This is a genomic window from Acidovorax sp. GW821-FHT10E03 (genome assembly GCF_059415205.1).
In genome coordinates this window covers 145,347-201,125 of record NZ_JBWKMU010000008.1, presented here as the reverse complement: position 1 = coordinate 201,125, position 55,779 = coordinate 145,347, and the positions used below count along the sequence as shown (strand labels likewise).

The window sequence follows — 55,779 nt, the reverse complement described above, 5'->3', positions numbered from 1 at the left end:
GCTTCAACCTCTTGGCTGTTGTTGAACAGGAACGGCAGATCTAGAACCGCTAACTCCGGGATCGAACCGATCAGGGGTGAAGGAGCCAGGATGACGAGTTCGAGCGTGCCAGTGCGTACCTGCTGTGAGGCGGCCATTTCGCTGCCCAAAGCGCCATCGAAATAGTTGCGCTGCTTGAATTTACCGCCCGATTTCTCGGCAAGGCATTGGGCCATCCTGATCATGCCCAAGCTGGCCGGAAACTCCTTGCTGGAGCCGGAAGACATGCGAACGGTGCGTTCTTGGAACTGGGCGTGCGCAACTCCACTGAAGCCGGCGGTGGCAGCCATTGCGGCGGCGAGGGCGATCAGGCCGCGTCGATGATGGGTCATGGTAGTCTCCTGTTGGGATGAGGTCGATGTAGGATTCGAACGCGGTGGACTGCTCATATGAACCACTTGAGCGGTACTAGCACGATGGATGGGAACAGAACGAGCAGGAACAGCACGATCAACTCAGCGAGCATGAACGGCCAGATGCCTTTCATCAGTTCGCTCATGCGCAGTTTGGCGGCACCGCAGACAACATTGAGCACAATGCCAACCGGAGGCGTGATAAGACCGATAGCGTTGTTCATGATGAATAGCACACCGAAGTAAACTGGGTCGATGCCGGCCTGCTTGACGATCGGCATCAGCACCGGCGTGAGGATCAGCAAGGTCGGTGCGAAGTCAAGTGCCGTACCGACCATGACCACCAGCGCCATCATGATGAACATCAGCAAGATTGGGCTGTCGATAAATGGATCCAGCATTGCACTGACCTGGTCCGGAATGTCGGAGGCAGTGATCAACCAGCCAGAAACGAGCGCAGTGGCGATCAGGAACACCACGACGGCGGTGGTCTTGGCTGCGCTGACCAGGATCGGATAGACCTGGTGCCAGCGTAACTCGCCATAGACAAACTTGCCAACGATGAAGGCATAGACAGCGGCGGCCACGGCGGCCTCGGTCGGTGTGAAGATGCCTAGCTTCATGCCGCCAACGATGCCCAGGGGCATTGCCAGCGCCAACAGACTGTCGAACATCACCTTGAAGCGCTGCATCATCGGCATCTTCGGCAGGATGGCGACCTTGTCCTTGCGGGCTACGATCAGCCAAGCGATCAGTAGCGAGACTCCCATCAGTAGGCCCGGTACGATGGCCGCCATAAACAGCTTGCCGATGGACACATTGGCAATCACACCGAAAACGATCATGGCGATCGACGGCGGCAGTACCGGTGCGATCACCCCACCCGCCGAAATCAGGCCCGCCGAGCGCGGAATGTTGTAGCCGGCCTTGCGCATCATCGGAATCAACATAGCAGAGAGCGCTGCGGCATCCGCGGCCGCGGAGCCGGAAATGGCGGCCATGATGACTGCCGCGATGATGGCAACGATGCCGAGGCCGCCGCGGATGTGGCCGACCCAGGCAAGGGCGAAATTCACGATACGCTTAGAGATACCGCCGGTATTCATCAACTCGCCCGCCAGCATGAAGAACGGAATGGCGAGCAGCGGGAAACTGTCGGCGCCCTCGATGATTTTTTGCGACAGGATCGTAGTGTCGAACTGGCCGCCGAGTAGCATCAGGCAGACGGCACAGACGATCAGTGCAAAGGCGATTGGCATGCCCAGCGCCATTGCGCCGAGCAGGGAAGCGACAAATACGGCGGCGGTCATGTTCTGCTCCGGGTGGCGTCAGGTTGATCGTGGGGAACTTCTTCGCTTTCTCGGATCGCGATCAATTCCTGATCGGTGACCTGACCACTGGCAATGCGCCAGACTTTGTGCAGGGAGATCAGGGCGATACCCGCGCTGGTCACATAGCCAAGGCCGAAGATCCAGATCATCGGAAGCCCGGAGACTTGGCCATAGGTGGTGGCATTGATGTCGTGCTGGCGGAAGGTGCCCCAGAAGAAGAGCACACAGCAGATCAGGATCAGAATCTCGCTTATAAATGCGCAGATGACCTTTCCTTTTCGGGGTAGGGCAGACACCAGCGTATCGACCCCCAGGTGAGCCCCCTCGTGACTCGCGACCACGGCGCCGAGGAAAGTCAGATAGATGAATGCGAAGCGCGACAACTCTTCCGACAGTACGATGCCGGAGTCGAAGCCGTACCGAAGCACGACATTGCCGAACACCATGGCGACCATGGCAACAAGCAGGGCGGCGAGTGACGCATCAATGATGCGAGCGACGCGGTTAGCAATCTGGCTGTAGCTCATTTTTTTCTCGTAGTGCCTTCAAAGAGCGTATATCCGGGAGGACACTGGTGCGATGCGCCACGAACCTCCCGGACAGCCTTCATTTACTTGGCGTCGGACAAAGCCGCCACGACGTCGAGAACACGCGCGGAGTACACGACTGCGGCACCGGCGTTGAGCGATATCGCCACGCCCAGCGCTTCGGCGATCTCGTCTTTGGTGGCGCCGTGACCTATGGCCGCCTTGGTGTGAAAAGCAATACAGCCATCGCAACGCGTAGTCACGGCAACGGCAAGCGCGATCAGTTCATGTACTTTCGGGTCGAGCTTGCCAGTCTTTGCTCCGGCGCCCTCCATGACTTGCAAGCCACGCATGGTGTCCGGCGTCAGTTTGGCAAATTCGCCCACACGAGAAGCGAGAGCAGTGCGGTAAGAGTTCCAGTCGAGCATCATGGTGGTGCGCCTTTTTCAGTTACAGGTTGAAGAGAAAGTTAACAGGGGGAATGGAGCAGCCCTGGCGCCTCAGAAGCCCGGGCTTTTCTTCTTGGGCGGATGGGCGAGAATTTTTTCCTCGATAGGGTCGCAACCCCAGCCGGGCGCATCGGGAACCTTGATGACGCCATTGATGACTCGCGGCACGTGCGTGACCAGTTCGTCATCCCACGGCAATCGATCAATGTCGGTCTCCATCACACGGAGGTTGGGAATGGCCGCCGCGAAATGGAGATTCATCACCGTAGCGTGGTGGCTATAGAAGTTATGTGGTGCGATGTTCACGTCGAAGGTGTCAGCCAGGGCGGCAATCTTCATCGCTTGCCAAGTACCATTCCAGACGGCATCGATGATCGCGACATCCATTGACTGGGCCTGCAGATACGGCAGGAACTGGCGAATGCCGAAAAGTGTTTCGCATGATGCGATGGGCGCATGACTACGCTGACGGATATAGGCCAACCCTTGGGGGTTGTAGATGTCGAGCTCGATCCAGAACAATTCGAACTGTTTGAGCGCCTCAATCATCTTGACGAAGCTCTCGGTCCGACCGTTGAAGTTCAGGTCGATCAGAATGTCGATGTCTGGGCCCAATCCCTCGCGCAATGCCAGCAGATGTTCTGTCACGTTGCGGAATAGCGCCTTGTCGAAATTTAATGCCGGCGCATAGGGGTTGCCAAACCCCGCAAGGTACTGACGGGGGTTGTCGGCCATGTCATAGAACAGGTTGGTTTTGACCGCCGACACGCCGAGCGCTTGCGCATCCTTGCCAGCCTGGATCACGCCTGCCAGATTGCGGATAGGCGGGCTGTAATGGGCGGGATGAGCAATGCGCCATGTGGCGCAGTGTGACCAATAGACTGGTATCGCATCCCGGTGCTTTCCGCCCAGCAACTCATGGCAAGGCACGCCCAGATATTTGCCCTTTGCGTCGAGCACCGCGTTCTCAAAGGCGCCCTGAGCTTCAGCGCTCAGTCCATCGGGTGCCGGCTTAAGCATCGCCCCCAACTCGCCATAGATCACTTCGTGGTTCATCACCGACTTGCCGAGAAGTCGGGGCGCGAGCTTTTCGAGCACAGCGGTCAGTCCAGGCGTTCCATACGCCTCGTCGTATTCCGCCCATCCTGTGATCCCGCTTTCAGTGACTATTTTCAAATAGTGGTAGTTGCGCCAGCCTGCATCGCAGGCGATGGTTTCGATGTGCTGTATGCGCATGCATCACTCCTTTTTGTAAAAACAATTAATTGTTAACAAACAACTGATGCCAGTTTGAGCATGCAAGTCTGGGGAGTCAATCAGGGTTACTCCCGGTTGCTACAATGGCAAACAATGATTAATTGTTAACTTTTATAAGGAGGGTTCACCCGTGTCTAAAGTGATCTCCATTGACAAGCGCAGCTTTGACTTGCAGGCCGCTGACTGGATTCGACATGCAGTGATGTCGGGTGACCTTGCCCCAGGAACCCGTGTCACGGAGCAAGCCCTTGCTGAGCAGATCGGACTGTCGCGCTCCACGGTCAGGACAGCCATGCAGCGACTCGCCAATGAAGGGTTGCTGGTGCAGCATGCCTATGCCGGCTGGGAGGTCGCCTCGCTTACGCCCAATGATGCTTGGGAGCTCTACACACTGCGCTGCGAGCTTGAGGGCCTGGCATCGAAGTTGACGGCCGAGCGACTGGATGATGGTGGCCGTGAGACGCTGCGCACGGCCCTCGACGAGCTCATCCTCGCTGTCAAAAAAAAGGACCGACGCCATGTGGCCGAGGCTGATATCGGACTGCATCGGACGATTGTCAATCTCGCTGGGCACCGGAGACTGTCGATCATGCACTCGCAGATCATCGACCCTATCCATCTCTATATCTTGTCCACGAACCGTGAGAGCTTTGACGACCTAATTCCCACGCATACCCAATTGATTGAGGTGATCTTGCGTGGAGATGCTGCCGCGGCACACCGCCTAGCTTGCGAGCACGTTACCGTGAGTTGTGAACAGGTGGTAAAGCAACTTAAGCGCAGAGATCCAAGCTGACTGCGGGTACATGCGGCCATTGACCGCGAGTACGACGTGAGACGGTGAAGGAAACAGCAAGACTGCACGTATCGTTTTTTGCAAGTGGAGTGAGCAAGTCCGGTTCAATAGACTGGCCCTGAGGCGTCAGCAACTGTCTTGAAAGTCAATCAAGACGGGACTGCAGCCCTGCATTCAACCAACAGTCGATGTAAGTTCGACGCTGTTCCCTAGACGGTGAATGCGAATCTTGACTGGCCGGTTGGAAGCCCAGGGAGGCGCATGCGAAAGCAGCTCGATGACTGCAGAATCTTGTGCTTCTTGAGCTGGTCGACAGCACCAGGAACTGGTCAAGCGCATGGGGCGTTTTGCCAAGAATTGCACTCCAGCACTGAACGGCAGCAAGCTCGGATTCAGCGGAGGCGTTATAAATCGAATCTCTCCACCTTTTTACACAGTGAGCATTCCATGAATCGTGCAGAACTCGTTGAAATCCTGGCTTCCAAGAATGATCTGTCCAAGACCGCAGCCAATGCCGTTTTGGAAACTCTGATCGACACCATCCAGACCGCCGTCAAGAAGGGCGATGGAGTGCAGTTGGTGGGCTTTGGCGCGTTCAAGTCCGTCAAGCGTGCAGCGCGCACGGGCAAGAACCCATCGACGGGCGCAGCGCTGAAGATCCCGGCGAGCACGGTGCCGAAGTTTGTGGCCGGTGCGAAGTTCAAGGCCGTGGTGGACCCCAAAGCGGCCAAGCGAAAGGCAGAGAAGGCGGGCAAGTAAGCTGTGCATCCACAGCGCTCCCCCCTGGTCCGCGATCCGCTGTGCCAGACGCCGGGGTGTGCATTCGCGTAAGTGCAAAGACCCGGAGCAGTTTCCTTGTCATTCCGACAACGCAGGACCTCCCCTACCTCTGTCCCCCTCTGATGAAGCTTGCTCAGCGCCATTCCATCCGACACGAGAACGTTGGCCTGTGGCTGGGGGTGCTGGGCGTTGCGTTCTTCGGCATTACGCTGCCTGCCACCCGTCTGGTCACGGGCACTGTCGAGGCACCTCAACTATCTCCCTGGTTTGTCACGCTGGGGCGCGCCGCACTGGCGGGCATGCTGTCCATACTGTTTCTCTCGCTCACCCGGTCGCCCTTGCCCACACGATCTCAATGGCGACCGCTTGGGATCGCCGTGCTTGGAAATTTGCTGGGGTACCCCTTGTTGCTGGCGTACGCCTTGCGAACCGTGACGGCCGGTCATGCGGCCGTGATCACTGCGCTGTTGCCACTGGTCACTTCGGTGTGTGCGGCGCTGGTGCTGCGCCAGCGTGCCAGGCCAGGTTTCTGGATCTGTGCCTTGCTGGGGAGTGCGCTCGTAGTGGCGTTCTCGGCGCTGCGCGCTCAGAGTGCTGGAGGCCATGGGCCGGGCTTTGAGGTCGCGGATCTGATCTTGTTGGGCGGTGTCATTGCCACCGCAGTGGGATCCGTCTATGGGGTGCAAGTGACTCCTGCGCTCGGGGCAGAGCGCGTGATCTGCTGGGTGTGCGTGATCGCCTTGCCGCTGACTTTGCCTGCCACGTTCCTTCTCTGGCCCGCGCAATCTGTGTCGACGGCTGTGTGGGTTGGATTTGTCTACTTGGGCGTGTTCTCAATGTGGGCCGCGTTCTTTGCCTGGTACCGTGGTTTGGCGCTCGGTGGAGCGCTGCGCGTGAGCCAGGTGCAGTTACTGCAGCCGTTCTTTGCTATTGCGGCTTCGATACCGCTACTCGGAGAGTCGGTGGATGCTGTCACGCTCGGTTTTGCGGTGGCAGTCGTGGTTGCTGTGATCGTTGGGCGACGGTTCTCCTGATGCGCCCGGTGAGGGCTGGGTAGGATTCGTGGCGCCTTCATTAGGATTTGCCATGTCGACAGCATCGTGGCCGGCCTGCTGACCGACGAAGCGCTTCTGCGGCGCAGCCTTGCTGGGCAGGATGCAGTCATTCTCTGCACCGGCATTGATCGCATCAGCCACGACCTCCGGACACTCCCAGAGTTCAGTCAGCTCGCAGAAGGTGCTTGGGTCGTACGACTTTGCGCCATGGGGGTGTACCCCCGCAGTCGCGAAGATGGTGCCCGGATGGGCTCTCGCAAGCTCAAGGGCCAGACGACTGGATGCCGCCGATGTGCCTGTCGCGAGGATCTGGGTCACGTGTGCCGCCCGCGCACGCACCAACAAGTGGTCGGTCAGCGACGTTAACTGCGCCGAGTGGAAGTTGACACAGATGTCGACCAGTTGCGCTCGTTCGGACTGTGTTCCCTTGCTCATTCGCCGATGGTTCGGGGTGATGCAGATGGTTCATCTGCGCTCAGGTGCGGTACTGTGGCTGAGTCCCCTCTTCATCATGCATGTTCTTCGAGGTACCCCGCCCTTGCCGGTACCCGCACATACGTATCAAAACTTCAGGCACGCCACGCTAGAAGTTGCACCATTCTTCAAAGCACCATTTACCTTGGATCGGTTGCGAGTTTGGCAGGAAGATCCGCCAGGTGATCGGTAGTCCGTGGACTTGACGCCAGATGGCGTGGTCGATCTCCACAACAATGGCGGGATGCTTGTCGGGGTCTACCAGTGTATGAATTTGGCCTGGATGAAGTGGGCGGCGGCGCTGCTCGTCATCAGGATCTCTGCGGGTGATCCTGAGAAAGCGCCGCTCGCCGGGGCCGCGTGCGAGGCTCATTGTGTCGCCCCAGCTTTCCACCAGTGCTTCCAGAAGGGGGCGCACATTAGGGTCACGCGTGTCGCGAATGACTTCGTGCGGAAGGTCCATCTCAAACTGCCAGTTCTCGAGCGTGACCTGACCCACGTTTGTGATCAAGACCTCAAGTTCCTTTCGGTGCAGTTCCCCATTGCTTTCGATGTTGACCAGCCTGGGATCAACGCGCACTTCTGGCCGTAGCCGACGATTCATGACATCGCGGATCTGAAAGTCGAGCATCGGCTCAGTGCTTCGACCTGCACGTTGGTAATACCGGCGATCGAGGAGACTTTGATGTGCCGTCGATGAAGCTTCGATCTCAATAGCGATGATCCGACCTCCAGGCACGGCGAGCTCCGTGATCTCGAACCGGCCTAGCGGGGGGCTTGTGTTGCTTCGGAGGACATTGGTGAGCCAGTCGCCGCCAACACCTGGGGCGGTAACGGGTGAGAGTGATGCCGCAGCAGGTACGCCCTCGACATCTTCTTCGGCAATCCCATACAGGATCGTCCCACCACCGGCGTTCGCGAAACCGGTGCAGTCCTTTACCAATTCCTGTCTTGACCCATTCGATGGCACCAATGCTGCACCGCGCTTGAACTCCAGGTAGAGCCCTTCCTGCATGTGGTCGTCAAGAACCTGCTGAAGTTGCGCTGCGGTATAGGTCATTTTTTCAGTGTATTGGAGAGGCTCGGTCCTTCAGGAGGCCAAAAGTTTCTGGAACTCGCCGCGCAACAGCGCGACGACTTCGGCGAGGTCCAGGGCCTCGAGTCGATTCTTTTTCAGGAAGGCAGTCCATTGCTTTTGTTTCGCAGCATCCTGCACAAATGCATCACTCAAACCTGAGGGGAGGGGGCTGGGCATCGCCAGTTGCCGACGTGCGAACGTGGCCTCGACTGCGCGGCGCAGCTCGGCTGACTCCAACGCACCGTCGGTCAGCAGCACCCAGAGGTCGAAGTAGTCCTTCATGCGGGTGTTGGCCATGCCGAGCAGGCACACCGCATGAAACTTCTCGGCCACCACCGTATATTTTGGATAGGTGCGCAACTGCGGAGCGGGCAGGTCTTCTAGCAGCACTGGGTAGCTCACCGATTCCGGGGCTGGCGTGACCGCATCGCCAAAACCTATGTCCACCTGCAGCGCGATGCGCGCACCATCCAGTCTTGCCTGCAGGTCGATCCTCACACCACCATAACCTGCTTCCTTGCGGATCACCGAGCCCTTGGCCGAGGCAGGGTCGAACGCGATGCCATCCTCCACCGCGATCTGGCAGATCTCGCGGAACGCCGACACGGCGGTGTCGATGTCATCCGGACCAAATCCCAACAGGTCCGCATCGCGCGTCGGCCGATGCGGCTGGTCATACCACAGTGAAAACAACAGTGCGCCCTTGAGCAGGTAGTTGGCGGCATACGGCGAGACCGACAGCCGGTACAGCAGCCGCTCCAGCCCGTAGTGGGTGAGCGTCAGGTTGAAGTCCTGCTTCGTGGCATCGGCGTGTTGCTTCAAGCGGGCACGGATGGAGGCAGCGAGGTTGCGGCTCATGCTGTGACGCTTTCCAGATAGGGCCGCATCACATTGGCCACGCGATCCACCCTGGCGTAGAGCCAGAGCGCATCCATCGTCAGCTTGCGCTGTGACCAGCCATCGCGCAGCGCCTCCAGAGCCACGTCCAGGCCGATCTTGTTGCGGTACTTGAAACAGTCGACCACCGTCTTGGCCGCGTTGAAGACCGGGACCTTCACGCCGTCGATCTCAACCGGCTCGATTCCTTCGGTCAGAGCGGCCCCCGACATGCGCACCACGCGCAGAGCAGGCTGGTCCAGCCGGGGAGTGGGCGAGTGATGGGGTATCGCCATCCAGACCTCGAAGGGCGCCTGAGTGCCGATGCCATGGACGCGCAGCGCAGAAAGCAGGCACACCACGCCACGCGGCACGCGCAGGGCTACCTCGGCCAGGGACCGGTGTTCGCTGAGCGCACGTCCCGGCAAGCTGTAGACGCCGCGGGTGATGCGTTCAAGCTTGCCGGCTGCGACCAGTCGGCTGAGCACCACGGTCGGCAGGCCCTGCTCAGCCAGATCGCGCGCGCGCAGCAGTGGCCGACGCCCGGCGAGGGCCAGGACGGTTTGTTCGAGCGTTGAGTCAGAGCCCACTACTGCAGTATGTTGCAATAATTAGTTATTTGTCAATAAACGACTAGATAATGCAATGCCGTTGAAGTCGACATCTCGAAGTCAGCGCGATACGCCTGAATTGGTTGCCATGCAGCAGTCTTGTCAATTGCCGGGAAGGTCGAACATCCGTCGGCTGTTGGAACTGCAGGCTCCAATGATCTCATCGACGTCGCGGCCCATGAGCTCTGCCACGCTGGCGGCGACCCAGGGAAGATTCGCCGACTCGTTGGGTCCACGGCGCGCTCCAGCGTGTTGATTTCCACGCAGAAGTGACCCACTAACCCCCCAATGTTCAGGTCCGCACGGAATACGCACCAGCTTGCACTCGAATCTTGATCGCATCCGATCACCCGAATGGAAGGTGAAGGAGGCGCCGCGTCCGGGTTTCATCGGCGAAATGATTCGGGAAGGGGAGCAGCGCGTTCGGGATACAACGCCTGGCAAGTCTGCGTAATTGCAATCTCAGCGGGGACGTGAGCGGATGGTTTCGGCAATGTCGCTGAGCAGCGGCAACTTGGCTCAGGTTAGCCCCTCCACGCCCTTGTGAGTTTTCATCGGAGACGTTCTGAGGCAATCTGAAGACAGGGTTCTTTTCAGGATTCACCATGTCTTCCACACCGTTTGGACTATCGAAGGATGCGCCGTCTGTGCCCGGAGTGGCTCCCGCGTTCTTGCGCATGGCCGATGTGACTCGTCTCACCGCGTTGAGCCGGGCGACTTTGTATCGGCGCATGGCGCAAGGCAAGTTTCCTGCGCCTGTTCATCTGGGAGGGAGAGCCTGCGGTTGGACCCCATCGGCACTGCAGGCATGGATCGATGACCCAGAGGGCTACATGGTCGACCAGACCGCAAGTGAGGCCGAGGCACTGGCGGTCCGTGTCAAGCAACCCAATGCTGGATTCGTTGGCGGCTCAGTGCAGCGAGGGTCGTCCTTGCATTTCGCCCGGTAGCCCTCGCTCCGTGGGTCTTCCGTTCCCTCGCTATGGGCGAACGGTGGCGGTTCGGGCTTGGACTGTCGCTCGTCGATGGGAGGTGCTGGCCGGGGTCGATCGGCTATGCGGCCCATCTCGCTTGACCTTGTTGCGATGCTGACTGGGCGGGGATTTGCTGGATGCCGCCTCAACTTGATGTGCCGACGCCTCCTTGCGTAGGGCATCCAAGCGATCAGCCCACTCCTGAAGCATCATGCGGCGCTCGCTTCGGTAGGCGTGTCTGTTGTACGCGGCGCGTACTGCATTGGCCGGTACATGCGCTAGACAGTGCTCGATCACGTCGATGTTCTGGTTGACGCTGTTGAAGTAGGTGCTGAATGCCGAACGCATTCCATGCGGTGTGCCTTCACCGCTGAAGCCGAGGCGTTCCATGACGGCGTTCAGGCTGCGGTTGGCCATCGGCCTGCGCGGATCGACCCGATTGGGGAAGAGGTGTTCTCTGTTCGCGGGCACGAGTTCGCGCAGGCGCTGGAGAAGAGTCACTGCTTGCGAGGAAAGTGGAATCCAGTGGGGGCGCCTTCCTTTCATCCGGTCCGCAGGAATCTCCCACTGGTTGTTGTCGATATCCAGTTCATTCCAGCGCCCTTCGATGACCTCCGCTTTTCGGCAAGCGGTCAGCATGACCAACTGCATCGCGATTCTTGTCTCTTCCTGAATTCTCGGTGACTCATCGAGGGTCCGCAGCAGCACGCCGATCTGCGTGTCCGACAAGGCCGGATGGTTTTTCTGGTTGCGCTTCTTCATGACGCGCACGGGAGGGACCGGGTTGTTCTCGATGAGACCCGAATCGATTGCGTACTCGAAAATGCCCCACAAATGGTTGCGCAGGTTGCGTGCGACTTCAGGGGCGCGTTGTTCGACGCGCTTCAACAGCGCCGTCAACTCTAGGCGGGTGATCTCGCCGATCTGCCGATCCTTCAATGTCGGCAGCAGATCATTGTCGACTTCCCGTCCGCGCTGCCGAACCGTGGAAGGACGGAGATCTGCTGTTGTGGCGGTGCACCAGTCCTCTACAACGGTGGAGAACGCACCCTTGACCCGTTCCAACTGCTCCCGTTCCTGCACGATTCTTTCGTCGCGTCGGGCTTGGACCGGATTGATCCCTTGGGCAACGAGCTTGCGGGATTCGGCATGCAGCGCTCGTGCGTCAGCAAGTCCCAATTCAGGAAACGCTCCCAAGGCCTGCAGGCCTTCCTTGCCGCCGACCCGGTACTTGTAGCGCCAGAGCTTGGAGCCGTTCGGCTGGACAAGCACGTACAGACCACCACTGTCCGCAAGCTTGAATGGACGGGTATCCGGCTTCGCCGATTTGATCTTCAGAGTGGACAACATGGTTCAAGCCTCCATGACCGTAGCATTGGCAACATGCGCTCGAAAAGTGCATTGATACCCCCAACGATACCCCCAGACGGCCAAGATTTCAAGAAGCCGAGTTGAACGGAAAGAAACTTAGTGAGACGATAAGTTATTGAATTTATTGAAATTTTCGGAAATTCTGAGAAGTCTTGAGATCCCTTGAAAACTCAATGCCGATTTCAGGTGGCTATTTGCATTTTTTGAACAGTAATAGTGAATAAAAACAAGGGCTCCGCACTGACTGCCAGCAGCTGCAGCGGTGGCGGCCGTGGGCGAAGGCTCGCAGCGCGCATCGTACCCATCATTGCTTTCTTGTGGCATCAGGCTGTGCATTGCGTGTCCGACATGGCACTGCGGCACGAAGCGCCCCATCCCCCGGGACCACGGGTATTTGTCCGACGCTTCGCGGCCGCCGTTCCGCAGACACTGGAAATCTGTTCCCGATGGAGAACTCCATGCCATCCATTCACCAGCAAGCGCTGGCTTGCGTTCTGGCCATGGGGGGCGCGGCTGCAGGTGCCCAGGGGGTGAACACTCCTGCGGTGGTGCCTGGCTTGCAGCCGGCGTTGGCCCCCGCCTCCACGCCGGTGCAGACGCCGGCCCAGACGCCAGCTCCCCCGCCCGCGCAGACGCCGGCGGAAACACCGGCACCCGCTCCGGCCCTCACGCCCGCACAGACGCCCGATCCGTCGCGCGACCAGACGCCTGCAAAAACCCCGTCAGCCACCCCATAGCTGGGTGCAAGGGGAAAGGGAAGGGCACGTGCCCGCCGAAGAGGGACTCAATCCGCCGCGCGCACGTAGCTCACAAAACTGAAGGGCAGGCCGTTGGTGCTCACATGGTCGCTGCGGGCGGCCTCGGTCCAGGCTTTGCCTAGCACTGGCGCGTGGGCGTCGCCCTCGAAGTCCCGGGCGATCTCGGTCACCTCCAGCCGGTCTGCCGTCGGCAGGGCCTCGGCGTAAATCTGCGCGCCGCCGATCACCCACACCGTCTGGCGGGGATCGCACTGCGCCAGCGCAGCGTCCAGGCTCTCGGCGCGCCGGGCGCCTTCGGCCTGCCAGTCGTGCTGGCGCGTCACCACGATGTTGGTACGGCCCGGAAGGGGGCGAAAACGCGCCGGAAGCGAATCCCAGGTCTTGCGGCCCATCACCACGGGGCAGCCCTGCGTCAGCTGCTTGAAGTGCGCCATGTCCTCCGGCAGGTGCCAGGGCAGGGCGTTGTCCTTGCCGATCACACCGTTGGCGGCGCGGGCGTAGATGAGGTGCACTGGCATGGCGGGACGTCCTTGTTTTTCAGATGTGCAAGGCGGCGAGGGCACCCACGCCCAGGCCCACGGCGGCCACGCCGTACATGCCGTATTCCAGCCATTTTTTCTTGGTGAGCAGCGCAATGGCGGCCAGCGCGATGGCCACCTGCAGCGCCGTGGTGGCCTGGGCCCAGCGGTGGTGCTGGTGCATCTGGGCTTCGCTCTTGCGGTCGAATTCGTGGGCATCGGCCTCGAGCTTCTCGGCGGCCACCTTGATCTCGTTCTTCTCGGTTTCGTAGCGCTCCACCTTGGTCTGGTAGCCGGCCTTGCGGTCATCGGGCGCCAGGTCGCGGGCCAGTTCGGCCAGGGATTGCTTGGTGCTCTTGGACTGGAAGTAGTTCCACTGGTTGGAGGCCTCGGTCTTCTTGATGGCCGCGTCGTTCTTGAGCAGCCCGGCGTTGGCCTGCGTGGCGCCGCCCATGTACGAGAAGATCGCGCCCACCGTGGCCACGATGGCGGTGAACATCGCGATCTTGTTCATGGACGAGCCATTGCCGTCGTTGCCGTGGCTGGCCGTGGCGTCGTCATGGTGGCCGTGGGTGGCATGCTCCACCGCGTGGTCGTGGGGGCCGTGTACGTGAAATCCGCCGGAAGACATGGATGAAAGCTCGTGGTGGTGGTTGTGGGTGGATGCGGGCTGGGCGCTGCTGCACCTGGCCCTGGGGCTCAGGAGGTGTGGGGTCTCAAGGAGGGCTGGTGCGTGATCACACGGCCACGGGGGCCTTGATCGCCGGGTGGCACTGGTAGTCCACCACTTCGAAGTCCTCGTACTGGTAGTCGAAGATGCTGCCGGGGCGGCGCTTGATGTTCAGCACCGGGTAGGGATAGGGTGTGCGCGCCAGCTGCGTTTGCACTTGCTCGTGGTGGTTGCTGTAGATGTGGCAGTCGCCGCCCGTCCAGATGAAATCACCCACATCCAGGTCGCACTGCTGCGCCACCATGTGGGTGAGCAGGGCATAGCTCGCGATGTTGAACGGCACGCCCAGGAAGATGTCCGCACTGCGCTGGTACAGCTGGCAGGAGAGCGTGCCGCGTCCGCCGGGCTCCTGTGCTGGCGCCACGTAGAACTGGAAGAAAGCGTGGCAGGGCATGAGCGCCATCTTGCCGAGCTCGGCCACGTTCCAGGCGCTCACGATGATGCGCCGCGAATCGGGGTTGGTCTTGAGCGTCCTGACCACATCGCTGATCTGGTCGATGTGCCCGCCGTCCGGCGTGGGCCAACTGCGCCACTGCACGCCGTACACCGGCCCCAGGTCGCCGTCCTCGCGCGCCCATTCGTCCCAGATGGTGACGCCGCGCTCCTTGAGCCAGTTGTTGTTGCTCGACCCCGTGAGGAACCACAGCAGCTCCTGGATGATGGACCGCAGGTGCACCTTCTTGGTGGTGACGAGCGGAAAGCCTTCCTTCAGGTCGAAACGCATCTGGTGGCCGAAAACGCTGCGGGTGCCGGTGCCCGTGCGGTCGGATTTTTCCACGCCGTGGGTGAACACGTGGCGCATGAAGTCTTCGTATTGCGAGCGGACGGGGCGGGCGTGTTCGGTCATGGCGGTTGGAAGGCGAAAGACGCGATTTTAGGGGGCGGCTGCCGGCAGGAACCGGCTAAGCTCGCAGACCTTTTCGCCCAGCTGCCCTTTTTAGAAAGAAGCCCCCGATCATGCGCCCTATCTCTCCAGCCCCTTTGTCAAGCGCCGTGCTGGCCGCTCTTGCGTTGGCTGTGCTGCTGCCGGGTTGCGTGGGCACGGTACCCACGGCGCCCACGGCGCCGCGCAAGGTCGCGCGTCCTGTGCCCAACGAGGTACCTGCCGCGCCCGCCAATCCCTGGGCGAACCTGCAAACCCAGGTAGGCAACTATCCGGTCGGGGGCTCAGACTTCCTGCGTGCCGGCCCGCTGGCCGAGCGGCTGCGTGGGCTGCTCGGTCTCGCCAACTACAACGTGCTGCTGGACAACCTGCAGGTGAGTGGGCCGCTGCGGCAAGACGGCTCCATGCTCTACATCACCGGTAACCGGCCGGACGCAGGCGACACGGAGGCTGCCGCCATCGTGGTCCACGCCGCCACCGACTCGGTACGCGTATGGCTGCTGACCGGCGGGGAGGAATGGGACGTGCAGGACCTGGGGACCCCGAAGACCCTGCCGGCCCACGTTGCCACGATGATGGAAAACGCGCGGCGCTGAGCGCGCAGCCGGTCTGCCGGATGGCGGCGTGCCCAGGGGCTGGGCGGGAATGTGTTTCTATAATCAAGAATCATTCTCAAAAAGGCCGTCACGCCATGTCTGCCGCTCACCCCCTGCACGCGCTCTACAGCCACCACCACGGGTGGCTGCAGTCCTGGCTGCGCCGGCGGCTCGGTTGTGCCGACGACGCGGCCGACTTGGCGCAGGACACCTTCGTGCGCCTGCTCGCACGGCCCACCGCCATCGCCCCCGACGCGATGCGCGAGCCGCGCGCCTACCTGACCACGGTGGCACGCGGGCTGCTGGTGGACTTCTGGCGCCGGGGTGAACTGGAACGCGCCTACCTGGCAGACCTGGCCCTGCAGCCCGAGGTGCTGCAGCCATCCCCCGAAGAGCGCCTGGCCGCCGTGCAGATGCTCCACGCGGTCGATACACTGCTGCAGGGCCTGACGCCCAAGACGCGCGCGGCATGGCTCATGAACCGGCTCGACGGTCTCACGCACGCAGAGATCGCCGAGCAGCTGCAGGTGTCGGTGCCCCGCGTGCGCCAGTACCTGGCCAACGCCATGCGCCACGCCTACCACCTGCGTTTTGGCGGCGCGGCGTGAGCAGCGCGGGCTGGACAACGGGCGGCTTGCCTGGCGGCGCAGGCGACGACCACCCCGTGCCGCCTGCCGTGCTGGAGGCCGCCATCGGCTGGCAACTGCGCCAGGGCGAGGGCGCCACGTCGCCGGCGGACGCCCAAGCCCTGAACGACTGGCTGGCGGCACACCCCGACCATGCCCGCGCCTGGCGCCAGCTGGGCGACATCGACCAGCACCTGGCCCGTGCCGCCGCAGGGCCTGGAGCCCGCGCAGCCTTGCTGCTGCCACCGCGCCGGCGCCGTCCTGCCCGTGTGGTGGGCGCCGTGCTGGGCCTGGCGTTGGCGGTGGCCTGCGGCGTGCTGGTGCTGGACCGCCACCAGCCCGTGGGCCAACTGCTGGCCGACCACCGCACCGCCACCGGCGAGCGCCGCACCATCGTGCTGCCCGACCAGACCGTGCTGCACCTGAACACCCGCAGCGCCGTGGACGTCGTGTTCAGCCAAGACCAGCGCACCATCCACCTTCGCACGGGCGAGGTCGCGGTAGAAACCAGCCATGCCGACCCGGCCGAGCGGCGCCCGTTCGTCGTGCTGACCGAGGACGGCAGCCTGCGCGCCCTGGGCACCCGCTTCACCGTGCGCCGCTGGCCACAGGCGCAAGCCACTGGCACCGATGGGGCGCAGAGCCTTAGCACGCCCGCCACCGAGGTCGCAGTCACCCAGTCGGCCGTCGCGGCCCGCCCGGCGACCTGTGCGGCAGCAGCATCCGAGCCGTGCAGTGCCGAGCGCATCGTGTCGGCCGGGCAGGGCGCGCGGCTGGAGGGCGGGCGGGTGGACCCGTGGGCAGCCCCGCCCGATGCCGACGCCTGGAAGGACGGCATGCTGGTCGTGGACAACCAACCCTTGGGCGAGGTGGTGGCAACGCTCGCGCGGCACCGGGTCGGCCACCTGGGTGTCGACCCCCGTGTGGCCGGGTTGCGCGTGACGGGCACGCTGCCCCTGGCGGACACCGACCAGGCCCTGTTGGCGCTGACCGCGGCCGTGCCGGTCGATGTGGTCTGGACCACGCGCTGGTGGGTCACGCTCAAGCCGCGTGCTGCGCCCTGAGGATGAAAATATAAGGAAAATCGGCCGCTACTGCTTGATGGGAAAGCGCTGGTAGCTATCAAAAGATGAGTGACTTGGTGCAACTGATCGACGGTTCCAGTCAGTTCAGTCCAGATCAACCAGCCCAACCTGTTCTGCCGGTTCGACAACCGCCGGTCGGTGCAGGTCGCCGCTGCCAGCTGGCCTCCCACCACCTGCGATGCCGGCCCAAAAAAGAAATCGCCCCGGCCCCCTCTCACTTTTCGGCACCCGTTCGGCAATCAGACAGAGACCGTGCATCGGCGCGGTTACCCCTCTTGTCTGACGTGACCGTTTCGGAGCCTGACCCATGCCCTCTGCTGTTCTCCCCTTTCCGCTGAACCCTTGCGCTGCGGCGCTGCTGCTCGCGTTGGGCGCCTCTGCCGTGACCGCACAGCCAGCTACGGCAGAGGCCCCTGCGGCCACGGCCAGCGCTGCGGCAGTGCGCGACTACGACCTGCCCGCCGGGCCATTGGGGGCGGCCCTCAACCGCATCGCGCGTGACGCGGGCCTGCCCCTCACCGCCGATGCGCAGCTGGTGGAAGGCCGCAACGCGGCGCCCGTGCGAGGCCGCTTCGATGCGCCCGAGGCACTGCGCCGCGCGCTGGCAGGTTCGGGGCTGGAGCTGCGGCAGACCACGGGCGGCGTCTTCACGCTGCGCGAGGCATCGCGCCCTGCAGCGCAGGCACCCCGGCTCAGCGATGCCGCCACCCTGGGGGCCGTCACCGTGACGGCCAGCGCCGAGGCAGCGCCCGGCGATTTGCCGCCCGCCCATGCCGGCGGCCAAGTTGCCACGGGCAGCCGGGTCGGCCTGCTGGGTCCGCAGAGCCTGATGGACACGCCGTTTCACATCACCAGCTACACGGCCGAACTCATGCAGGACCAGCAGGCGATCACCGTGGCCGATGTGCTGGCCAACGACCCGTCCGTGCGCACGGTGTCGTACAGCCTGACGAACGCTGCTGCGGGGGGCGACATCTTTCTGATCCGCGGCTTCTCGGTGCAGGACTCGGTGCTGTTCGACGGCATCGGCGGCATCGCCACCAACCGTGCCGTGGCGGTCGAAGCGGCCGAGCGCGTCGAGGTGCTCAAGGGCCCCAACGCGTTGCTCAACGGCATGGCGCCCGGGGCGGGCGGCGCGGTGGGCGGCGCCATCAACCTGGTGCCCAAGCGCGCGGGCGATGTGCCGCTGACACGCCTGACCACCACGTACCTGTCCAGAGGCAACCTGGGCGGCCACCTGGACGTGGGCCGCCGGTTCGGCGACGACCACCAGTGGGGTGTGCGCTTCAACGGCATCTACCGTGACGGAAAGACCGCTACCCAGGGCCAGTCCGTCGAGCTGGGCGCTGCGGCGCTGGCCGTGGACTACCGGGGCAGTCAGTTGCGGGCCTCGGTGGATGCCGGCCACCAGACGATGAACAACGAAGCGCCGCAAGGCGCCGCGGGCTTTGGCATCGACGACGGCATTTCCATCCCCAGGCCGCCCCGGGCCAGCCATCGCATCGCGCAGGACTGGGAGTTCGCCAGGTCGCGCAGCAACTACCTCCTGGCCAAAGCCGAGTACGACCTTACCCCGGACTGGACGCTCTCTGCAGCCGCGGGTGGCAGCCACACGCGGTCCCGCTACCTCGCCACCGACGTGTTCGTGACCAGCGTGCAGGGCGATGCGCAGGCCACCACGTACTTCTGGCCCAACTGGACGAACTACCGCACCCTGCAAGGCGGGCTGCAAGGCATGGTGCGTGCCGGCGAGCTTACGCACCGCATTCACCTGCATGCGTCGTACCTGAAGAAGGACAGCGGCTTCACGGCGCAGTACTACGGCTTCGACAGCTTCGCCACGAACATGTACGCACCTGCGGCCACCGCGCGTCCGTCCATCGACGGTTTCTCATCGCGGCCGCCCCAGACCGATTCCTTGCAGCTGCCGTCCGTAGCGCTGTCTGACACCGTCTCGCTGTGGCAAGACCGCCTGTCCGTCACCCTGGGCGCCCGCTACCAGCGCGTGAAGGTCGTCAAGCACGACACCACCACCGGGGCCGGCAGCACCGCGTACGACGAGCACGCGGTGACGCCGGCGCTGGCGGCGGTGTTCAAGCTGCAGCCGCACGTATCGCTCTACGGCAATTACATCGAAGGGCTGGTCCAGGGCGATTCAGCGCCACTGGGCACCACCAATGCCGGGCAGGTGTTTCCGCCGGTCCGCACGAAGCAGCGGGAGGTGGGCGTGAAGGCCGACTGGGGCCGCTTTAGCACCACGGCGAGCCTGTTCCACATCCAGAAGCCGAGCGGGCTCGTGGCCTCCAACGGCGACGGCACGTTCACCTACCAGGTCGGTGCAGAGCAGCGCAACCGCGGGGTCGAGCTCAATGTCTTTGGCGAGATGGCGCGGGGCACGCGCCTGCTGGGCGGCGTGACCTTCAACGATGCCCGGCTGACCAAAACCGAAGGCGGCACCTACAACGGCAACGCCGCGCCCAATGTGTCGCGCTGGCAACTCAACCTGGGCAGCGACCACGACGTGGCTGCCGTTCCAGGGCTGACGCTGTCGGCCCGCATGATCGCCAGCAGCGCGCAGCATGTGGACGCCGCCAACCTGCGGCGCATTCCGGGCTGGACGCGCTGGGACATCGGTGCCCGCTACAAGACCCAGGCGTGGGGCCGGCCGCTGGTGCTGCGCGCGGGCGTGGACAACCTGTTCAACCGCAACTACTGGTCCAGTGGCTCCGGCAACTGGCTGTATGTGGGAAGTCCCCGCACGGTGACGCTGTCTGCCACGGTGGATTTCTGACGGGGAGCCGTGCTGCCGTGGGCGGACGGGCAGATGGATGGAGGAAGGGGCGGCGTTGACGTCGCCTCCGTGGGGCGTGGTGCTTGGGATGTGGATTGAATCGGCCTCTGCCGCTTGATGGATAAGCGCTAATAGCTATTAATTTGATAGTGATTCGGGGCATTCGCGACTTCAACCGTGTTGGGGTCCGGCCCCGCTCTTCCCGGTCGGTTAGATACCCTGTTGACACATCTAGGTATAAATCCTGAGTATCTGGTGCAAATTAGTATTTGTGGAGGCGTCTGGAGTACCAATCGAGCATCGCAGCATCGGTATCGTTCAGTCCGTCAATGCCTGCATGCCTTGCGCCGGTGTTGAAAGGCAGATTCCCATACCAACGACCGAGGAGACTTTTCCGATGCCACATTCCACCCCTGTCACCATGCCCCAGCGCCTGGCCGTCGCCGTTGCGCTGGCTTTGACGTCGCTGTGCGGCGCCGCCAGCGCGCAGACCGAGCTCGTGATCGCCACCGTGAACAACGGCCACATGATCGAGATGCAGAAGCTCAGCAAGAACTTCGAGCAGGCGAACCCCGACATCAAGCTCAAGTGGGTCACGCTCGAAGAAGGCGTGCTGCGCCAGCGCGTCACCACCGACATCGCCACCAAGGGCGGCCAGTTCGACGTGATGACCATCGGCATGTACGAAGCCCCCATCTGGGGCAAGAAGGGCTGGCTGCAGGAGCTGAAGACCGACGCCGCCTACGACGTGGACGACCTGCTGCCCGCCGTGCGGGGCGGCCTGTCCATCGACGGCAAGTTGTTCGCCGCGCCGTTCTACGGCGAAAGCTCCATGCTCATGTACCGCAAGGACCTGGCCGACAAGGCCGGCGTGCAGGTGCCCGAGCGCCCCACCTGGCCGCAGATCAAGGACCTGGCCGCCAAGATGCACGACCCCAAGAACGGCGTGTACGGCATCTGCCTGCGCGGCAAGCCGGGTTGGGGCGACAACATGGCGTTCTTGACCACGCTGGTCAACACCTTCGGCGGCCAGTGGTTCGACATGCAGTGGAAGCCGCAGCTCGAATCCAAGCCCTGGAAGGACGCGATCACCTTCTACGTCGACCTGCTCAAAAACTACGGCCCACCCGGCTCGTCGGCCAACAGCTTCAACGAGATCCTGGCGCTGACCAACTCCGGCAAGTGCGGCATGTGGGTGGACGCGACCATCGCGGCATCGTTCGTGAGCGACCCCAAGCAGTCCAAGGTGGCCGACCAGATGGCCTTTGCCCAGGCGCCCACCATGAACACGCCCAAGGGCGCCAACTGGCTGTGGTCGTGGAACCTGGCCATCCCCGCCGGTTCGAAAAAGGTCGACGCCGCGCAGAAGTTCATCACCTGGTCCACCAGCAAGGACTACATCCAGCTGGTCGCCAAGACCAACGGCTGGGCCAACGTGCCCACCGGCACGCGCAAGAGCACCTACGCATCGCCTGAATTCCAGAAGGCCGCCCGCTTTGCCGCCGCCGAGAAGGTCGCGATCGACTCGGCCAACCCGACCGATTCGACCCTGCCCAAAAGCCCGTACGTGGGTGTGCAGTTCGCAGCGATTCCGGAGTTCCAGGCCATCGGCATCGCGGTGGGCCAGCAGATGAGCGCGGCGCTGGCCGGCAAGACCACGGTGGACGCGGCGCTGAAGGCCAGCCAGGTGTCTGCGGACCGGGAAATGAAGAAGGCTGGTTACTACAAGTAAAGGCTGCCGGGGCCACCGAGGCTCCGCCGCCCACTGCCCATCCGTGGATTGACCAGTGCTGATCCTGGGGCTCGCCATTCACCATGGCGGCCCCGTCGCCCTTTCGGAAACACCATGAACCGCCGCCTGCTCCCCCGCCTGCTGCTCACGCCAGCCATGGCCACGCTCTTCCTGTGGATGATCGTGCCGCTGGTGATGACGATCTACTTCTCGCTCATCCGCTACAACCTGATGCAGCCGGATCAGACCGGCTTTGCCGGGCTGGAGAATTTCGAGTACTTCGTCACCGACCCCTCGTTCGGCACGGCGGTGGTCAACACGCTGCTGCTGCTCGGCAGCGTGATCCTCATCACGGTGGTGTTCGGCATCGCCATCGCGCTGCTCATCAACGAGCCGTTCGCGGGCCGGGGCATCGTGCGGGTGCTGCTGATCTCGCCGTTCTTCGTCATGCCCACGGTGAACGCGCTGATGTGGAAGAACATGATGATGAACCCCATCTACGGCGTGCTCGCCCAGGTGTGGATGTTCTTCGGCGCGCAGCCGGTGGACTGGCTCACCGACCACCCGCTGTTCTCGGTGATCGTCATGGTCTCCTGGCAGTGGCTGCCCTTTGCCACGCTGATCTTCATGACCGCGCTGCAAAGCATGAACCATGAGCAGCTCGAGGCCTCGCGCATGGACGGCGCCAACTACCTGCAGCAGCTGCGCTACCTGTACGTGCCGCACCTGGCCCGCTCGGTGGCCGTGGTGGTGATGATCGAACTCATCTTCCTGCTCAGCATCTTTGCCGAGATCTACACCACCACCGGTGGCGGGCCGGGCGATGCGAGCACCAACGTCACCTTCCTGATCTTCAAGCAGGCGCTGCTCAACTTCGATGCGGGCGTGGCCTCGGCCGGCGCGCTGTTCGCGGTGGTGCTGGCCAACATCGCGGCGGTGTTCCTGATCCGCATGGTCGGCAAGAACCTCGACAAATAACCGAAGCACCACCATGACTGCTCGACGCCGTTCCAACTATCCGCTGGGCCTGCTGGCCCTGCGCACCGCGGCTGCCTGGGGCGTGGCCCTGCTGCTGTTCTTCCCGCTGGCCTGGCTGCTGCTGACCGCGTTCAAGACCGAGCTGCAGGCCATCGCCGTGCCGCCGCAGCTGTTCTTCATCCCCACGCTCGAGAATTTTCACGAGGTGCAGGAGCGCAGCGACTACCTGCTGTACGCCAGGAACTCGGTCATCACCAGCGTGCTGTCCACCCTGGTGGGGCTGATGCTGGCAGCGCCCGCGGCGTATGCCATGGCCTTCTTCAAGGGCAAGTACACCAAGGACATCCTGATGTGGATGCTCTCCACCAAGATGATGCCCGCCGTGGGCGCGCTGGTGCCCATCTACGTGCTGGCGCAAAAGAGCCACCTGCTCGACACGCAGCTCGCGCTCATCATCGTGTTCGCGCTGTCCAACCTGCCCATCATGGTGTGGATGCTGTACTCGCACTTCAAGGACATCCCGCGCGAGATCCTGGAGGCCGCTCGCATGGACGGCGCCACCCTGTGGCAGGAAGTGCGCCTGGTGCTGCTGCCGCTGGGCATGGGTGGCCTGGCATCCACCGGCCTGTTGTGCCTGGTGCTGTCGTGGAACGAAGCCTTCTGGAGCCTGAACCTCAGCGCCGCCAAGGCCGGCACGCTGGCCACGCTGATCGCGTCCTACTCCAGCCCCGAAGGCTTGTTCTGGGCCAAGCTGTCCGCCGCGTCGCTGATGGCCATTGCGCCCATCGTGGTGTTCGGCTGGTTCAGCCAGAAGCAGTTGGTGCAGGGTCTCACGTTCGGCGCGGTGAAGTAAATCCGCAGCCTGTCTTCCCCACAGTTTTTCAAGTTTTCAGGAACCCGATTCCATGGCTTACCTTCAACTGCGCGGCATCGAGAAATTCTTCGGTGAGCACCGCGCCATCAAGGGCATCGACCTCACCATCCAGCAAGGCGAGTTCATCGTCTTCGTCGGCCCCTCGGGCTGTGGCAAGTCCACGCTGCTGCGGCTGATCGCGGGGCTCGAAGCCATCGACGGCGGCTCGCTGATGCTCGACGGCCGCGACATCACCGACCAGCCTTCGAGCAAGCGCGACCTGGCCATGGTGTTCCAGAGCTATGCGCTGTACCCGCACATGAGCGTGTACGAGAACATGAGCTTCGCGCTCAAGCTGGCCAAGGTGGACCGGCAGGTGATTGACGAGAAGGTGCAGAACGCTGCACGCATCCTCAACCTCACGCAGTACCTTCAGCGCACGCCCAAGGAACTCTCGGGCGGCCAGCGCCAGCGCGTGGCCATCGGCCGTGCGATCGTGCGCGCGCCCAAGGTGTTTCTGTTCGACGAGCCGCTGTCCAACCTCGACGCGGCCCTGCGCGGCCAGACCCGCGTGGAGATCGCCAAGCTGCACCGCGACCTGGGCGCCACCACCATCTACGTCACGCACGACCAGGTGGAGGCCATGACCCTGGCCGACCGCGTGGTGGTGCTGCGCGACGGCGTCATCGAGCAGGTGGGCACGCCGCTCGAGCTGTACGACCAACCCGCCAACCAGTTCGTGGCCCAGTTCATCGGCACGCCGCAGATGAACGTGGTGCCCCTGCCGCAGCTGCCGCCACCGGTGCAGCAGCAGGCACCTGCGGGCGCCGAGGGCGGTGCCATCGGCCTGCGCCCCGAGAACATCACCGTGCGCAACACCGGCGTGACGGCGGTGGGCGGCCAGGTAGACCTGGTCGAAGCGCTGGGTGCCGAGACGCTGATCTATGTGAGCACGCCAGGGGGCGCACAGTTCGTGGCCCGCCAGAACGACCGCACCAGCCTGCGCGCCGGTGATGCGGTCAGCCTGGACATCGACGCATCGCAAGCCCATTGGTTCGACCCCGCAGGCCGCGTGGTGGTCCGCCAGACCGCATGACCACCATGACCCTCGAACAAGAACTGCAAGGCAAGGTGGCGGCCATCACCGGCGCTGCATCGGGCATTGGCTTCGCCAGTGCCCAAGCCATGGCCGACGCGGGCGCGCGCGTGGTGATGATCGACCGCGACGAAGCCGCGCTGGCCAAGGCCTGCGCTGCGATCGGTGCCAGCGCATTGCCGTTGGTACTGGACTTGCTGGACGCCAAGCAGTGCGCCAGCCTGCTGGCGCGCACGCTGGCCCTCGCCGGCCAGCTCGACATCTTCCACGCCAATGCCGGGCTTTACGTCGGCGGCGATCTGGTGGACGCCGACCCCGACGCCATCGACCGCATGCTGAACCTCAACGTCAACGTGGTGATGAAGAACGTGCACAACGTGCTGCCCCACATGATCGAACGCGGCACGGGCGACATCATCGTCACCAGCTCGCTGGCCGCGCATTTCCCCACGCCATGGGAGCCGGTCTACGCATCGTCCAAGTGGGCCGTGAACTGCTTCGTGCAGACCGTGCGCCGCCAGGTGTTCAAGCACGGCATCCGCGTGGGCTCCATCTCGCCCGGGCCGGTCATCACCTCGCTGCTCGCCGACTGGCCGGCCGAGAAGCTGGAAGAGGCCAAGGCCAGCGGCAGTCTCATTGAAGCGGCCGAAGTGGCCAGCGTGGTGCTGTTCATGCTCACGCGCCCCCGTGGCATGACCATCCGCGACGTGGTGATGATGCCCACGAACTTCGATCTTTAAACACCTGCATTCACGCACCATGAATTTCATCCTGCACCTGGGCCTGGGCTCGTTCCACCGCGCCCACCAGGCCGTTTACGTCCACGCATTGCGCCAGCAGGGAGACACCGGCTGGGCCATTGCGGGCGGCAACCTGCGCGCCGACATGGCCGACACCATCGCCGCGCTGCAGGCCCAGGGCGGCCGCTACACGCTGGAAACCGTCACGCCCCAGGGCGAGCGCAGCTACACCGTCATTGAATCGATCCAGCGCGTGATCCCCTACCGGGACGACCTGGCCCCGCTGATCGCCGCAGGTGCCGACCCCGCCACGCGCATCATCTCGTTCACGGTGACCGAGGCGGGTTACTACCTCGATGCGCAAGACCAGCTCGACTGGCCCAGCTTTGCCGACCTGCGCGCCGACCTCGCCGCCGTCAAGGCGGGCCAGGCGGGCCACACCCTCTATGGCGGCCTGGTGAGCATCCTGCGCGCGCGCAGGGCCGCCGGTGCCGGCCCCGTGACACTGATGAACTGCGACAACCTGCGCCACAACGGCGACCGCTCGCGCGGGGGCCTGCTGCAGTTCATCGACGCGCTGGGCGATGCCGCGCTCAAGGCCTGGGTGCAGGAGCACACGAGCAGCCCCAACGCCATGGTCGACCGCATCACGCCGCGCCCCACGCCGGACGTGGCCGAGCGCGTGAAGGCCGCCACCGGCTGGGACGACCAGGCCGCGTTGATGGGCGAGAGCTTCATCCAGTGGGTGATCGAAGACGACTTCATCGCAGGCCGCCCCGCGTGGGAAAGGGTCGGAGTCGAGATGGTCGATTCGGTGCAGGCGTACGAAGAAGCCAAGATCCGCCTGCTCAACGCCACCCACAGCTGCATTGCCTGGGCGGGCACGCTGGCGGGCTACCAGTACATCCACGAAGGCACGCACGATGCCGCCATCCGCCAGTTGGCCTACGACTACGTGACCGACGACGCGATCCCGGTGCTGCTGCCGTGCCCCATCGACCTGGAGGCCTACCGCGACGTGGTGCTGGACCGGTTTGGCAACCCTGCGATTGCGGACACCAACCAGCGCGTGGCCATGGATGCGTTTTCCAAGATCCCCGGCATGATCGCGCCCACCATCCGCGACAAGCTGGCGCGCAACGCGCCGTTCGACAGCGTGGCCATGCTGCCCGCACTGTTCCTGGCCTACCTGCAGCGCTGGCACGCGGGGCAGATCCCCTACACCTACCAGGACCAGGCCATGGACCCGGCCGTGGCGCATGCGATCTGCGATGCGCCGGACCTGGTCGCCGCCTATGCCGCGGATACCACCCTGTGGGGCGAAATGGCCTCAAACCCGCGGCTGGTTGCCACGCTGCGCAACGCTTTTGCCCGCGTGCAGGCCTTCGTGGCCGGGCGTGCGGAACGCCAGGGGTTGGTGTAAGTTGAGCGGCCCGACCACAGGAATGACGCCATGACCGTGAAGACGACGCCTGTCTCTCCGCGCCAGACCAAGCCCGAGCTGGAGCACGACTACGTGCGCTTTCCCGAGCTCGGGTACGAGTCGCCCGAGGCCGCAGGTTTCATCCGGTGCCTGTCGCATGGGTTTCCCACGCCGCTGGCGCGCTGGCACTACCACGACGAGTATGAGCTGCACCTCATCACCGCCACCTCGGGCAAGGTGTTCGTGGGCGACTGGATCGGGCAGTTCCAGCCCGGCCATCTGGTGTTGACCGGGCCGCGCCTGCCGCACAACTGGATCAGCATGGACCTGCCCGAAGGCGGCGTGCCGCTGCGCGACCTGGTGATCCAGTTCTCGCACGCGCCGCTGGTCGCCAGCAGCGAGAGCATCCCCGAGCTGCGCGAGGTGTTGCCCCTGCTGGAGCGCGCACGCCATGGCATCGAGTTCTTTGGCATGGAGGCCCAGGCGCAGGAACACTGGCACCGCATCAAGGCGCGCCAGGGTCTGGCCCGGTTTGGCGCGTTCTGTGAATTCCTGAGCGACCTGGCCCGCTGCACCGACTTTCGACTGCTGTCGAGCACCCAGCTGCAAAGCGAGGACAACGACACCCAGCTCGACCAGATCAACGCCATCGTGAGCCGCATCACCGACCACCTGGCCGACCCGTTGTCGGCTGCCGACCTGGCACAGGAGCTGGGCATGACGGAGAGCCGGTTCTCCCGCTTCTTTCGCCGTGCCACGGGCAACACCTTCACCGACTTCGTGAACCTGGTGCGCGTGAACCGCGCGTGCCAGCTTCTGATGGAGACCGAGCGCTACATCACCCACATCGCCTACGACGTGGGCTTCAACAACATGGCCAACTTCAACCGCCGCTTTCTGGACATCAAGGGCATGACGCCCAGCGAGTACCGCAAACAGGGGGCCGGAAGATTCGGAAAGGCCCCTTGAAGTGGCGGGGCGCCTTCGCTGCGGGGCGGCCCTTGCCGGGCATCTGTGGCCTGGGTCGCGCCGGTTGCGTGCGGCGGGGGCCTGGCTTCCACTTTGAACCACTGAAATCTGCCAATCACCCATGTACCTCGGAATTGATTTGGGCACCTCGGGTGTCAAGCTCCTGCTGCTCGACGAAACGCAGGCCGTGATCGCCATGGCCGACGCCGCCGTGCCCCAGCACCGCCCTCGGCCCACCTGGAGCGAGCAGCACCCGGCCGACTGGCTGGCCGCCGTGGAAGCCGCCGTGCCGCAGCTGCGCGCCCAAGCCCCCGCCGCATGGGCGCGGGTGCGCGGCATCGGGCTGTCTGGCCACATGCATGGCGCCGTGGTGCTGGGCGCGCAGGGCCAGGTGCTGCGCCCCGCCATTCTCTGGAACGATGGCCGCGCGAGCGCCGAATGCGCCGCGCTCGAGCAGGCCGTGCCCGCCGCGCGCCAGGTCACCGGCAACCTCGCCATGCCCGGCTTCACCGCGCCCAAGCTGTTGTGGCTGCGCACGCACGAGCCGGCCTTGTTCGGCCAGATCCGCACGGTGCTGCTGCCCAAGGACTGGCTGCGCCTGCAGCTCACGGGCGATGCGGTGAGCGACATGTCCGACGCATCGGGCACGCTGTGGCTCGATGTGCAGGCCCGCGCCTGGAGCCCCGCGATGCTGCGGGCCTGCGGGCTCGATGCCTCGCACATGCCCGCGCTGGCCGAGGGCAGTGCACCCACGGGCACGCTGCGCAGCGATGTGGCCCGCCGCTGGGGCCTGAGCGGGGGCGTGGTGGTGGCCGCAGGCGCGGGCGACAACGCCGCCAGCGCCGTGGGCGTGGGCGCCCGCACCGCCGGGCAGGGCTTTGTGTCATTGGGCACGTCAGGCGTGGTCTTCCGGGTGACGGACGCCTTTGCGCCCGCCACCGAACGCGCCGTGCACGCCTTTGCCCATGCGCTGCCGCAGCGCTGGCACCACATGTCGGTCATGCTCAGTGCGGCAAGTGCGTTTGGCTGGGCCGCGCGGCTCACGGGGCAGGGCGATGAAGCCCGGCTGTCTGATGCCGTGGGTGCCCTCAGCCCCCACCGCCAGGCCCAGGCGCCGCTGTTCCTGCCCTACCTGAGTGGCGAGCGCACGCCGCACAACAACGCGGCTGCGACCGGCGTCTTCATGGGCTTGCGCGCCGAGCACGAAGCGGCGGACCTGGCCCATGCGGTGATGGAAGGCGTGGGCTTTGGCCTGCTCGACGGGCTCAACGCCATGCGGGCGGTCGGGGCAGGGCACGGCCGTGCGCTCGGGGCGATCGGTGAGGGTGAGGGTGAGGACGCCCTGGCACTGGTCGGTGGCGGCGCCCGCAGCAATCCCTGGGCGCAATTGCTGGCCAGCGCGCTGGGCACGCCGCTGCAGCGTCCGCAGGGTGCACATGCTGCTGCCGCCCTGGGCGCGGCGCGGCTGGCGGCCATGGCCTGCGGTGGCGACGAGGCCCACTGGTGCCAGCCCTTGCCCGCCGACGCCACTTTCGACCCCCAGCCCGCACAACAAGCCCTGCTGGCCGAGCGCTACGCCCGCTTTGTCGCGCTATACCCGGCACTGCAATTGCAGTTCTGACGCTGCTGTCCGCACCCTCTTCACATCCACCATGACTTCGGTACACCACACTTCCCAGGCCACGGCCCCCGTCCAGGCCGCCATCGCGGGCGAGGCCCTCATCGACCTCATCCGCCGCCCCGATGGCAGCTACCTGCCGTGCCTGGGTGGCGCGCTCTACAACCTGTGCCGCGCGCTGGCCCGGCAGGGCGTGGGCACGCAGTACCTCAACCCCTTGTCGCGCGACCGCTTTGGCCGCGAGCTGGCCGCGCAGCTGGTCGCCGACGGTGTGCTGCTGGCCCAGCCCGGGCCGGTGCAGCAAGTCACATCATTGGCCGTGGTCAATCTCAATGAACACGGCCACCCCGACTACGCCTTCTACCGCGAAGGCGTGGCCGACCGCGCCGTGTCGGCGCACGGCCTCAGCGAGGCCTGCGCCGCCTTGCCCGCGTTGCAGCTGGTCTGTACCGGCGCCCTCGCGCTCGATGCCCGCGACACCGCCATCTACCAGCCCTGGCTCGCTGCCCAGCGCGCCGAAGGCCGCTGCGTGGTGGTCGATGCCAACCTGCGCCCCTCGGTCATGCCCGACCTGGACGCCTACCGCACCACGGTGCACGCGGCGTTGGCACACGCCCACATCATCAAGGCCAGCGACGAAGACCTGGACCACCTGGCCGTGCCCGGCACTGGCGCCCTGGCCCGCGCCCGCCACCTGCTGGCCGCCAACCCCCAGGCCCATCTGCTGGCGCTGACGCTGGGCGCAGAGGGGGCCTGGCTGCTGCACCAGAGCGGCATGCAGTGTTTTGCCAAAGAAGCGCAGCCCCTGCGGGTCATCGACACCGTGGGCGCGGGCGACAGCTTCCTGGCGGGGCTGCTGGCGCACCTGCTGCGGCAGGCGCCGGCAGCGGGCGCTGCCAGCTTCGTGCAGTTCGTTGAAGCGCTGTCCGTCGAGGCCGGCCAGCAGGCTCTTCGCCATGCACTGGCCAGTGCGAGCCTGTGCGTGATGGAGCAGGGGTGTGTGCCGCCCGGGTGGGAGGCCGCGAGCGGGTGGGCGCGGGCGCACCCTTGCGTCGCCGGGTAGCGGCCGGCGCCGCCACGGTCTTGCGCCCGTGCCGGCCTGCGCGCAGGCGGGCTGGCGGGCTGGCGGTACGATGGCACCGGCCTGTCCGGGCAGGACAGCCCATCGCAACCTCCATCTTTGCCCGCGCAGACCTTGAATCCACCATGAAGCCCGTCCCTGCCGCTGTTCCCGTCACGGCCCATGCAGCGGCCGACGCCTGCAACGTGGTCCGCCAGTCCATCACCCACTGCTGCGCCCTCGACCACCACCACGATGCCGCCATCCTCGGCACATGGCTGGCCAACAAGACGCCCGAGAACCTGGCCGCCTGGATGGCGGCACCGGGCGCGATGGCGTGGGGTGCGTATCGGGGGGACACGATGGTGGGGTTTGCGCTGTGGGCACGCTCCACGCTGGCGCTTTGTTATGTGGTGCCAGAAGCATTGCACCAAGGTGTGGGCCGTGCCCTGCTGCTCGGCGCGGAGGCCCATGCGCGGCGGTTGGGCCTGGCGGCTGTGGGACTGGAGAGCACGCGCACGGCGGAAGATTTTTACCGCCGCCACGGGTATGAACCATCGGGCGCGCTGCAGGTGTGGGCGGGGCTGCAGGCGCAACCCATGCGCAAGGCGCTGTGAGGCGGTTTTTTGCGCGGCGCGGTTGACGGTTGTGGCCCTGGTGGCGGCTGCGGGTTTTAGCGAAAAATCGGGCGCTGGCGCCCGAGGTATCTGCGCTGAATGCTATTATTTTTATAGCAAATTGGCTGCGCCGTACCTCCGCACGCGCCACCCGTGGCCGGGATGCCCGGGAGGGGGCTTCGGGGCGTGGGCCCTGTTCAGAGTTCCTGGGCGTAGACGATGAAGCCGTGGTGCTTGGCCATCTTGTCGTACAGCTGCCGCCCGGCCGCATTGGTTTCGTGGGTCTGCCAATACACCCGCGACGACTTCGCGGCACGCGCCGCGCCATACACGGCGTCGATGAGCGCGCGCCCCACGCCCCGGCCGCGCGCGGCTTCGCGGGTGAACAGGTCGCTGAGGTAGCACACGGGCTCGATGCGCGTCATGCTGCGGTGAAAGAGGTAGTGCGTCAGCCCCAGCATCTCGCCGCTGGCCGCATCGTGCGCCACCAGGCAGAAGACGGGTTCCGCCGGGTCGTGAAAACGCTGCCAGGTGGCCTGGGTGATGTGCTCGGGCAGCGCGGTGGCCCCAAAGCGGCCATAGAACGCGTTGTAGCCATCCCAGAGCGGGCGCCAAGCGGCGTAGTCTTCGGGCTGAACGGGGCGCACGGTAACGGCGGTGGTCATGGGCCGGCCTCCTGGGATTTACTGGAGCACCCGTCCCGGGTTCATGATGCCCTGCGGGTCGAGCGCCTGCTTGATGGCGCGCATCATCGACAACGCCACGGGCGACTGGTACTTCTCCAGCTTGTCGGCCTTGAGCTCCCCAATGCCATGCTCGGCCGAGAACGAGCCGCCGAACTCGGCCACGGCTTCGTACACCAGGTGGTGCACATGCTGCTCGTGCTCGCGCAGGAAGGCCTTGGCATCCCCCTCGGCCGGTGCCTGGACGTTGTAGTGCAGGTTGCCGTCGCCCAGGTGGCCAAAGTTGACCAGGCGCACGCCCGGGATCTCGCGCTGCAGCACCGCGTCGGTGTGCGCGACGAAGGCGGGGATGCGCGAGATCTGGATGGAGATGTCGTGCTTGATGTTCAGGCCCTCCTCGGCCTGCGCGAGCGGAATGTTCTCGCGGATGTGCCAGAGCTGGCTGGCCTGGGTGAGGTTCTCGGCCACGACGGCGTCGGTCACGCAGCCCATCTCGAACGCGGTCTCCAGCAGCGCTTCAAACCGCGCGCGGGCATGTTCTTCGGATTCGCTGTCGGAGTTTTCGAGCAGCACGCACCAGGGAGCGTTCTCGTCGCCGAGGAAGGGCACGCGCAACTGCGGCATGTGTTTGCCCACCAGGCTCAGCGCGAACTGGCCCATCACTTCAAAGCCCGTGAGGCCAGCGCCCAGCTGCTTGTGCGCCAGGCCCAGCAGGGCCACGGCGTGTTCCATCGACGGCACGGCGGCCCAGGCCGTGAGGCGTGCTGCGGGCTCGGGGTAGAGCTTGAGCGTGGCGGCGGTGATGATGCCCAGCGTGCCTTCGCTGCCGATGAACAGGTCGCGCAGGTCGTAGCCCGTGTTGTCCTTGCGCAGGCCCTTGAGGCCGTCCCACACCTCGCCCTGGGCGGTGACCACCTCGAGGCCCAGGCACAGGTCGCGCGCATTGCCGTAGCGCACCACCTGCGTTCCGCCCGCATTGGTGCCCAGGTTTCCGCCGATGGTGCAGCTGCCCTCGGCCGCCAGCGAGAGGGGGAACAGCACACCCGCATTGCGCGCCACGTCCTGCAGGTTCTGCAGGATGCAGCCGGCCTCCACCGTCATGGTGAGGTTGTCGGTGTCGATGCTGCGCACCGCGTTCATGCGCGTGAGGCTCAGCACGATCTGCGTGCCGGAATCATCGGGTGTCGAGCCCACGGCCAGGCCGGTGTTGCCGCCCTGCGGCACGATGGTGGTTCCCGCCGCCGCGCAGGCCGCGACCACGGTGGCCACCTCCTGCGTGGTGGCGGGGCGCACCACGGCCAGGGCCTTGCCGCGCACGCGGCGGCGCCAGTCCTGTTCCCAGGCGGTGAGGTCGCCCTCGGTGATCACGTGGGCAGGGCCGACGAGGGTGCGCAAGGTGTCGAGCAAGGTGGTCATGGACAAGCGTCTTCTTCAGTTCGAGGGAGGGGGATGGCGCGCGGGGCGGCTGGCATCAAGAGGCCGGCGTGGCCGCGGCGGCTGCCGCCGCCTTCGCGTTGCGCTGGCGCAGCCGCACGTGCAGTGTGCAGGCCACGAACAGGGCCAGGCACAGCGCGACCTCGGCCCAGGCCAGCCATTGCGATGGCGGCCTGTCGCTCCAGCCGCGCACCACGCCCTCGGTGAAGTACAGCCAGATCACCAGGCTGACCCAGCGGTAGGTGTACATGCGGTTCTTGAGGATGCCCGCCAGCGGGATGCACAACGGCAGCGCCTTGAGCGCGAGCCAGGTTCCGCCGGGCCGCAGGGGCGCCAGCACCAGTTCCCAGGCCAGGCACAGGACGATGAGCGCCAGCAGGCTGCCGGTGGCCAGCCAGCGTGTGGCACGGACGCCGCTGTCGGCGGGGCTGGAAGGGAGGGCGGGGGCTCTGGGGGATGCGGTCATTGGGGTGGCATCATATCGGCCATGCCTTTTTCCTTACAGACAGTAGCGTCGCGCTTCGAGGCGCTGATCACGGAACTGTCGCACTTTCCCTGGAAAACCACCGCGCTGACCCTGCGTGAACGCTTTCGCGAGGACCATCTGGGGCTCACCGCCAGCAGCCTGACCTTCACCACCATCCTCGCGCTGGTGCCGTTTTTTGCCGTCGCCCTGGCCGTGTTCACGGCATTCCCCATCTTTGGAAAGCTGCAGGACGTGTTGCAGCGCTGGCTGGTGGACAGCCTGGTACCCGACAGCATCTCCCGCCAGGTGCTGGGCTACCTCACCCAGTTCGCGGCCAAGGCCAGCGGCCTGGGCGTGGCGGGTTTCAGCATCCTGCTGGCCACGGCGCTGGCGCTGATCCTCACGATCGACCGCACGCTCAACGACATCTGGCGCGTGCAGCGCCTGCGGCCGCTGGGGCAGCGGGTGCTGATCTACTGGGCGGCCATCACGCTGGGCCCGCTGCTCATGGGGGCGAGCCTGGCGCTCACCTCGTATGTGATGTCGGCGTCCGGCGGGCTGGTCAAGCGCCTGCCCGACGGCGTGCAGCTGCTGTTCGATTCGATCCAGTTCCTCGTGCTGGCGGCGGGCATGGCGTCGCTGTACCACTATGTGCCCAACACCCCGGTGAAGTGGCGCCACGCGTGGACCGGCGGGCTTTTCGTGGCCGTGTGCATGGAGCTGGCCAAGAAGGTGCTGGCGCTGTACCTGGGCAACGTGCCGACCTATTCGGTGGTGTACGGCGCGTTCGCCACGCTGCCCATCCTGCTCATCTGGATCTACGTGGCCTGGGTCATCGTGCTGCTGGGGGCGGTGGTCACGGCCTACCTGCCCAGCCTTCTCGCGGGGGTGGCGCGGCGTGGAACCGTGGCGGGCTGGACGTTCCAGCTGGCCGTGGAGGTGCTGCAGGAGCTGCACCGGGCCCGCTCTCACGCCATGAAGGGGCTGCGGCCGAGCCAGCTGGCGCAGCGGCTGCGCGTGGACATGCTGCAGCTGGAGCCGGTGCTGGAGGCGCTGACGGCCCTGGACTGGGTGGGGCAGGTGAGCGATGCGGCGATGAGCGTGTCGGACGTGCCCGAGTCCCGGTACGTGCTGCTGATCGACCCGCAGAACACGCCGCTGGAGCCCCTGGTGCACAAGCTCCTGCTGGAACGCTCCACGAGCCTGGAGCCCCTGTGGGCGCGCGCGGGGCTGGGCGGCCTGCATGTGCACGACGTGCTGCAGGCAGAGTAGGCCGTGGCCGGCCAGGCGGTCCGCTCCATTGTTTTGCTATTATTTTTATAGCTATCCGCGCATTGCAGTGAAGCGCCGTGGCCTGTTGAGGCCAGAAATCACAGGGACACCTTCCCCGTCCAGATGTCCTTGTACATCACCCAGTCGCCCATGAAGCTGTACAGGGGCCGCTTGAAGCTGGCCGGCTTGTTCTTCTCGAAGCCGAAGTGCCCCACCCACGCGAAACCGTAGCCGCAGAGCAGGCCGTACAGCAGGTACTGCGGCTTGCCCGTGGCGATGAGCATCGCCAGGCACACCAGCGTCAATGTCGAGCCGGCGAAGTGCAGTCTGCGGCAGGTGCGGTTGCTGTGCTCGCTCAGATAGAAAGGGTAAAACTCCGCGAAGCTCTTGAAGGCGCGCGGATCGGTCGTGGGGGCGGCGCTGAGGTCCATCGTTGTCTCCTGGTTGTTTTCAAGCGCTTTATACGCCCAAGCCCGTCCCCATGGCGTGCCGGGTTTGACAGGCGCCGCCGCGTGGTATTTAATTAATCGACTAATCGATCTATTAATAACCGTGCGAGGTGTGCGATGCGGACCGTGAACCCCGAGCGCCACCAGGCGCGGCGGCAGCAGATCCTGGAGGCCGCGGTGGCCTGCTTCATGCGCAAGGGGTTCCATGCCACGCGCACGGCGGAGATCTGTGCCGAGGCGGGCATGAGCCCCGGCAACCTGTTCCATTACTTCCCGACCAAGGAGGCCATCGTTGCCGCCATCGTCGAAGAAGACCAGCGCGAGACCGCCGGGCGCTATGCCGCGGCGGCCCGCGCCCGGAACCTCTACCAGGCGCTCCAGGACATCGTGGAGGAGAGCATCGCCCAGCTGGCCGACCCCGTGTACCTGCGCATCGGCGTGGAGGTGCTGGCCGAAGCGGTGCGCAACCCGCTGGTGTTTGCGAGCGTGGCCGGCAGCGAGGCGGGCCGCAAGGCGGCCCTGGTGCATCTGCTCGGCGCGGCCGTGGAGCGCGGGCAGGCCCGCCTCGCCCTGCCGCCGGCGCAGGCGGCGGACTGGATCCTGCTGCTGCTGGACGGCGCCTTTGGCCGGGCCATGGTGGAAGAGCGCTTCGACGCCGCTGCCTGCCGCACGCTGGTGCTGGGCGCGCTCGCGGCGGTGGTGGTGCCGGCCGCATGACGCGCGTGGCTTGCCCCGCCATGGACACCAACCCCTCGGCCCCGGACGGCAACCCGGCCCAGCCCGCCGGGGCGGCGGACCGCGAACATGCCATCGACGCGCTGCGGGGATTTGCCCTGCTGGGCATCGCCATGGTCAACGCGGGCAGCTTTGCGTCCACCTACTTCGGGGTGGGCGTGTCCGACCCGGCCTTCTCGCGGCCCGTGGACCATGCCGTGCGCTGGTTCGTGGCGCTGGTCTTCGAGACCAAGTTCTATCTGCTTTTCTCGCTGCTGTTCGGCTACAGCTTTGCGCTGCAGATGGACTCGGCCCAGCGCTCGGGCGGCGCGTTCGTGCCGCGTTTCCTGCGGCGCCTTCTGGGGCTGGGGCTGCTGGGGCTGGCACATGCCTGGCTGCTGTTCGCGGGGGACATCCTGGTGACCTATGCGCTCCTGGGCCTCGTGCTGCTGGCGCTGGGCCGGCTGCGCCCCGTGGCCGCCGTGGCGCTGGCCCTGGGGTTGCTGGGCATCATGGCCTGGGGCTGGGGGGCGATCGCCTGGCTGGTGGCGCTGGCCCCGCCGCTGGACCTGCCCGTGGCCGAACTGCACGCCAAGGCGCAGCAGGCCGCGCAGGCCTACCGCGCCAGCGTGCAAGAGGCGATCGCGCAGCGGGGCCGCGACATGGCCGATGGCGTGTGGTTCGTGCTGGTGTTCGTGCAGGGGCCCTGCGCGCTGGCCATGTTTTTGCTGGGGCTGGCGGCTCGGCGCTCGGGCTACCTGGCCAGGGTGGCGCGGCAGCCGGCCCGGCTGCGCCGATGGATGGCGTGCTGCCTGCCCGTGGGCGCGGCGGGGGCCTGGTTCTACGCGTCCGTGCAGCCCGGGGCCAGCAGCGTCACCCACCCCGAGCACCTGGGGCTGGCCGCGTTGGCGGTCGATCTGGCCACGGCGCCATTCCTTACCTTCGGGTACGTCGCGGCGCTGCTCTGGCTGCTGCAAAGCGGCCCCGCCGGCCGTCGGCTGGGCGCGGTGCTGGAACCGGCGGGGCGCATGGCGCTGTCGAACTACCTGCTGCAGTCGCTGGTGGGGGCGCTGGTGTTCACGGCCTACGGCTGGGCGCTGGTGGGCCAGGTGGCGCCGCTTCTGGTGGGGCTGGGCGTGCTCGTACTGTACGGTGCCCAGCTGGCGCTGAGCCGGCACTGGATGGCCGCCCACGCCTATGGCCCGGTGGAGTGGCTGCTGCGCGCCGTCACGCTCTGGCAGCGGCCGGCATGGCGCCGCCGCGCGCGCTGACGGCGAGAGCGCGCACGGTGGACGCGGGGACGCGGGCCGGCCGCGCCCTGCCGTGCTGGTTCAGCGAGTCAGGAAGTCCCGCAGCGCGAACAGCGTTTCTTCCGGCGCTTCGGTCATCTGGTTGTGGCCCACCGGCAGGGGCGCGACCTGCACTGTCCTGCCCGCCGTGCGCGCGGCGTTGACCAGGCCCTGTGCGGCCTTGGGCGCGGTCATCTGGTCCTGCGTGCCCAGTGCAAACAGCACGGGGCAGGTCAGCTGGGCCATGGCCGCTTCGCCGCCGCCATAGCTGTCGCAGGCGACGAAACCCCGGTGAAACACGTTGACGGCGGGGTTGCTGCGCAGCACCTTGCGCCCGAGCGCCATGCCGGCGCCAAACACCCAGGTGCCGGGGCCCAGGGCGGAAGGGGGCGCCGCCAGCGTGCTGCGAGAAAACACGTTGACCATGCGCATGGCCTTCTCGGGATCGCTTTGCGAGGCCTCGATGAGCGCGGGCGACACCTTCATGGGAAACGCCGTACCCACCAGCACCAGATGGCTGATGCGGTCCTTGAGCCGCGCGGCCGCCTCCATGGCGATGAGCGAACCCCAGCTGTGCCCCACCAGCGCCGCCCTCTGCACGCCGGCCGCGTCCAGCAGCGCGCCAATGAAGTCGGCGCCCTGCTCCACCGAGGCGGGCGCGTCGCCGCCGCTTCTGCAGTGGCCGGGCAGGTCGATGGCCAGCACGTTCCAGCCGTGGTTGGCCATGTAGCGGCTTTGCAGGGCCCAGACACTGTGGTCGTTCAGCACGCCATGGATGAAGACCACGGTGGGCTTGGATGCATCGAAGGCCTTGCCCCCGGTGTAGCAGTAGACGGGGCTCTCGTTGACTTGAAGTTGCATGGCGTGTTCCTGTGTTCGCTCTCTTGTGTGGATTGTCTCGGCGGAAAAGGGGCATGGGGCTGGCGCCTAGCCAGGTGCCTGTCCGGTCGGGGCCATCGCGCGGTGCGTGTCCAGCGCCTCCAGCCAGCGCAGCGCGGCATCGCGAACGCGGTCGCTCGGGTCGTGTGCCGCCGTGGCTTGCGCCAGGGAGCGCAGGTGGGCCGCATCCTGCTTCCAGTAGCCCAGGCCCAGCACGGCCAGGAAGCGCACGGTTTCCTCGGCATCGCCCGTGGCGGCGCGCGCCAGCGCGGGCACGATGCGCGGAGCCCTTTCGCTGCCCAGGGCGCGGTCTCCCAGTGCCATGGCAGCGTGCTGGCGCACGAGCGGCGTGGGCGAGCCCAGGCCGCGCAGGGCTTCGTCCACGTCCGCCGGGCCCAGCGTGCAGGTGCCGCGCCCCGGAGCCAGCTTGCCCTGCAGGGCAAGCCGGAGGGCAGGGTGCTGCAGGCCGGCGTGTTCCAGGGGGGCATAGTCCAGCGGGTGGGGCTGAAGGCACCGGTCCCGAAAGGGCCCCAGCGGCGCGGCCAAGCCGCTGGCGACCAGGTCGTCCGCCAGCGTGCCCACCTGCGACAGCAGCCACCGCCCATCCCCCAGCTGCCCCAGCGCGCAGGCGCACCCGAGCCGGCCCGCCCGGCCAAGGTGGGCCCGGCTGCCGCGTGGGACCGGCCGCAGCAGGTGGTGGCGCAGGGCGTCCAGCACCCCGGGGCTGGCGGATCCGATGTCGCCCAGGAGCCTGGCCGCGATGGACTGCGTGTCCGCGCGCTCCAGCAGCGCCAGCAAGGCGGGCACCGCGACGGGGCCGAGCCGCCGCAGCGCGTGTTCGGTGTCCTGCGTGGCATGGTCCACGGCTTGTTGGCGGCCCAGGCCCAGCTCGGGCGCGGCTTCATTGCGCAGGCATGCCAGGTGATAGCGCAGTTGCTGGTCCGGGGGCAGCGCTTCCACGCGCAGCGCCTCAGCGATGGCGGCCGCATGGCCGGGAAGCAGGGCGGCGAAGGCATCGTCTCCCAGGCAGCGCCGGGCCCACTGCACGCCCTCGTCGCTGTCTTCATGCAGCAGCACGGCGAAGTCCGGCGTGAGCCGGTCCGACCAGGGCGAGGCCCGCAGCGCGGTGCGCACGCGCTGGCATGCGCGCACCAGGGCCTCCAGGCATTGCTGCTCGGTGCGCCGCCAGTGCGCCACGTCGCCGCGGCAGGCATGTGCCTGCAGCTCCTGCTGCATCCGGGCCAGGGCTGGGCTGTCGGCCGGCAGGTCAGGCCAGCGCCAGTCCACCGGATTCCAGCGCAGGCTGTACAGCGTGCCGCCCCCGCCGTCATCGCCGCCACCCTTGGCCTGGGCGTAGGCCTGTTCGCTGTTCAGCGCGATCGCGGGCAGGAAGAGGGGGCCATCCAGCTCGCGGCCCATGCCGGCCAGGGCGACCGCATAGAAGCGGTGCTCCGGGTGCCCGGCAAGGACGGCGCTGGCCACCGCGAGCGCGGCGTCAAGGAAGGCCTGCTCGAAGGCGTCCCAGGAAAACGCGGGCTGTGGGGCTGCGGCTTGCATCGGTGTGGCTGGCGTGGTCGGGCCCAGGCCTTCAGGCGGCCTTCAGGCGGCCTTCTCTGCGGCCTTGAGGGCGCGCTTCAAATCGTCGATCAGGTCGTCGGCATCCTCCAGCCCGATGGACAGGCGGATCGTGCCCTGCGTGATGCCGGCACCCGCCAGGGCCTCGTCGCTCATCCGGAAATGCGTGGTGCTGGCCGGATGGATCACCAGGCTGCGGCAGTCGCCCACGTTGGCCAGGTGGCTGAAGACCTTGAGGGTTTCGATGAACTTCTTGCCCTGTTCGCGGTTGCCCTTGAGGTCGAAGCTGAACACCGAGCCCGCGCCGCGCGGCAGCAGCTTTTGCGCCAGCGCGTGGCTGGGGTGGGATGCGAGCATGGGGTGGCCCACGCGCGACACGAAGGGCTGAGCGGCCAGAAATTCGACCACCTTTTCGGTGTTGCGCATGTGCTGCTGCATGCGCAGCGGCAGGGTCTCGATGCCCTGCAGGATGAGCCAGGCCGTGTGCGGGCTCATGCAGGCGCCGAAGTCGCGCAGGCCCTCGCGGCGCGCGCGCAGCAGGAAGGCGCCCACGGTGCTCTCTTCGGCGAACACCATGTTGTGAAAGCCGTCGTAGGGCTGGGTCAGCTCGGCGAACTTGCCGGCGGATCTGGGGCCGTCCCAGTCGAAGCTGCCGCCATCGACCACGACGCCGCCCACCACGGTGCCGTGGCCCGAGAGGAACTTGGTGGCCGAGTGGTAGACCAGATCGGCGCCATGCTCGAACGGCCTGATGAGCCAGGGCGAGGTCAGGGTGGAGTCCACCAGCAGAGGCACACCGGCCTCGTGCGCAATCGCGCTCACGGTGGGGATGTCCAGCACGTCCAGGCCCGGGTTGCCCACCGTCTCGCCAAAGAACAGCTTGGTGTTGGGCCGCACGGCGGCGCGCCAGGCGTCGATGTCGCGGGGCTTGACGAAGGTGGTCTCGATGCCGAAGCGCGAGAGCGTGTAGTGCAGCAGGTTCTGCGAGCCGCCATACAGCGCGGTGCTGGCCACGATGTGGCTGCCGGCACCCATCAGCGTGGCCACGGCCAGGTGCAGCGCGGCCTGGCCGCTGGCGGTGGCAATGGCGCCGACGCCGCCTTCCAGCGCCGCCACGCGCTGCTCCAGCACGGCGTTGGTGGGGTTGCTGATGCGGCTGTACACGTGGCCGCCACGCTCCAGGTTGAACAGCGACGCGGCATGGTCGCTCGACTCGAAGACGAAAGAGGTGGTCAGGTGGATGGGCACCGCGCGCGCGCCGGTGGCGGGGTCGGGGCTTGCACCCGCGTGCAGGGCCAGCGTGTCAAAGCCGGGGTCGGAGTAGCCGGGCATCTGTGTGTCTCCCATGTTGTCAATTCAGCCGGGCATTGTGGGCTATATTTGGTGCGAAACAGCCTCTAGCGCCTGCCGCGCTCTTCCCGCCCTCTTGGAGACCCAGAAACCATGAAAGTCAGCGACATCCTCCGCGTCAAAGGGAACACCCTCTACACCGTCACGCCGGACGAGCCGCTGGCGGGCGCCGTGGATGTGATGGCCGACAGGGACATCGGCTCGCTGGTGGTGATGGAGCTGGGCGATCTGGTGGGCATGCTCACGTTTCGCGAAGTGATCCAGGCCGTGGTGAGGAATGGCGGCAGCGTGGGCACCCTGCAGGTTCGCTCGGCCATGGACGATGCACCCCTGACCTGCACGCTCGAAACCGACATGGACGAGGTGCGCCGCATGATGCTGGACCGCCATGCGCGCTACATGCCGGTGATGGACCGCAAGATGCTCATGGGCGTGATCAGCTTCTACGACGTGGCCAAGGCCGTGGTGGACAGCCAGAACTTCGAGAACAAGATGCTCAAGGCCTACATCCGCGACTGGCCGGAAGACGACGCCCGCGGCGGCTGACCACGGCCGCGCCCTGGCGGCGCTCAGCGCGGGCGCGCTGCCTGCGCGCAGAGCCAGGCCTCCAGTTCGTCCGGTGGCAGCGGCTTGGCAAACAGATAGCCCTGCATGACGGGACACCCATGCGCCTGCAGCCACTGCTGCTGGCCCGTGGTTTCCACCCCTTCGGCCACCACCACCATGCCCAGGCTGTGGGCGATGCTGAGCACCGACACCGTGAGGGCCCGCGCGGTGGGGCTGGTGGTGAGGTCCTGCACGAAGGCCATGTCGAGCTTGAGCTCCGAAATGGGAAGGCGGTGCAGGTAGCTCAGGCTGGAATAGCCGGTGCCGAAATCGTCCAGCGACAGCCGGAATCCCTTGCCGTGCAGCGCCTCGATGTTGGCCAGCGTGACGGGCCGCGCGTCCATCATCACGCTCTCGGTGATTTCCAGAAGCACGTCGTCCGCGCGCAGCCCGTGGCGCCGCAGCGCATCGCACACCTGCTGCGCAAGGTCTGCCTGGTGGAAGCTGCGCCCTGACAGGTTGACCGCCACGCAGGGCACGTGGTGGCCCGCCGCGCGCCATGCCGACAGCTGCGCACAGGCCTCGTCCAGCAGCCACAGGGTCAGCTCGTGAATCAGGCCGGACTCTTCGGCCACGGGGATGAACCGGCTGGGCGGCACCATGCCCCATTCGGGGTGCTGCCACCGCGCGAGGGCTTCCACGCCGTGCAGGGTGCCGGGCGCTTCGCCGAGCACCTGGGGCTGGTAGTGCAGCGTCAGGCGGCGTTCGGCCAGGGCCTGGCGCAATGCGCGCTCCAGCGCTGCACGTTCCTGCGCGCGCCGGTTCATCTCCGCGCTGAACAATTGCAGGCTGTGCCGGTGATCGCTCTTGGCCTGTGCCATCGCCTGGTCGGCATGGCGCAGCAGCGTCTCGATGGCGTCGCCGTCGTCGGGAAACATCGCGATGCCGATGCTGGCGTGGCAGACATGGGCCTGTCCATGGATGTCCATGGGCCGGGACATTTCCTCCAGCATGCGGTGCGCCGCCTGCACCGCTTCCTCGGTGGCGCACTCGGACAGCAGCAGCACGAATTCGTCGCCCGCCAGCCGGCCGATCAGGTCCCGCGCTCGCAGGCACTGCGTCAGCCGCCTGGCCACTTCGCACAACAGCGCGTCGCCCGCGGCATGCCCCTGCGTGTCGTTCACCTGCTTGAAGCGGTCCAGATCGATGAACAGCAGCGCGCCGGGGCGGCCGTCCTGCCGCAGGCCGGCCAGCGTGCGCCCGGCGCTGCTGAGGAACATCGCGCGGTTGGGCAGGCCCGTGAGCCCGTCAAAAAAGGCGAGGCGGTGAATGCGCTGCTGCGTGGCATTGCGCTCGATGGCCAGCGCGCACAGGTGCAGGCATACACCCACCAGCCGGTAGTGCAGCGCATCCGGGCCGCGCGGCTCGCGAAAGTAGAAGGCAAAGGTGCCCACCACCTTGCCCGTGTGGTCGCAGATCGGGCTGGACCAGCAGGCGCGCACGCCGCTGGGTGCGAACAGCGCGCGGTAGTCGTCCCACAAGGGGTCGGTGGCGATGTCGTTGACCGCCACGGGGATGCCCCTGAAGGCCGCGGTGCCGCACGACCCCGCACGGGGGCCGATGGGCAGGCCGTCGAGCGCCTGGCAGATGGCGGGAGGAAGCCCCGGTGCCGCCAGGGGGCGCAGCAGGCCTTGCTCATCCACGGCCAGGATGGAGGCGGTGACTTCGGGGGCGATGCGCTCCACTTCGTGGCAGACGAGGGCCATCAGATCGGCCAGGGGCAGTTCATTGACCATGCCCTCGAGCACCCGCTTTTGCAGCACCTCGTGCATCTTGGTGAGCGTGATGTCTGTCAGCACGGTGATGCTGCCGCCCGGCCCGCCCGAGGCCTCGTCCGATGCATTGATCATCATCGACACCCAGCGCGGCGCGCCGGCCCGGCTGTACAGCAGGGTCTCGGTATGGAAACAGCCCTCGGTGTGCATGCCGCTGCGGATGTCGGCGAGCAGCCCTGGGTCGGAGTGCGGGCCCAGCAGCACATCGCTCAGGTGCCGCCCGAGCACCTCCTGGGGCCTGAACCCGAACAGGCGGGTGAAGCCCTCGTTGATGTACACGACGAGCCTGGCGCTGTTGCTCATCACGATGGCGTTGTCGCTGGCATCCAGGGCCCTGCGCAGCGGGGCGTCTGCCAGGAGGCTTGCCGGTGGGCGGTCCAAAGGGGAGGGGGAGCCTGGAAGGTGCGGAGCTGAAACGGGCATGGTTGTCCCAAAGATCGTCCACCCATGCTAGCAAGCGCATCCCGCGATGCCAAGCAGGTTGGTGGCGCGTGGTATCCGCACCGCACGGAGGGCCCGCCTTCGGGCTCCTGGCGCACGGCACGGGCCATCACCCCGGGGGCAAGGCGCGGCCGTGCGGCCGCTCTGGGATAATCCCGCGCCATGAGCGGCAATACTTTCGGATCCCTATTCGCAGTCACCAACTTTGGTGAATCCCACGGCCCGGCCATTGGCTGCGTGATCGACGGCTGTCCGCCCGGCATGGCGCTCGCCGAGGCCGACATCCAGGCCGACCTGGACCGGCGCCGCCCCGGCACCAGCCGCCACGTCACCCAGCGCAACGAGCCCGATGCGGTGGAGATCCTGTCGGGCGTGTACGAAGGCAAGACCACCGGCACGCCGATTGCGCTGCTGATCCGCAACACCGACCAGCGCAGCAAGGACTACAGCAACATCGCCGAGAGCTTTCGCCCCGGCCATGCCGACTACACCTACTGGCACAAGTACGGCATCCGCGACCCGCGCGGCGGAGGCCGGTCTTCCGCCCGCCTGACGGCGCCCACGGTGGCCGCTGGCGCCGTGGCCAAGAAGTGGCTTGCGCAGCGGTACGGCGTGCAGTTCCGCGCCTGCATGACACAGCTGGGCGACCTGTCCATCCCGTTCGAGAGCTGGGACCACGTGCGCAGCAATCCCTTCTTCGCCCCCGTGGCCGACGTGCAGCAGTACGAAGATTACATGGACGCCCTGCGCAAGGCCGGTGATTCTTGCGGTGCCCGCATCCGCGTGCAGGCCACCGGCGTGCCCGTGGGGCTGGGCGAGCCGCTGTACGACAAGCTCGATGCCGACATCGCCCACGCCATGATGGGCCTGAACGCGGTGAAGGGCGTGGAGATCGGCGCGGGCTTTGCCAGCGTGGCCCACCGGGGCACGATGCATGGCGATTCGATGACGCCCCAGGGCTTTCGCACGAACAACGCGGGCGGCGTGCTGGGCGGCATCAGCACCGGGCAGGACCTGGAGGTGAGCATCGCGATCAAGCCCACCAGCTCCATCATCAGCCCGCGCGAATCGATCGATGTGCACGGCAAGAGCACCGAGGTCGTCACCAAGGGCCGCCACGACCCCTGCGTGGGCATCCGCGCTGCGCCCATCGCCGAGGCGCTGCTGGCGCTGGTCGTCATGGACCATGCCCTGCGCCACCGCGCGCAGTGTGGCGATGTGGTGCCGCCGGTGCCGCCCATCCAGGCATCGTTTCTGTAGGAATCGGCATGGCAGAGCGCACCGGGCCCGGCCCGGGCGCTTCGCCGCCGTGGTTTGCGGGGCGTGCAGGGATGCGCGCCCTTTTTACTGGACTGGACAAGGCACTCTCCATGCGCAGGTTGTTGGCACAGGCATTCCGTGGTTCAGGATGGGCGCGCGGCGGCGCGGTGCTCGCGGCGGCGGGCGTCCTCGGGGGCCTCCTAGCGGGCTGCGGCACGGCCACGCGATGGGCCGGCGATCCGGCACCCGCGCACATCGACATCACGCTCATCGGCTTCAACGACCTGCATGGCAACATGGAGCCGCCCCGCATGGCGCATGCCGTTCCAAGCCCCACGGGACCGGTGGCGGTGCCCGCGGGCGGGATGGCGTACTTCGCGAGCGCCATCGCAGCCCTCAAGGCGCGGGGGCCGCACCACGCGGTCGTGTCCGCCGGCGACATGGTCGGTGCGTCGCCGCTGGTGTCCTCGCTGTTCCTGGACGAGCCCACCATCGAGGCTGTCAACGAGATGCAGATCGACTTCAACGCGGTGGGCAACCATGAGTTCGACCGCGGCTGGCGCGAGCTGCTGCGCCTGCAGCAGGGAGGTTGCGAGAAGTTCACGGCGCGCCAGCCCTGCCAGATCAGCCAGCCATTCAAGGGCGCCCGCTTTGGCTTCCTGGCCGCGAACACGGTGCGCGTCGAGGACGGGCGGACACTGCTGCCCGCGACGGGGCTCAAGCGCTTCACGCAGGGTGGCACCACGGTGACGCTGGGCGTCATCGGGCTCACGCTCCAGGCCACGCCCACCATGGTGAGCCCCTCGGGCGTGGCCGGGCTGCGCTTCGAGGACGAGGCGGCCACGGCCAATGCCCTGATTCCCCAGCTCAAGGCGCAGGGCGCCGACGTGATCGCGGTCGTCATCCATGAAGGCGGCAGCACCACGGCCGGGGTGCAGGAGACCAGCTGCGCGGGCCTCTCCGGCGACATCGTCCCCATCCTGGAGCGCCTGGACCCCGCGGTGGACGTGGTGGTCTCCGGCCACACGCACCAGGCCTACGTGTGCGACTACGCCCGTGTGAATCCCGCCAGGCCCTTCCTGCTGACCAGTGCAGGCCAGTATGGGACGCTGCTCACCGACATCCAGCTGCGTGTGGACACCCGCACGCGCCGCGTGGTGCGCAAGACGGCGCGCAACGTCATCGTGCAGGGAGAGGCCTTCACCGGCAGCCAGGGACACGTGCCCATGACCTCGGCCGTGCCTTCCTTCCCGGCCGATCCGGCGGTGCAAAAGATCGTCGACACCTACCGCGCGGCGGCCATACCGCTGGCGCAGCGCCCGGTGGGGCAGGCTGTGTCGGCCCTGCGCCGCGTGCTGACGCCCTCGCTGGAGAGCGCCCTGGGCAACCTGGTCGCCGATGCGCAGCTCCACGCCACGCGCGCGCCGGAGCAGGGCGGGGCGCAGCTGTCCTTCATGAACCCGGGGGGGCTGCGTGCCGACCTGGTACCGGATGTGCAGGGCCTGGTGCGCTACGGGCAGCTGTTTGCCGTGCAGCCCTTTGGCAACCAGCTGGTCGTCAAGACCTTCACGGGTGCGCAGATCAGGGCGGTGCTGGAGCAGCAGTTCGCCAGCGGCAGCAACACCGTGCAGCGGCCCCGCGTGCTGTCGGTCTCATCGGGCTTTGCCTACCAGTTCGACCTGTCCCGGCCGGCGGGCGAGCGCGTCAGCCAGATGGTGCTGCAGGGTGCTGCGCTGCGCGACGACATGCCGGTGCGCGTGGTGATGAGCAGCTACCTCGACAGCGGCGGAGACAACTTCACCGTGCTGACCGAAGGGCGCGACCGCCTGGTGGGCGGGCTGGACCTGGACGCGCTGGAGGCCTACTTCCGCACGCAGAGTCCGGTGGCCGTGCCTGCTACCAACCGCATCACGTCCGTCGCGCGCGCCGTGCGTTGAGCGGCGGCGGCTATTCCTTGCCCGGGCGCAGTGCCGCCAGCCAGCGCAGCGGGTTGAAGCCCGTGACCAGGCCGGTGGCCACCAGCACGAGCGCGCCGCCCCAGAGCATGCCGGGGCCCAGGGCCTCGCCCAGGAACACATGCCCCCAGGCCACCCCGAACAGCGGGATCATGAACGCGGAACTCATCGCCGCCACCGGGGATACCTGGGCGAGCACGCGCAGGTTGAGCCAGTAGGCCAGGCCCGAGGTGGCGATGCCCATGACCGCCACCGCCGCCACGGCCCCGGGGGTGAAGCGGGCTTCGGGCAGGCTCCATGCGGCGCCCGGCAGCAGCAGCACCAGCGCGGCGGCGTGGATGCCCGCGGCGATCGACAGGGGCGACATGCGCGTGGTGGCCCGCTTCATCCAGGTGGTGGAGACCCCGTAGCAGGCCGACGCGATGATGCAGGCCAGTGCCGCGACCAGCAGGGACGGCGTGGGCTCCACCGGGCCGAGCTGCACGATCAGGGCCACGCCCGCGAAGCCACACAGGCAGCCCAGCCACTTGCGCTGGCTCAGCGTGTCCTCCTTCATCCACGCGGCCGCGAGCACGCTGAAGGGAACGGCCATCGTGTTGAGCAATGAGCTGTAGCCCGCCGGCAGGTGCAAGGCGGCCCAGGCATACAGCAGGAACGGCACCGCCACGGTGAGCGTGCCCAGCCCGAACAGCTCGCGCCAGTGGCGCCACGGCCAGGGCTCGCCGGCCGCCCGCATGATGGCGACCAGGGTCAGCGTGCCCAGCCCGATGCGCAGGGCGGCCATCACGTTGGGCCCCAGCAGCGGGCTTGCGATGCGGATGAAGAGAAACGAAGCGCCCCAGAGGGCCGACAGCAGCACCAGCTGCAGGAAGTGGCGGGTTTTCACCGCAGGCATTGTCGGGCAGCCGCGGTGTTTCTGTGCACCAGGGGGGTGTTTTGCCCATGAAAATAGCCTCTGGCGCTTTTACTTCAAGCGCCGAAAGCTATATTTTTGATAGCGCATCGCCAAGGTGGCCGCTGGGCCTGGCTGGCTGGCGGCGGGTGCGTGGGCAGCCCAGCCCGGCAACAAACGGGCCGTGGGCGCCGCGGCGGCTATTTGCGCACTTCGTCCACCATCGCGCGGAAGTCGTCGATGTCCTCGAAACTGCGGTACACGCTGGCAAAGCGGATGTAGGCCACCTTGTCGAGCTTCTTGAGCTCGCGCATGACCAGCTCGCCGATGCGGCTGGAGATCACTTCGCGCTGGCCGAGGTTGAGCAGCTTTTCCTCGATGCGCTCGATGGCGCTGTCGATCTGGTCCGTGCTGACCGGGCGCTTGCGCAGCGCCAGATTGAAGGAAGCGAGCAGCTTGGCGCGTTCGTACTCGATGCGCCGGCCATCCTTCTTCACGATGGCCGGGAAGCTCACTTCCGGCCGTTCGTAGGTGGTAAAGCGCTTGTCGCACGCGCCGCACTGGCGGCGGCGGCGGATGAACACCCCATCTTCAGACACCCGCGTTTCGACGACTTGCGTTTCCAGGTTGCTGCAGAAGGGGCACTTCATGGCGGCTGCTGACCGGTGAAGTTAACGGTAGACCGGGAAGCGGGCCGTCAGCGCATTGACCTTGGCACGCACCGCCGCGATGTTGGCCTCGTCGCGGGGGTTGTCCAGCACATCGGCGATCAGGTTGGCCGTGATGCGGGCTTCTTCTTCCTTGAAGCCGCGCGTGGTCATGGCGGGGGTGCCAATGCGCACGCCGCTGGTCACCATCGGCTTTTCGGGGTCGTTGGGGATCGCGTTCTTGTTGATGGTCATGTGGGCGGCACCCAGCACGGCCTCGGCTTCCTTGCCAGTAATGCCCTTGGCACGCAGGTCCACCAGCATCACGTGGCTTTGCGTGCCGCCGGACACGATGCGCAGGCCGCGCGCGGTCAGCGTCTCGGCCACCACCTTGGCGTTCTTGGCCACCTGCTCCTGGTAGGCCTTGAACTCGGGCTGCAGCGCTTCCTTGAAGGCCACGGCCTTGGCCGCGATCACATGCATCAGCGGGCCGCCCTGCAGGCCGGGGAAGATGGCGCTGTTGATGGCCTTCTCGTGCTCGGCCTTCATCAGGATGATGCCGCCGCGCGGGCCGCGCAGGCTCTTGTGCGTGGTGCTGGTGACCACGTCGGCATGGGGCACGGGGTTGGGGTACACGCCCGCGGCGATCAGGCCGGCGTAGTGGGCCATGTCCACCATGAAGATCGCGCCCACGTCCTTGGCCACCTTGGCAAAGCGTGCGAAGTCGATGTGCAGGCTGTAGGCCGAGGCACCGGCGATGATGAGCTTGGGGCGGGTTTCGTGCGCCTTCTTCTCCATGGCGTCGTAGTCCAGAGCTTCGTTGGCATCGAGGCCGTAGGAGACCACGTTGAACCACTTGCCCGACATGTTCAGCGGCATGCCGTGCGTGAGGTGGCCGCCTTCGGCCAGGCTCATGCCCATGATGGTGTCGCCGGGCTTGAGGAACGCGAGGAACACCGCCTCGTTGGCGGATGCGCCGCAGTGGGGCTGCACGTTGGCGGCCTCGGCACCGAAGATCTGCTTGACGCGGTCGATGGCCAGCTGCTCGGCCACGTCCACGTGCTCGCAGCCACCGTAGTAGCGCTTGCCGGGATAGCCTTCGGCGTACTTGTTGGTCAGCTGCGTGCCCTGCGCCCACATCACCGCGGGGGAGGCGTAGTTCTCGCTGGCGATCAGCTCGATGTGGTGCTCTTGCCGGGCGTTTTCAGCCTGGATGGCGGCAAAGAGTTCGGGGTCGGTTTGTTCGACAAGAATATTGCGGTCGTACATGATTGGCAGTCCTATGAACTTGTGTCCCTTGAAACAAGGGCTGCCCAGGCGAACGGCGGAACGCAGAAGGATGAACCCCGTGCGGCACGCTTCCCAGTGGTTCACAAGGGGCAAGCCCTTGCTGGTTTCCACGTCAGCGGCAGCACCCTGTGTGCGGGATGCCGCGCCTATCGCCAGTCGCGTACCCCGCTAGTGTAGCTGACGTGGCATGCGCAACCTGTGTCGCATCGCGCGAAGTGCCGTGCGCCCCGGGGTCATGGCGCCCCGGCCGGCGGCACAGGATCGGCTCAGAGCCCCGTCAGCAGAGCCACCTTGTCGGCCGCCACCGCCGCTGGCGTCGCGGGCGGCGCAGACACCGGGATGATCTGGGCGGGTGCCTGGGTGGACAGCGTGGGCGGTGGCGCGGTGGGCATGGAGCGGCCGCCGGCCACCTGGCGCAGGCGGAAATGCTCGGCCATCACCTTGGCGGCATAGCCGCCGTCGTCGGCCAGGTTGCCGGCGCCCACGTAAAAGCGTAGCCCGCCCTCCACGGAACCCGCGCGCGAAATGCATTCCTGCAGGACCTTCACGCCCACGCGCAGGTTGCTCACGGGATCGAAGGCCGCAAAGTGCCCCCCGAAGTTCTGGTACTTGTCGGTATGCACGTTGGTCATCACCTGCATCAGCCCCTGGGCGCCCACCGCGCTTTGCGCAAACGGGTTGAAGCTCGACTCGATGGCCATGATGGCCAGGATCAGCGTGGGATCGATCTTGGACTTCGCGCCAATTTCATAGGCCTCTGCCACCAGCACGCTCAGCGGCTCGGGGGCAACGCGGTACTTCTTGCTGAGCCAGAAGGCGACGGCGGCCTGCTCCTTGGGCAGGTCCTTGGGATTGCCCGCCGTGGCGCGCTCGCTGGCCTCCGGCTCGATGGGCATGCCAAGCACTTCCACCTGGCGGGCCTGCAGCCAGTTCATCAATTGCGCTTCGCCTGCCTGGCGCAGGTCCGGGCGGGCCGTGAGGGTGATCACGACAAAGGCCACAGCCAGGCCGATGAGGGCGAAGCTGTTGTGGGTGATTTCAAGAAAACCTTCGGTCACGTCGGCCACGAAGGTCCGCACGCCGGAGACTATTTTTCCTGACGCTGTCATAGCTCTTCCTTTCTGAAGCGCCGCACTGAGCCTGGGCAGTCATCGGTGACTGTCCCGTCTCAGCGGGTCGCCTGGATTGGTACGCCATCAAGTGGGCCGCACATCTCTGGGGTGCTTTGGGCCTGGTTTGACTTAGCCGGGTTCGGCAGCGGGTTGGGGTTTTTACTAGCCTGTTTTTGGGGCTGGCGGATTCTAGGAGGTCACTAAATGCTTAGTCAATACTAATGAATTGAATCATAAGACAAATAAGTTATAAAAAATATGTAAAAAATCACAGTTTTTGGGGTGCTGGCGGACGTTTGGGGCCTGTGGCCTCAGGCGGGTTGTTACAAGCTCATGTCAAATTCAATCGGTGGACTTTTCGCCATTGAGAATCCAGTTTGAACTGCGGCAACTACTTTGGTAAGGTTCAGTTGCCTGTTGATTTCAGGCATCGCCAGACGAAACCAAGTCTCCCTCCAAAGGCATTCAGTGCCCTGGTGCAGCAGATGAGGATTCCAAGGCACCCCCTGGAGGCAATACCTTGCCTCCTCGCAGTGTGGACCTTCATCTCCGCATTTGCGACCGATGGCAAAGACCGTTGTGTCAGCCGTCAAGCCCGGCAGGCAGGCCTTGAGGCACTGTCCGCCGGGCTTTCTTGTTTGTGCTGGCGGGCTGTCTGGGCTAGCGGCGCTTATATATAGATAATGGGGGCTGTTCCCTAGAGCGGCGACAGTTCGCCCGGAGTCGCGGGCGATGCCCCTTGCGGGGGTCGCAGCATGTCAGCCCGTCTGGCAAAGCCTTGTGCCAGATCACCCTCGGGGTTTGGCGCAGCGCCATGCTGCGGTCTGTTGGCCGAACCCGGTGAAAATAGTCTCCTTGTTGCCTTGGCGCGCGTGCAGTGCGGTTGCCAGGGCGGGCCTCCAGGCAATGCGCCTGGGGGAGCCTTTGTTATCCATTGGATCCATGTTTCCATTTTTTTCCCGCAGCAAAATGTCCGACGCACCTGAAGTGAATCCGGCCCCGGCCAAAACCCATGAGCCGCATCCGCTTGATGCGTTGACCGGCGGCGCCTTTTCTGCCGCCACCTCTGGTGAGCGCGCCTCCCGCATCCGCGACTGGCTGGCCACGCAGCCTGCCCCGGAGCAGTTGCAGGAGGTCTTCAAGGAGTTGAGCGGCCGTGACAAGGGCGCAGCCCGCGCGGTGCGCGAGCGCCTTGACGAAATCCGCCGCGCCAAGGGGCAGGAGGCCATCGCCGCCGAGTGGGCGGAAAAGGCACAGGCCCTTCTTGCGGCCCCCAAGCTCAATATCGCCGATGCCATGGCCTGGCAGCGCGATGCGGCCAAGGCCGGTGCGCCGCTGTCGCGCGAGCCGTTGTCGCTGCTCAAGGTGCAGGTCGCGGACCGTGTGAAAGTGATCGAAGACCTGCAGCATCGCGTGCAGGTGCAGCGGGAGGCCGCCGTGCTGCTGGCCCAGCGCATCGAAGTGCTTTCCACCAAGCCCTGGCGCGATGCGCAGGCGGCGCTCGAACTCCTGCGTGCCGATGTGGCCCGCTGGCAGGAACAGGCACAGGAACTCACCAGCGATGCCAGCTGGGCGAGCGTGGAAGCGCGCTTTCCTGCGCTGCTCGATGCGTCGCGCACCCAGTTGCTGGTGGTGTGGGAGGCTTTCCAGCCCGCCGTCGCCCAGGCCGTGGCGGCCGCGGCCGATGCCAGCGCTGCACTGCCGCCCGTGCCCGTATGGGCCGACGAGCTGCGCGCCGCGCGCGGCCTGCCCACGGAGGCCGCTGCTGCGGCGGCCGCGGCCAAGCCTGCGCGTGCGGCCAAGCCCAAGGCAGCTCCTGAAGTGATCGAGAAGGCCGCGCAAAGCGTGCGCGAAGCCCTGGCCGTCCTCGAAAAGGAAACCGCCGAAGGCCATGGCAAGGCCAGCGCGGGTGCTGCAGCCGCGCTGCGCGCCGTGCTCAAGGTGCATGGAAAGCACATCGACAATGCCCTGGAGCAGCAGGTGCACGCGGCCCTGGTGGCGGCTGGCGAGCTGGAGGGCTGGCAGCGCTGGAGTGCCGACCAGGTGCGCGAGGACCTGGTGGCCAAGGCCGAGGCCTTGCTCAACCGTCCTGAAGGCCAGGCCCTGGGTGGCCGCAAGATGCAGGAAATCCTGCGCAACCTGCGCGACCAATGGAAGCAGGCGGACCAGGGGGGCGCACCCAACCATGCGCTGTGGAAAAAATTCGATGAAGCCTGCAACGCGGCCCACAAGGTGGTCGAGGCCTGGCTGGACAAGATCCGCACGGAGGCTGCCGAGCACAAGGCGCAGCGCCTGGCACTGATCGAGGAGCTCAAGGCATGGTCGCAAGCGCACGCGGCGTCGGGTGACTGGAAGGCCATCAACCGCGCGCTCCACCAGTTTGGCGACCGCTGGCGCGAAGGTGGTCATGTGGGCGAGAAGATCTTTGCCGAGCTGCAGCCCTTGTGGAAGCAGGCCATCGCCTCGGCGGCGGCCCCGCTGGAAGCAGCCCAGAAGGAGAGCCTGGCGCGTCGCCACGCCATGATCGACGAAGCCACCGCATTGGGGGCTGCGCCCGCGCTGCGCATCGATGCGGTCAAGGCGCTCCAGCAGCGCTGGCAGGCCGAGGCGCAGACGGTGCCGCTGGACCGCAAGCACGAGCAAAAGCTGTGGGATGCGTTCCGCAAGCCCATCGACGAGGCTTTCAACCGCAAGTCCGCAGACCGTGAGCGCGCAGTCACCGAATTGAGCGCCCGCGACCGCGTGGTGCTGGAGGCCTCCAAGTCCCTGGAAGCCGCCAATGCGACGGGGGATGCGCAGCAGATCCGCTCTGCCATGCAGGCGCTGGAGGCCGCGCTGCGCGGTCAGGCGCAGGCCGCGCAGGCCGTGGCCTCGGCGCAGAAGGACGAGCAGAGCCAGTCCGCCATGGCGGCTGAATCCGCTTCGGAAGCTCCGGCGGATCCGGTGGCCGAGGGTGTGGAGGCGGAGCCGGTGGCTTGCGCACCGGCGCCCGTGGCACCCAAGCCCGTGGCGCGGCCCGTGGTGGCCGTGCGCGGTGACGACCGGCCGGGCATGAAGAAGGATGCGCCTGCTGCGCCGGGCCGTGGTGCGCGCCCCGGCGACCGCCGGGATGGCCGCCCTGGCGACCGTGATGCCGGCCGTGGCGGCCCGCGTCCAGACGGCCGTTTTGGCGACCGCAATGACCGGGGTGGCCGTTTCGGCGACCGTCCTGCGCAGGAAGACCGGGGCCCGCGCCTGGGAGACACCGCTTTCCGCGCGCAGCGCGAAGCCATGGAGCATGCCCAGCTGGCCCTGAAAAAACTGGCGGCGCAAGCCCACGGCGAGGCACTGACGCAATTGCTGACCGCGTGGGAAAAGCGCGACGCGGGCCTGGTGCCCAGCACGCAGGATCTCGGAGCGGGTGTGACGGCATCGGTGCGCAACGCCTGGGCGCAGGCCCTGTCGGCGGCGCCGAAGGGCGATGCCTCGGAAGCGCTGCTGCGCCTGGAGATGGCCGCAGAGGCGCCCACGCCCGCGGAGCACATCGCCGCCCGGCGCATGCTGCAGCTGCAACTGCTCACGCGCCGCAACGATCCCGCGCCAGCGCAGACCTGGGGGCAGGACGCGGCCCGCGTGCTGGCCAGCGCCAGCGACGCGGCCAATGCGCGCCGCCTTCAGAACGCGCTCAAGGCACTGCTGCGCAAGTAAGAGGGCCAAAGAAGCGATGGCTGGCGGGTTGCCGGTGCACATCCGGCCTTTCGGGGCGGCCGATGAGGCTGCCGCGGTGGCGCTGTGGCACGACTGCGGGCTCGTCCGCCCCTGGAACGATCCTCACAAGGACATCGCCCGCAAGCTTCTGGTGCAGCCAGAACTTTTTCTGGTGGCGGTGGTGCCGGCGCGAGACGGCATGGCGGAACGGCTCGTGGGCACCGCCATGGCGGGCTATGACGGCCACCGGGGCTCCGTGTACTACCTCGCGGTGGCACCGGGGCATCAGCGGCTGGCGCTGGGGCGCCGTCTCATGGCGGAGGTGGAGCTGCGCTTGCTGCGGCTCGGGTGTCCCAAGGTCAATGTGCTGGTGCGTACCAGCAATGCCCGGGTCCTGCATTTCTACGATGCCCTCGGCTATGCGCGCGACGAGGCGTTTTCACTGGGAAAGCGGTTGATACCTGATCTTTGAGCAGGGCCGGGGAGGGCTTGTCCGGAGCGTAGACTGCGCAGGGCATTGATGGCCACGAAGAGCCGCCCGTTGCCCACCTGTCGAGGGCGGGGCAGGAATAAAAAAAGCCGTTGCGGTTGCAACGGCTTTTTTATTGTTTGGTGCCCAGGAGAGGACTCGAACCTCCACGATGTTACTCGCTAGTACCTGAAACTAGTGCGTCTACCAATTCCGCCACCTGGGCTTTCAGATCAGCCTTGAATTATAGAACAAGTAATTGCGGCTTCTGGCGAGTGGATGAAGATTTTTTTAAATTCATTCCGCCAGCGTCTCGGGAAGCGGCGTCGGGGCATGGAGGCGGGAAATAAAAAAGCCGCTGTATTCACAGCGGCTTCGATATTTTGAAAACCTTCACAGGTTCTCGTTAAACTTGGTGCCCAGGAGAGGACTCGAACCTCCACGATGTTACTCGCTAGTACCTGAAACTAGTGCGTCTACCAATTCCGCC

General features: G+C 66.0%; 52 protein-coding genes, 2 tRNA genes and 1 riboswitch (1 of these 55 cut by a window edge). Of the genes, 27 read left to right on the top strand and 27 right to left on the bottom strand.

Annotated elements, in window-relative coordinates:
• The 5 genes from AC07OD_RS15935 to AC07OD_RS15915 form a co-directional block, all read right to left on the bottom strand.
• On the bottom strand, positions 1-371 hold the 5' end (the start) of the coding sequence (locus AC07OD_RS15935) for a DctP family TRAP transporter solute-binding subunit (protein ID WP_494597446.1). Its footprint begins 649 nt before the window's first position; the window shows 371 of its 1,020 coding nt (coding positions 1-371); the start codon lies at positions 369-371; the stop codon falls past the left edge of the window.
• Positions 372-424: 53 nt separating this feature from the next.
• Positions 425-1,702, bottom strand: a complete 1,278-nt coding sequence (locus AC07OD_RS15930; RefSeq protein WP_494597445.1) for a TRAP transporter large permease — start codon at positions 1,700-1,702, stop codon at positions 425-427.
• Complete coding sequence (locus AC07OD_RS15925; RefSeq protein WP_494597444.1) at positions 1,699-2,250, bottom strand: TRAP transporter small permease; 552 nt, start codon at positions 2,248-2,250, stop codon at positions 1,699-1,701. The genes AC07OD_RS15930 and AC07OD_RS15925 overlap by 4 nt, the downstream gene beginning before the upstream one ends.
• Before the next feature lie 83 nt (positions 2,251-2,333).
• Positions 2,334-2,678: a carboxymuconolactone decarboxylase family protein gene (locus AC07OD_RS15920; RefSeq protein ID WP_494597565.1), complete on the bottom strand. Its 345-nt coding sequence runs from the start codon at positions 2,676-2,678 to the stop codon at positions 2,334-2,336.
• Positions 2,679-2,750: 72 nt separating this feature from the next.
• Positions 2,751-3,935, bottom strand: coding sequence for a mandelate racemase/muconate lactonizing enzyme family protein (locus tag AC07OD_RS15915; protein ID WP_494597443.1), 1,185 nt, complete (start codon positions 3,933-3,935; stop codon positions 2,751-2,753).
• Between the two features lie 151 nt (positions 3,936-4,086).
• Between AC07OD_RS15915 and AC07OD_RS15910 the strand changes: the two genes are divergently transcribed.
• The 3 genes from AC07OD_RS15910 (at position 4,087) to AC07OD_RS15900 (ending at position 6,566) form a co-directional block, all read left to right on the top strand.
• Positions 4,087-4,752, top strand: coding sequence for a GntR family transcriptional regulator (locus tag AC07OD_RS15910; RefSeq protein ID WP_494597442.1), 666 nt, complete (start codon positions 4,087-4,089; stop codon positions 4,750-4,752).
• A 261-nt stretch (positions 4,753-5,013) separates the two neighbouring features.
• The gene (locus AC07OD_RS15905; RefSeq protein ID WP_494597441.1) at positions 5,014-5,511 is read left to right on the top strand and encodes an HU family DNA-binding protein; all 498 of its coding nucleotides are present in this window, start codon (positions 5,014-5,016) and stop codon (positions 5,509-5,511) included.
• 143 nt (positions 5,512-5,654) lie between these two features.
• Entirely contained in the window at positions 5,655-6,566 is a 912-nt protein-coding gene (locus AC07OD_RS15900) for a DMT family transporter (protein WP_494597440.1), read from the top strand.
• On the opposite strand, the gene AC07OD_RS15895 is transcribed toward AC07OD_RS15900, so the two are convergent.
• The 4 genes from AC07OD_RS15895 to AC07OD_RS15880 form a co-directional block, all read right to left on the bottom strand.
• Positions 6,480-7,022 (bottom strand): TatD family hydrolase, encoded by a 543-nt coding sequence (locus AC07OD_RS15895; RefSeq protein WP_494597439.1) that lies wholly within the window; start codon positions 7,020-7,022, stop codon positions 6,480-6,482. The two genes, AC07OD_RS15900 and AC07OD_RS15895, sit on opposite strands and share 87 nt — an antisense overlap.
• Positions 7,023-7,170: 148 nt before the next feature.
• On the bottom strand, positions 7,171-8,121 hold the full coding sequence (locus tag AC07OD_RS15890) for an AlbA family DNA-binding domain-containing protein (RefSeq protein WP_494597438.1): 951 nt from the start codon (positions 8,119-8,121) through the stop codon (positions 7,171-7,173).
• A 30-nt stretch (positions 8,122-8,151) separates the two neighbouring features.
• Positions 8,152-8,997, bottom strand: coding sequence for a nucleotidyl transferase AbiEii/AbiGii toxin family protein (locus AC07OD_RS15885; protein ID WP_494597437.1), 846 nt, complete (start codon positions 8,995-8,997; stop codon positions 8,152-8,154).
• Positions 8,994-9,605 carry a type IV toxin-antitoxin system AbiEi family antitoxin domain-containing protein gene (locus tag AC07OD_RS15880; protein WP_494597436.1) on the bottom strand — a complete coding sequence of 204 codons (612 nt, stop codon included), beginning with the start codon at positions 9,603-9,605 and terminating at the stop codon, positions 8,994-8,996. Before AC07OD_RS15880 ends, AC07OD_RS15885 begins: the two co-directional genes overlap by 4 nt.
• A 626-nt stretch (positions 9,606-10,231) precedes the next feature.
• On the opposite strand from AC07OD_RS15880, the gene AC07OD_RS15875 reads away from it, so the two are divergent.
• On the top strand, positions 10,232-10,576 hold the full coding sequence (locus AC07OD_RS15875; RefSeq protein WP_494597435.1) for a helix-turn-helix transcriptional regulator: 345 nt from the start codon (positions 10,232-10,234) through the stop codon (positions 10,574-10,576).
• A 30-nt stretch (positions 10,577-10,606) separates the two neighbouring features.
• On the opposite strand, the gene AC07OD_RS15870 is transcribed toward AC07OD_RS15875, so the two are convergent.
• Positions 10,607-11,950, bottom strand: coding sequence for a tyrosine-type recombinase/integrase (locus AC07OD_RS15870; protein WP_494597434.1), 1,344 nt, complete (start codon positions 11,948-11,950; stop codon positions 10,607-10,609).
• A gap of 479 nt (positions 11,951-12,429) precedes the next feature.
• Here AC07OD_RS15870 and AC07OD_RS15865 point away from each other — a divergent pair, with 479 nt between their 5' ends.
• Complete coding sequence (locus AC07OD_RS15865) at positions 12,430-12,708, top strand: hypothetical protein (protein WP_494597433.1); 279 nt, start codon at positions 12,430-12,432, stop codon at positions 12,706-12,708.
• Positions 12,709-12,755: 47 nt separating this feature from the next.
• Here AC07OD_RS15865 and AC07OD_RS15860 read toward each other — a convergent pair whose 3' ends face one another.
• From AC07OD_RS15860 to AC07OD_RS15850, 3 genes are all read right to left on the bottom strand, one after another.
• Positions 12,756-13,247: a dihydrofolate reductase gene (locus AC07OD_RS15860; protein ID WP_218297746.1), complete on the bottom strand. Its 492-nt coding sequence runs from the start codon at positions 13,245-13,247 to the stop codon at positions 12,756-12,758.
• A gap of 19 nt (positions 13,248-13,266) precedes the next feature.
• Positions 13,267-13,878, bottom strand: a complete 612-nt coding sequence (locus AC07OD_RS15855; protein ID WP_218297745.1) for a DUF4337 domain-containing protein — start codon at positions 13,876-13,878, stop codon at positions 13,267-13,269.
• A gap of 106 nt (positions 13,879-13,984) precedes the next feature.
• Positions 13,985-14,824, bottom strand: a complete 840-nt coding sequence (locus AC07OD_RS15850; RefSeq protein WP_218297744.1) for a thymidylate synthase — start codon at positions 14,822-14,824, stop codon at positions 13,985-13,987.
• 110 nt (positions 14,825-14,934) lie between these two features.
• On the opposite strand from AC07OD_RS15850, the gene AC07OD_RS15845 reads away from it, so the two are divergent.
• The 14 genes from AC07OD_RS15845 (at position 14,935) to AC07OD_RS15780 (ending at position 31,044) form a co-directional block, all read left to right on the top strand.
• On the top strand, positions 14,935-15,456 hold the full coding sequence (locus AC07OD_RS15845) for an Ivy family c-type lysozyme inhibitor (protein WP_218297743.1): 522 nt from the start codon (positions 14,935-14,937) through the stop codon (positions 15,454-15,456).
• Positions 15,457-15,551: 95 nt separating this feature from the next.
• Positions 15,552-16,064, top strand: coding sequence for a sigma-70 family RNA polymerase sigma factor (locus AC07OD_RS15840; RefSeq protein ID WP_218341555.1), 513 nt, complete (start codon positions 15,552-15,554; stop codon positions 16,062-16,064).
• Entirely contained in the window at positions 16,061-17,146 is a 1,086-nt protein-coding gene (locus AC07OD_RS15835) for a FecR domain-containing protein (RefSeq protein WP_494597432.1), read from the top strand. The genes AC07OD_RS15840 and AC07OD_RS15835 overlap by 4 nt, the downstream gene beginning before the upstream one ends.
• A gap of 328 nt (positions 17,147-17,474) precedes the next feature.
• Positions 17,475-19,958: a TonB-dependent siderophore receptor gene (locus AC07OD_RS15830; protein WP_494597431.1), complete on the top strand. Its 2,484-nt coding sequence runs from the start codon at positions 17,475-17,477 to the stop codon at positions 19,956-19,958.
• 397 nt (positions 19,959-20,355) lie between these two features.
• Positions 20,356-21,690: an ABC transporter substrate-binding protein gene (locus tag AC07OD_RS15825; protein WP_056413437.1), complete on the top strand. Its 1,335-nt coding sequence runs from the start codon at positions 20,356-20,358 to the stop codon at positions 21,688-21,690.
• A gap of 114 nt (positions 21,691-21,804) precedes the next feature.
• Complete coding sequence (locus AC07OD_RS15820; RefSeq protein WP_369642826.1) at positions 21,805-22,668, top strand: carbohydrate ABC transporter permease; 864 nt, start codon at positions 21,805-21,807, stop codon at positions 22,666-22,668.
• A gap of 13 nt (positions 22,669-22,681) precedes the next feature.
• A complete protein-coding gene (locus AC07OD_RS15815) occupies positions 22,682-23,521 on the top strand; it encodes a carbohydrate ABC transporter permease (protein WP_218297738.1) in 840 nt (279 codons plus the stop codon).
• A 52-nt stretch (positions 23,522-23,573) separates the two neighbouring features.
• On the top strand, positions 23,574-24,617 hold the full coding sequence (locus tag AC07OD_RS15810; protein WP_494597430.1) for an ABC transporter ATP-binding protein: 1,044 nt from the start codon (positions 23,574-23,576) through the stop codon (positions 24,615-24,617).
• A gap of 5 nt (positions 24,618-24,622) precedes the next feature.
• The gene (locus tag AC07OD_RS15805) at positions 24,623-25,357 is read left to right on the top strand and encodes an SDR family oxidoreductase (protein WP_218297736.1); all 735 of its coding nucleotides are present in this window, start codon (positions 24,623-24,625) and stop codon (positions 25,355-25,357) included.
• Between the two features lie 19 nt (positions 25,358-25,376).
• Positions 25,377-26,780: a D-arabinitol 4-dehydrogenase gene (gene dalD / locus AC07OD_RS15800; RefSeq protein ID WP_494597429.1), complete on the top strand. Its 1,404-nt coding sequence runs from the start codon at positions 25,377-25,379 to the stop codon at positions 26,778-26,780.
• Positions 26,781-26,810: 30 nt separating this feature from the next.
• Positions 26,811-27,749 (top strand): AraC family transcriptional regulator, encoded by a 939-nt coding sequence (locus AC07OD_RS15795; RefSeq protein WP_218297734.1) that lies wholly within the window; start codon positions 26,811-26,813, stop codon positions 27,747-27,749.
• A 121-nt stretch (positions 27,750-27,870) separates the two neighbouring features.
• Positions 27,871-29,370 (top strand): xylulokinase, encoded by a 1,500-nt coding sequence (xylB, locus tag AC07OD_RS15790; protein WP_494597428.1) that lies wholly within the window; start codon positions 27,871-27,873, stop codon positions 29,368-29,370.
• Between the two features lie 31 nt (positions 29,371-29,401).
• Complete coding sequence (locus tag AC07OD_RS15785) at positions 29,402-30,430, top strand: PfkB family carbohydrate kinase (RefSeq protein WP_218297732.1); 1,029 nt, start codon at positions 29,402-29,404, stop codon at positions 30,428-30,430.
• Between the two features lie 143 nt (positions 30,431-30,573).
• A complete protein-coding gene (locus tag AC07OD_RS15780; RefSeq protein WP_494597427.1) occupies positions 30,574-31,044 on the top strand; it encodes a GNAT family N-acetyltransferase in 471 nt (156 codons plus the stop codon).
• Between the two features lie 197 nt (positions 31,045-31,241).
• Here AC07OD_RS15780 and AC07OD_RS15775 read toward each other — a convergent pair whose 3' ends face one another.
• The 3 genes from AC07OD_RS15775 to AC07OD_RS15765 are packed head-to-tail and all read right to left on the bottom strand — an operon-like array spanning position 31,242 to position 33,627.
• On the bottom strand, positions 31,242-31,709 hold the full coding sequence (locus AC07OD_RS15775) for a GNAT family N-acetyltransferase (protein ID WP_218297730.1): 468 nt from the start codon (positions 31,707-31,709) through the stop codon (positions 31,242-31,244).
• Between the two features lie 18 nt (positions 31,710-31,727).
• The gene (locus tag AC07OD_RS15770; RefSeq protein ID WP_218341566.1) at positions 31,728-33,143 is read right to left on the bottom strand and encodes an FAD-binding oxidoreductase; all 1,416 of its coding nucleotides are present in this window, start codon (positions 33,141-33,143) and stop codon (positions 31,728-31,730) included.
• Positions 33,144-33,198: 55 nt separating this feature from the next.
• Complete coding sequence (locus tag AC07OD_RS15765) at positions 33,199-33,627, bottom strand: DUF2069 domain-containing protein (RefSeq protein ID WP_218297728.1); 429 nt, start codon at positions 33,625-33,627, stop codon at positions 33,199-33,201.
• A gap of 21 nt (positions 33,628-33,648) precedes the next feature.
• Between AC07OD_RS15765 and AC07OD_RS15760 the strand changes: the two genes are divergently transcribed.
• Complete coding sequence (locus AC07OD_RS15760) at positions 33,649-34,899, top strand: YihY family inner membrane protein (protein WP_494597426.1); 1,251 nt, start codon at positions 33,649-33,651, stop codon at positions 34,897-34,899.
• 98 nt (positions 34,900-34,997) lie between these two features.
• Here AC07OD_RS15760 and AC07OD_RS15755 read toward each other — a convergent pair whose 3' ends face one another.
• Entirely contained in the window at positions 34,998-35,330 is a 333-nt protein-coding gene (locus AC07OD_RS15755; protein WP_218297726.1) for an Mpo1-like protein, read from the bottom strand.
• 135 nt (positions 35,331-35,465) lie between these two features.
• On the opposite strand from AC07OD_RS15755, the gene AC07OD_RS15750 reads away from it, so the two are divergent.
• Together AC07OD_RS15750 and AC07OD_RS15745 are read left to right on the top strand one after the other, a co-directional pair.
• Positions 35,466-36,065: a TetR/AcrR family transcriptional regulator gene (locus AC07OD_RS15750; RefSeq protein WP_494597425.1), complete on the top strand. Its 600-nt coding sequence runs from the start codon at positions 35,466-35,468 to the stop codon at positions 36,063-36,065.
• Between the two features lie 20 nt (positions 36,066-36,085).
• Complete coding sequence (locus tag AC07OD_RS15745) at positions 36,086-37,333, top strand: DUF418 domain-containing protein (protein WP_494597424.1); 1,248 nt, start codon at positions 36,086-36,088, stop codon at positions 37,331-37,333.
• Between the two features lie 60 nt (positions 37,334-37,393).
• Here AC07OD_RS15745 and AC07OD_RS15740 read toward each other — a convergent pair whose 3' ends face one another.
• The 3 genes from AC07OD_RS15740 to AC07OD_RS15730 form a co-directional block, all read right to left on the bottom strand.
• Positions 37,394-38,212 (bottom strand): alpha/beta fold hydrolase, encoded by an 819-nt coding sequence (locus AC07OD_RS15740; RefSeq protein WP_494597423.1) that lies wholly within the window; start codon positions 38,210-38,212, stop codon positions 37,394-37,396.
• Between the two features lie 66 nt (positions 38,213-38,278).
• Positions 38,279-39,787: a DUF4303 domain-containing protein gene (locus AC07OD_RS15735; protein WP_494597422.1), complete on the bottom strand. Its 1,509-nt coding sequence runs from the start codon at positions 39,785-39,787 to the stop codon at positions 38,279-38,281.
• A gap of 42 nt (positions 39,788-39,829) precedes the next feature.
• Positions 39,830-41,137 carry an O-acetylhomoserine aminocarboxypropyltransferase gene (locus AC07OD_RS15730; protein ID WP_494597564.1) on the bottom strand — a complete coding sequence of 436 codons (1,308 nt, stop codon included), beginning with the start codon at positions 41,135-41,137 and terminating at the stop codon, positions 39,830-39,832.
• A 111-nt stretch (positions 41,138-41,248) separates the two neighbouring features.
• Here AC07OD_RS15730 and AC07OD_RS15725 point away from each other — a divergent pair, with 111 nt between their 5' ends.
• Positions 41,249-41,701 (top strand): CBS domain-containing protein, encoded by a 453-nt coding sequence (locus AC07OD_RS15725; protein ID WP_218297720.1) that lies wholly within the window; start codon positions 41,249-41,251, stop codon positions 41,699-41,701.
• A gap of 23 nt (positions 41,702-41,724) precedes the next feature.
• On the opposite strand, the gene AC07OD_RS15720 is transcribed toward AC07OD_RS15725, so the two are convergent.
• Positions 41,725-43,959, bottom strand: coding sequence for a sensor domain-containing protein (locus tag AC07OD_RS15720; protein WP_494597421.1), 2,235 nt, complete (start codon positions 43,957-43,959; stop codon positions 41,725-41,727).
• Positions 43,960-44,139: 180 nt separating this feature from the next.
• Between AC07OD_RS15720 and aroC the strand changes: the two genes are divergently transcribed.
• Positions 44,140-45,237, top strand: a complete 1,098-nt coding sequence (gene aroC, locus AC07OD_RS15715; protein ID WP_218297718.1) for a chorismate synthase — start codon at positions 44,140-44,142, stop codon at positions 45,235-45,237.
• Between the two features lie 110 nt (positions 45,238-45,347).
• The gene (locus AC07OD_RS15710) at positions 45,348-47,174 is read left to right on the top strand and encodes a bifunctional metallophosphatase/5'-nucleotidase (RefSeq protein WP_494597420.1); all 1,827 of its coding nucleotides are present in this window, start codon (positions 45,348-45,350) and stop codon (positions 47,172-47,174) included.
• 10 nt (positions 47,175-47,184) lie between these two features.
• Here the strand turns inward: AC07OD_RS15710 and AC07OD_RS15705 are convergent, their stop codons facing one another.
• The 4 genes from AC07OD_RS15705 to AC07OD_RS15690 form a co-directional block, all read right to left on the bottom strand.
• Complete coding sequence (locus tag AC07OD_RS15705) at positions 47,185-48,087, bottom strand: DMT family transporter (RefSeq protein WP_218341573.1); 903 nt, start codon at positions 48,085-48,087, stop codon at positions 47,185-47,187.
• Between the two features lie 197 nt (positions 48,088-48,284).
• A complete protein-coding gene (gene nrdR / locus AC07OD_RS15700) occupies positions 48,285-48,734 on the bottom strand; it encodes a transcriptional regulator NrdR (protein WP_218297715.1) in 450 nt (149 codons plus the stop codon).
• A 21-nt stretch (positions 48,735-48,755) separates the two neighbouring features.
• Positions 48,756-50,000, bottom strand: a complete 1,245-nt coding sequence (gene glyA / locus AC07OD_RS15695; protein ID WP_218297714.1) for a serine hydroxymethyltransferase — start codon at positions 49,998-50,000, stop codon at positions 48,756-48,758.
• A gap of 35 nt (positions 50,001-50,035) precedes the next feature.
• Positions 50,036-50,191: riboswitch (ZMP/ZTP riboswitch) on the bottom strand.
• A gap of 96 nt (positions 50,192-50,287) precedes the next feature.
• Positions 50,288-51,130 (bottom strand): lytic transglycosylase domain-containing protein, encoded by an 843-nt coding sequence (locus tag AC07OD_RS15690; protein ID WP_218297713.1) that lies wholly within the window; start codon positions 51,128-51,130, stop codon positions 50,288-50,290.
• A gap of 945 nt (positions 51,131-52,075) precedes the next feature.
• Here AC07OD_RS15690 and AC07OD_RS15685 point away from each other — a divergent pair.
• Together AC07OD_RS15685 and AC07OD_RS15680 are read left to right on the top strand one after the other, a co-directional pair.
• Positions 52,076-54,820 (top strand): DUF349 domain-containing protein, encoded by a 2,745-nt coding sequence (locus AC07OD_RS15685; protein ID WP_494597419.1) that lies wholly within the window; start codon positions 52,076-52,078, stop codon positions 54,818-54,820.
• Between the two features lie 34 nt (positions 54,821-54,854).
• Complete coding sequence (locus AC07OD_RS15680) at positions 54,855-55,292, top strand: GNAT family acetyltransferase (RefSeq protein ID WP_369643762.1); 438 nt, start codon at positions 54,855-54,857, stop codon at positions 55,290-55,292.
• Between the two features lie 138 nt (positions 55,293-55,430).
• Here AC07OD_RS15680 and AC07OD_RS15675 read toward each other — a convergent pair.
• Together AC07OD_RS15675 and AC07OD_RS15670 are read right to left on the bottom strand one after the other, a co-directional pair.
• Positions 55,431-55,515, bottom strand: a tRNA-Leu gene (locus tag AC07OD_RS15675).
• 187 nt (positions 55,516-55,702) lie between these two features.
• Positions 55,703-55,779, bottom strand: a tRNA-Leu gene (locus AC07OD_RS15670).

Coding starts and splice junctions, on each gene's coding strand:
- AC07OD_RS15930 (WP_494597445.1), bottom strand. CDS start 1,702: ATGACCGCCGCCGTATTTGTCGCTTCCCTGCTCGGCGCAATGGCGCTG.
- AC07OD_RS15925 (WP_494597444.1), bottom strand. CDS start 2,250: ATGAGCTACAGCCAGATTGCTAACCGCGTCGCTCGCATCATTGATGCG.
- AC07OD_RS15920 (WP_494597565.1), bottom strand. CDS start 2,678: ATGCTCGACTGGAACTCTTACCGCACTGCTCTCGCTTCTCGTGTGGGC.
- AC07OD_RS15915 (WP_494597443.1), bottom strand. CDS start 3,935: ATGCGCATACAGCACATCGAAACCATCGCCTGCGATGCAGGCTGGCGC.
- AC07OD_RS15905 (WP_494597441.1), top strand. CDS start 5,014: ATGCGAAAGCAGCTCGATGACTGCAGAATCTTGTGCTTCTTGAGCTGG.
- AC07OD_RS15900 (WP_494597440.1), top strand. CDS start 5,655: ATGAAGCTTGCTCAGCGCCATTCCATCCGACACGAGAACGTTGGCCTG.
- AC07OD_RS15895 (WP_494597439.1), bottom strand. CDS start 7,022: ATGAGCAAGGGAACACAGTCCGAACGAGCGCAACTGGTCGACATCTGT.
- AC07OD_RS15890 (WP_494597438.1), bottom strand. CDS start 8,121: ATGACCTATACCGCAGCGCAACTTCAGCAGGTTCTTGACGACCACATG.
- AC07OD_RS15885 (WP_494597437.1), bottom strand. CDS start 8,997: ATGAGCCGCAACCTCGCTGCCTCCATCCGTGCCCGCTTGAAGCAACAC.
- AC07OD_RS15875 (WP_494597435.1), top strand. CDS start 10,232: ATGTCTTCCACACCGTTTGGACTATCGAAGGATGCGCCGTCTGTGCCC.
- AC07OD_RS15870 (WP_494597434.1), bottom strand. CDS start 11,950: ATGTTGTCCACTCTGAAGATCAAATCGGCGAAGCCGGATACCCGTCCA.
- AC07OD_RS15865 (WP_494597433.1), top strand. CDS start 12,430: ATGCCATCCATTCACCAGCAAGCGCTGGCTTGCGTTCTGGCCATGGGG.
- AC07OD_RS15860 (WP_218297746.1), bottom strand. CDS start 13,247: ATGCCAGTGCACCTCATCTACGCCCGCGCCGCCAACGGTGTGATCGGC.
- AC07OD_RS15855 (WP_218297745.1), bottom strand. CDS start 13,878: ATGTCTTCCGGCGGATTTCACGTACACGGCCCCCACGACCACGCGGTG.
- AC07OD_RS15850 (WP_218297744.1), bottom strand. CDS start 14,824: ATGACCGAACACGCCCGCCCCGTCCGCTCGCAATACGAAGACTTCATG.
- AC07OD_RS15845 (WP_218297743.1), top strand. CDS start 14,935: ATGCGCCCTATCTCTCCAGCCCCTTTGTCAAGCGCCGTGCTGGCCGCT.
- AC07OD_RS15840 (WP_218341555.1), top strand. CDS start 15,552: ATGTCTGCCGCTCACCCCCTGCACGCGCTCTACAGCCACCACCACGGG.
- AC07OD_RS15830 (WP_494597431.1), top strand. CDS start 17,475: ATGCCCTCTGCTGTTCTCCCCTTTCCGCTGAACCCTTGCGCTGCGGCG.
- AC07OD_RS15825 (WP_056413437.1), top strand. CDS start 20,356: ATGCCACATTCCACCCCTGTCACCATGCCCCAGCGCCTGGCCGTCGCC.
- AC07OD_RS15820 (WP_369642826.1), top strand. CDS start 21,805: ATGAACCGCCGCCTGCTCCCCCGCCTGCTGCTCACGCCAGCCATGGCC.
- AC07OD_RS15815 (WP_218297738.1), top strand. CDS start 22,682: ATGACTGCTCGACGCCGTTCCAACTATCCGCTGGGCCTGCTGGCCCTG.
- AC07OD_RS15810 (WP_494597430.1), top strand. CDS start 23,574: ATGGCTTACCTTCAACTGCGCGGCATCGAGAAATTCTTCGGTGAGCAC.
- AC07OD_RS15805 (WP_218297736.1), top strand. CDS start 24,623: ATGACCCTCGAACAAGAACTGCAAGGCAAGGTGGCGGCCATCACCGGC.
- dalD (WP_494597429.1), top strand. CDS start 25,377: ATGAATTTCATCCTGCACCTGGGCCTGGGCTCGTTCCACCGCGCCCAC.
- AC07OD_RS15795 (WP_218297734.1), top strand. CDS start 26,811: ATGACCGTGAAGACGACGCCTGTCTCTCCGCGCCAGACCAAGCCCGAG.
- xylB (WP_494597428.1), top strand. CDS start 27,871: ATGTACCTCGGAATTGATTTGGGCACCTCGGGTGTCAAGCTCCTGCTG.
- AC07OD_RS15785 (WP_218297732.1), top strand. CDS start 29,402: ATGACTTCGGTACACCACACTTCCCAGGCCACGGCCCCCGTCCAGGCC.
- AC07OD_RS15780 (WP_494597427.1), top strand. CDS start 30,574: ATGAAGCCCGTCCCTGCCGCTGTTCCCGTCACGGCCCATGCAGCGGCC.
- AC07OD_RS15775 (WP_218297730.1), bottom strand. CDS start 31,709: ATGACCACCGCCGTTACCGTGCGCCCCGTTCAGCCCGAAGACTACGCC.
- AC07OD_RS15770 (WP_218341566.1), bottom strand. CDS start 33,143: ATGACCACCTTGCTCGACACCTTGCGCACCCTCGTCGGCCCTGCCCAC.
- AC07OD_RS15765 (WP_218297728.1), bottom strand. CDS start 33,627: ATGACCGCATCCCCCAGAGCCCCCGCCCTCCCTTCCAGCCCCGCCGAC.
- AC07OD_RS15760 (WP_494597426.1), top strand. CDS start 33,649: ATGCCTTTTTCCTTACAGACAGTAGCGTCGCGCTTCGAGGCGCTGATC.
- AC07OD_RS15755 (WP_218297726.1), bottom strand. CDS start 35,330: ATGGACCTCAGCGCCGCCCCCACGACCGATCCGCGCGCCTTCAAGAGC.
- AC07OD_RS15750 (WP_494597425.1), top strand. CDS start 35,466: ATGCGGACCGTGAACCCCGAGCGCCACCAGGCGCGGCGGCAGCAGATC.
- AC07OD_RS15745 (WP_494597424.1), top strand. CDS start 36,086: ATGGACACCAACCCCTCGGCCCCGGACGGCAACCCGGCCCAGCCCGCC.
- AC07OD_RS15740 (WP_494597423.1), bottom strand. CDS start 38,212: ATGCAACTTCAAGTCAACGAGAGCCCCGTCTACTGCTACACCGGGGGC.
- AC07OD_RS15735 (WP_494597422.1), bottom strand. CDS start 39,787: ATGCAAGCCGCAGCCCCACAGCCCGCGTTTTCCTGGGACGCCTTCGAG.
- AC07OD_RS15730 (WP_494597564.1), bottom strand. CDS start 41,137: ATGCCCGGCTACTCCGACCCCGGCTTTGACACGCTGGCCCTGCACGCG.
- AC07OD_RS15725 (WP_218297720.1), top strand. CDS start 41,249: ATGAAAGTCAGCGACATCCTCCGCGTCAAAGGGAACACCCTCTACACC.
- AC07OD_RS15720 (WP_494597421.1), bottom strand. CDS start 43,959: ATGCCCGTTTCAGCTCCGCACCTTCCAGGCTCCCCCTCCCCTTTGGAC.
- aroC (WP_218297718.1), top strand. CDS start 44,140: ATGAGCGGCAATACTTTCGGATCCCTATTCGCAGTCACCAACTTTGGT.
- AC07OD_RS15710 (WP_494597420.1), top strand. CDS start 45,348: ATGCGCAGGTTGTTGGCACAGGCATTCCGTGGTTCAGGATGGGCGCGC.
- AC07OD_RS15705 (WP_218341573.1), bottom strand. CDS start 48,087: ATGCCTGCGGTGAAAACCCGCCACTTCCTGCAGCTGGTGCTGCTGTCG.
- nrdR (WP_218297715.1), bottom strand. CDS start 48,734: ATGAAGTGCCCCTTCTGCAGCAACCTGGAAACGCAAGTCGTCGAAACG.
- glyA (WP_218297714.1), bottom strand. CDS start 50,000: ATGTACGACCGCAATATTCTTGTCGAACAAACCGACCCCGAACTCTTT.
- AC07OD_RS15690 (WP_218297713.1), bottom strand. CDS start 51,130: ATGACAGCGTCAGGAAAAATAGTCTCCGGCGTGCGGACCTTCGTGGCC.
- AC07OD_RS15685 (WP_494597419.1), top strand. CDS start 52,076: ATGTTTCCATTTTTTTCCCGCAGCAAAATGTCCGACGCACCTGAAGTG.